Source organism: Streptomyces sp. NPDC090499 (assembly GCF_044769305.1).
Lineage (GTDB): Bacteria > Actinomycetota > Actinomycetes > Streptomycetales > Streptomycetaceae > Streptomyces.
In genome coordinates this window covers 263,893-318,668 of the sequence record NZ_JBIVXP010000006.1, presented here as the reverse complement: position 1 = coordinate 318,668, position 54,776 = coordinate 263,893, and the positions used below count along the sequence as shown (strand labels likewise).

51 protein-coding genes and 3 pseudogenes (1 of these 54 running past the window's edge) are annotated in these 54,776 nt (G+C 71.3%); 28 read left to right on the top strand and 26 right to left on the bottom strand.

The window, feature by feature from the left end; genetic code table 11:
* Positions 1-667: the 3' portion of a L,D-transpeptidase gene (locus ACIQVL_RS24190; RefSeq protein WP_403476326.1), read on the top strand. 38 nt of this gene lie to the left of the window's left edge; the window shows 667 of its 705 coding nt (coding positions 39-705); its start codon lies off the left edge, out of view; it ends in the stop codon at positions 665-667.
* A gap of 79 nt (positions 668-746) precedes the next feature.
* Here ACIQVL_RS24190 and ACIQVL_RS24185 read toward each other — a convergent pair whose 3' ends face one another.
* A complete protein-coding gene (locus ACIQVL_RS24185; RefSeq protein ID WP_403476325.1) occupies positions 747-2,237 on the bottom strand; it encodes a sensor histidine kinase in 1,491 nt (496 codons plus the stop codon).
* Positions 2,234-2,974 carry a response regulator transcription factor gene (locus ACIQVL_RS24180; RefSeq protein ID WP_403429503.1) on the bottom strand — a complete coding sequence of 247 codons (741 nt, stop codon included), beginning with the start codon at positions 2,972-2,974 and terminating at the stop codon, positions 2,234-2,236. The genes ACIQVL_RS24185 and ACIQVL_RS24180 overlap by 4 nt, the downstream gene beginning before the upstream one ends.
* Before the next feature lie 150 nt (positions 2,975-3,124).
* Here ACIQVL_RS24180 and ACIQVL_RS24175 point away from each other — a divergent pair, with 150 nt between their 5' ends.
* From ACIQVL_RS24175 to ACIQVL_RS24145, 7 genes are all read left to right on the top strand, one after another.
* Entirely contained in the window at positions 3,125-4,483 is a 1,359-nt protein-coding gene (locus ACIQVL_RS24175) for a ferric reductase-like transmembrane domain-containing protein (RefSeq protein WP_403476324.1), read from the top strand.
* Between the two features lie 10 nt (positions 4,484-4,493).
* Positions 4,494-4,997, top strand: a complete 504-nt coding sequence (locus ACIQVL_RS24170; protein ID WP_403476323.1) for an FMN-binding protein — start codon at positions 4,494-4,496, stop codon at positions 4,995-4,997.
* Between the two features lie 59 nt (positions 4,998-5,056).
* Positions 5,057-6,439, top strand: coding sequence for a ferredoxin reductase family protein (locus tag ACIQVL_RS24165; protein WP_294001523.1), 1,383 nt, complete (start codon positions 5,057-5,059; stop codon positions 6,437-6,439).
* Between the two features lie 46 nt (positions 6,440-6,485).
* Positions 6,486-7,289, top strand: coding sequence for an FMN-binding protein (locus tag ACIQVL_RS24160; RefSeq protein ID WP_403429498.1), 804 nt, complete (start codon positions 6,486-6,488; stop codon positions 7,287-7,289).
* A 55-nt stretch (positions 7,290-7,344) separates the two neighbouring features.
* Complete coding sequence (locus ACIQVL_RS24155; RefSeq protein WP_403429496.1) at positions 7,345-8,085, top strand: FAD:protein FMN transferase; 741 nt, start codon at positions 7,345-7,347, stop codon at positions 8,083-8,085.
* Positions 8,086-8,425: 340 nt separating this feature from the next.
* Entirely contained in the window at positions 8,426-8,602 is a 177-nt protein-coding gene (locus tag ACIQVL_RS24150; RefSeq protein WP_403476322.1) for a hypothetical protein, read from the top strand.
* A gap of 75 nt (positions 8,603-8,677) precedes the next feature.
* Complete coding sequence (locus tag ACIQVL_RS24145) at positions 8,678-10,450, top strand: ABC transporter ATP-binding protein (RefSeq protein ID WP_403429493.1); 1,773 nt, start codon at positions 8,678-8,680, stop codon at positions 10,448-10,450.
* Here the strand turns inward: ACIQVL_RS24145 and ACIQVL_RS24140 are convergent.
* The 7 genes from ACIQVL_RS24140 to argC form a co-directional block, all read right to left on the bottom strand.
* Complete coding sequence (locus tag ACIQVL_RS24140) at positions 10,445-11,200, bottom strand: zf-HC2 domain-containing protein (RefSeq protein WP_403476321.1); 756 nt, start codon at positions 11,198-11,200, stop codon at positions 10,445-10,447. The genes ACIQVL_RS24145 and ACIQVL_RS24140 overlap by 6 nt on opposite strands.
* Complete coding sequence (locus ACIQVL_RS24135; RefSeq protein WP_403429489.1) at positions 11,190-11,777, bottom strand: RNA polymerase sigma factor; 588 nt, start codon at positions 11,775-11,777, stop codon at positions 11,190-11,192. Before ACIQVL_RS24135 ends, ACIQVL_RS24140 begins: the two co-directional genes overlap by 11 nt.
* A gap of 190 nt (positions 11,778-11,967) precedes the next feature.
* A complete protein-coding gene (locus ACIQVL_RS24130) occupies positions 11,968-12,513 on the bottom strand; it encodes an arginine repressor (RefSeq protein ID WP_351704256.1) in 546 nt (181 codons plus the stop codon).
* 7 nt (positions 12,514-12,520) lie between these two features.
* Entirely contained in the window at positions 12,521-13,717 is a 1,197-nt protein-coding gene (locus ACIQVL_RS24125) for an acetylornithine transaminase (protein WP_403476320.1), read from the bottom strand.
* A complete protein-coding gene (gene argB, locus ACIQVL_RS24120) occupies positions 13,714-14,616 on the bottom strand; it encodes an acetylglutamate kinase (RefSeq protein WP_403429485.1) in 903 nt (300 codons plus the stop codon). The genes ACIQVL_RS24125 and argB overlap by 4 nt, the downstream gene beginning before the upstream one ends.
* The gene (argJ, locus tag ACIQVL_RS24115) at positions 14,613-15,764 is read right to left on the bottom strand and encodes a bifunctional glutamate N-acetyltransferase/amino-acid acetyltransferase ArgJ (RefSeq protein ID WP_403429483.1); all 1,152 of its coding nucleotides are present in this window, start codon (positions 15,762-15,764) and stop codon (positions 14,613-14,615) included. The genes argB and argJ overlap by 4 nt, the downstream gene beginning before the upstream one ends.
* Positions 15,761-16,789: an N-acetyl-gamma-glutamyl-phosphate reductase gene (gene argC, locus ACIQVL_RS24110; protein ID WP_403429482.1), complete on the bottom strand. Its 1,029-nt coding sequence runs from the start codon at positions 16,787-16,789 to the stop codon at positions 15,761-15,763. The genes argJ and argC overlap by 4 nt, the downstream gene beginning before the upstream one ends.
* Positions 16,790-17,087: 298 nt before the next feature.
* Here argC and ACIQVL_RS24105 point away from each other — a divergent pair, with 298 nt between their 5' ends.
* Both ACIQVL_RS24105 and ACIQVL_RS24100 read left to right on the top strand, forming a co-directional pair.
* On the top strand, positions 17,088-17,243 hold the full coding sequence (locus ACIQVL_RS24105) for a hypothetical protein (protein ID WP_403476319.1): 156 nt from the start codon (positions 17,088-17,090) through the stop codon (positions 17,241-17,243).
* A 40-nt stretch (positions 17,244-17,283) separates the two neighbouring features.
* The gene (locus tag ACIQVL_RS24100; protein WP_403476318.1) at positions 17,284-17,748 is read left to right on the top strand and encodes a DDE-type integrase/transposase/recombinase; all 465 of its coding nucleotides are present in this window, start codon (positions 17,284-17,286) and stop codon (positions 17,746-17,748) included.
* A gap of 180 nt (positions 17,749-17,928) precedes the next feature.
* On the opposite strand, the gene ACIQVL_RS24095 is transcribed toward ACIQVL_RS24100, so the two are convergent.
* On the bottom strand, positions 17,929-19,425 hold the full coding sequence (locus ACIQVL_RS24095) for an aldehyde dehydrogenase family protein (RefSeq protein ID WP_403476317.1): 1,497 nt from the start codon (positions 19,423-19,425) through the stop codon (positions 17,929-17,931).
* A gap of 168 nt (positions 19,426-19,593) precedes the next feature.
* Between ACIQVL_RS24095 and ACIQVL_RS24090 the strand changes: the two genes are divergently transcribed.
* The 4 genes and pseudogenes from ACIQVL_RS24090 to ACIQVL_RS24075 all read left to right on the top strand — a co-directional run bounded on the left by ACIQVL_RS24090 (position 19,594) and on the right by ACIQVL_RS24075 (position 23,366).
* Entirely contained in the window at positions 19,594-20,502 is a 909-nt protein-coding gene (locus ACIQVL_RS24090; protein WP_403429475.1) for an AraC family transcriptional regulator N-terminal domain-containing protein, read from the top strand.
* 316 nt (positions 20,503-20,818) lie between these two features.
* A complete protein-coding gene (locus ACIQVL_RS24085; RefSeq protein ID WP_403476316.1) occupies positions 20,819-20,950 on the top strand; it encodes a hypothetical protein in 132 nt (43 codons plus the stop codon).
* A pseudogene (locus tag ACIQVL_RS24080) lies at positions 20,947-21,198 on the top strand (IS3 family transposase); the annotation flags it as partial. The gene ACIQVL_RS24085 and the pseudogene ACIQVL_RS24080, both read left to right, overlap by 4 nt.
* Before the next feature lie 134 nt (positions 21,199-21,332).
* Positions 21,333-23,366, top strand: coding sequence for a hypothetical protein (locus tag ACIQVL_RS24075; RefSeq protein ID WP_403476315.1), 2,034 nt, complete (start codon positions 21,333-21,335; stop codon positions 23,364-23,366).
* On the opposite strand, the gene ACIQVL_RS24070 is transcribed toward ACIQVL_RS24075, so the two are convergent.
* From ACIQVL_RS24070 to ACIQVL_RS24055, 4 genes are all read right to left on the bottom strand, one after another.
* Positions 23,338-23,757, bottom strand: a complete 420-nt coding sequence (locus ACIQVL_RS24070) for a GtrA family protein (protein WP_403429471.1) — start codon at positions 23,755-23,757, stop codon at positions 23,338-23,340. The two genes, ACIQVL_RS24075 and ACIQVL_RS24070, sit on opposite strands and share 29 nt — an antisense overlap.
* The gene (locus tag ACIQVL_RS24065; protein WP_403429470.1) at positions 23,757-24,731 is read right to left on the bottom strand and encodes a glycosyltransferase family 2 protein; all 975 of its coding nucleotides are present in this window, start codon (positions 24,729-24,731) and stop codon (positions 23,757-23,759) included. Before ACIQVL_RS24065 ends, ACIQVL_RS24070 begins: the two co-directional genes overlap by 1 nt.
* Positions 24,732-24,755: 24 nt before the next feature.
* Positions 24,756-27,380, bottom strand: a complete 2,625-nt coding sequence (locus ACIQVL_RS24060; RefSeq protein ID WP_403476314.1) for a YfhO family protein — start codon at positions 27,378-27,380, stop codon at positions 24,756-24,758.
* A 196-nt stretch (positions 27,381-27,576) separates the two neighbouring features.
* On the bottom strand, positions 27,577-28,500 hold the full coding sequence (locus tag ACIQVL_RS24055; RefSeq protein WP_403476313.1) for a DMT family transporter: 924 nt from the start codon (positions 28,498-28,500) through the stop codon (positions 27,577-27,579).
* Between the two features lie 81 nt (positions 28,501-28,581).
* On the opposite strand from ACIQVL_RS24055, the gene ACIQVL_RS24050 reads away from it, so the two are divergent.
* Together ACIQVL_RS24050 and ACIQVL_RS24045 are read left to right on the top strand one after the other, a co-directional pair.
* Entirely contained in the window at positions 28,582-29,490 is a 909-nt protein-coding gene (locus tag ACIQVL_RS24050) for a LysR family transcriptional regulator (RefSeq protein ID WP_403429464.1), read from the top strand.
* A gap of 208 nt (positions 29,491-29,698) precedes the next feature.
* Complete coding sequence (locus ACIQVL_RS24045; RefSeq protein WP_403429462.1) at positions 29,699-30,133, top strand: carboxymuconolactone decarboxylase family protein; 435 nt, start codon at positions 29,699-29,701, stop codon at positions 30,131-30,133.
* Here ACIQVL_RS24045 and ACIQVL_RS24040 read toward each other — a convergent pair.
* On the bottom strand, positions 30,120-32,606 hold the full coding sequence (locus ACIQVL_RS24040) for an alpha-L-arabinofuranosidase C-terminal domain-containing protein (RefSeq protein ID WP_403476312.1): 2,487 nt from the start codon (positions 32,604-32,606) through the stop codon (positions 30,120-30,122). The genes ACIQVL_RS24045 and ACIQVL_RS24040 overlap by 14 nt on opposite strands.
* Positions 32,607-32,796: 190 nt before the next feature.
* On the opposite strand from ACIQVL_RS24040, the gene ACIQVL_RS24035 reads away from it, so the two are divergent.
* Complete coding sequence (locus tag ACIQVL_RS24035) at positions 32,797-33,243, top strand: DUF6314 family protein (RefSeq protein ID WP_403476404.1); 447 nt, start codon at positions 32,797-32,799, stop codon at positions 33,241-33,243.
* 52 nt (positions 33,244-33,295) lie between these two features.
* Here ACIQVL_RS24035 and ACIQVL_RS24030 read toward each other — a convergent pair whose 3' ends face one another.
* The 3 genes from ACIQVL_RS24030 to ACIQVL_RS24020 all read right to left on the bottom strand — a co-directional run bounded on the left by ACIQVL_RS24030 (position 33,296) and on the right by ACIQVL_RS24020 (position 35,947).
* Complete coding sequence (locus ACIQVL_RS24030; protein WP_403429459.1) at positions 33,296-33,895, bottom strand: histidine phosphatase family protein; 600 nt, start codon at positions 33,893-33,895, stop codon at positions 33,296-33,298.
* 104 nt (positions 33,896-33,999) lie between these two features.
* The gene (locus tag ACIQVL_RS24025) at positions 34,000-34,458 is read right to left on the bottom strand and encodes a GNAT family N-acetyltransferase (RefSeq protein ID WP_403429457.1); all 459 of its coding nucleotides are present in this window, start codon (positions 34,456-34,458) and stop codon (positions 34,000-34,002) included.
* A 43-nt stretch (positions 34,459-34,501) separates the two neighbouring features.
* A complete protein-coding gene (locus tag ACIQVL_RS24020; protein WP_403476311.1) occupies positions 34,502-35,947 on the bottom strand; it encodes a PLP-dependent aminotransferase family protein in 1,446 nt (481 codons plus the stop codon).
* Between ACIQVL_RS24020 and ACIQVL_RS24015 the strand changes: the two genes are divergently transcribed.
* Positions 35,946-36,908 carry a DMT family transporter gene (locus ACIQVL_RS24015; RefSeq protein ID WP_403429453.1) on the top strand — a complete coding sequence of 321 codons (963 nt, stop codon included), beginning with the start codon at positions 35,946-35,948 and terminating at the stop codon, positions 36,906-36,908. The genes ACIQVL_RS24020 and ACIQVL_RS24015 overlap by 2 nt on opposite strands.
* 13 nt (positions 36,909-36,921) lie before the next feature.
* Complete coding sequence (locus ACIQVL_RS24010) at positions 36,922-37,122, top strand: DUF1918 domain-containing protein (protein WP_351704203.1); 201 nt, start codon at positions 36,922-36,924, stop codon at positions 37,120-37,122.
* A 112-nt stretch (positions 37,123-37,234) separates the two neighbouring features.
* On the opposite strand, the gene ACIQVL_RS24005 is transcribed toward ACIQVL_RS24010, so the two are convergent.
* The gene (locus tag ACIQVL_RS24005; protein WP_403476310.1) at positions 37,235-38,467 is read right to left on the bottom strand and encodes a glycoside hydrolase family 10 protein; all 1,233 of its coding nucleotides are present in this window, start codon (positions 38,465-38,467) and stop codon (positions 37,235-37,237) included.
* 171 nt (positions 38,468-38,638) lie between these two features.
* Here ACIQVL_RS24005 and ACIQVL_RS24000 point away from each other — a divergent pair, with 171 nt between their 5' ends.
* Entirely contained in the window at positions 38,639-39,496 is an 858-nt protein-coding gene (locus ACIQVL_RS24000) for a 3-hydroxybutyryl-CoA dehydrogenase (protein ID WP_403429449.1), read from the top strand.
* Between the two features lie 206 nt (positions 39,497-39,702).
* On the opposite strand, the gene ACIQVL_RS23995 is transcribed toward ACIQVL_RS24000, so the two are convergent.
* Positions 39,703-40,710 carry an MFS transporter gene (locus ACIQVL_RS23995; protein WP_403476309.1) on the bottom strand — a complete coding sequence of 336 codons (1,008 nt, stop codon included), beginning with the start codon at positions 40,708-40,710 and terminating at the stop codon, positions 39,703-39,705.
* 106 nt (positions 40,711-40,816) lie between these two features.
* Positions 40,817-40,942, bottom strand: a pseudogene (locus ACIQVL_RS23990) (Cmx/CmrA family chloramphenicol efflux MFS transporter); the annotation flags it as partial.
* A 324-nt stretch (positions 40,943-41,266) separates the two neighbouring features.
* Here ACIQVL_RS23990 and ACIQVL_RS23985 point away from each other — a divergent pair.
* Positions 41,267-42,154, top strand: a complete 888-nt coding sequence (locus tag ACIQVL_RS23985) for a helix-turn-helix transcriptional regulator (RefSeq protein WP_403476308.1) — start codon at positions 41,267-41,269, stop codon at positions 42,152-42,154.
* Positions 42,155-42,336: 182 nt separating this feature from the next.
* On the opposite strand, the gene ACIQVL_RS23980 is transcribed toward ACIQVL_RS23985, so the two are convergent.
* Together ACIQVL_RS23980 and ACIQVL_RS23975 are read right to left on the bottom strand one after the other, a co-directional pair.
* Positions 42,337-43,560 carry an SDR family NAD(P)-dependent oxidoreductase gene (locus tag ACIQVL_RS23980; RefSeq protein WP_403476307.1) on the bottom strand — a complete coding sequence of 408 codons (1,224 nt, stop codon included), beginning with the start codon at positions 43,558-43,560 and terminating at the stop codon, positions 42,337-42,339.
* Between the two features lie 744 nt (positions 43,561-44,304).
* Entirely contained in the window at positions 44,305-45,192 is an 888-nt protein-coding gene (locus ACIQVL_RS23975; RefSeq protein WP_403476306.1) for a helix-turn-helix transcriptional regulator, read from the bottom strand.
* A 329-nt stretch (positions 45,193-45,521) separates the two neighbouring features.
* Here ACIQVL_RS23975 and ACIQVL_RS23970 point away from each other — a divergent pair, with 329 nt between their 5' ends.
* From ACIQVL_RS23970 to ACIQVL_RS23950, 5 genes and pseudogenes are all read left to right on the top strand, one after another.
* Positions 45,522-46,430 carry an MBL fold metallo-hydrolase gene (locus ACIQVL_RS23970; protein WP_403429442.1) on the top strand — a complete coding sequence of 303 codons (909 nt, stop codon included), beginning with the start codon at positions 45,522-45,524 and terminating at the stop codon, positions 46,428-46,430.
* 75 nt (positions 46,431-46,505) lie between these two features.
* Complete coding sequence (locus ACIQVL_RS23965) at positions 46,506-47,114, top strand: TIGR03086 family metal-binding protein (protein WP_403476305.1); 609 nt, start codon at positions 46,506-46,508, stop codon at positions 47,112-47,114.
* A 289-nt stretch (positions 47,115-47,403) separates the two neighbouring features.
* Positions 47,404-47,769: an arylamine N-acetyltransferase gene (locus ACIQVL_RS23960; RefSeq protein WP_403429438.1), complete on the top strand. Its 366-nt coding sequence runs from the start codon at positions 47,404-47,406 to the stop codon at positions 47,767-47,769.
* Positions 47,770-48,066: 297 nt separating this feature from the next.
* A complete protein-coding gene (locus tag ACIQVL_RS23955; protein WP_403429811.1) occupies positions 48,067-49,473 on the top strand; it encodes an MFS transporter in 1,407 nt (468 codons plus the stop codon).
* Between the two features lie 545 nt (positions 49,474-50,018).
* Positions 50,019-50,168: pseudogene (locus tag ACIQVL_RS23950) on the top strand (3-deoxy-7-phosphoheptulonate synthase); the annotation flags it as partial.
* Between the two features lie 29 nt (positions 50,169-50,197).
* Here ACIQVL_RS23950 and ACIQVL_RS23945 read toward each other — a convergent pair.
* The gene (locus ACIQVL_RS23945; protein WP_403429436.1) at positions 50,198-50,623 is read right to left on the bottom strand and encodes a winged helix-turn-helix transcriptional regulator; all 426 of its coding nucleotides are present in this window, start codon (positions 50,621-50,623) and stop codon (positions 50,198-50,200) included.
* Between the two features lie 82 nt (positions 50,624-50,705).
* Here ACIQVL_RS23945 and ACIQVL_RS23940 point away from each other — a divergent pair, with 82 nt between their 5' ends.
* Together ACIQVL_RS23940 and ACIQVL_RS23935 are read left to right on the top strand one after the other, a co-directional pair.
* The gene (locus ACIQVL_RS23940) at positions 50,706-52,196 is read left to right on the top strand and encodes a DHA2 family efflux MFS transporter permease subunit (RefSeq protein ID WP_403476304.1); all 1,491 of its coding nucleotides are present in this window, start codon (positions 50,706-50,708) and stop codon (positions 52,194-52,196) included.
* Positions 52,197-52,417: 221 nt separating this feature from the next.
* Entirely contained in the window at positions 52,418-52,675 is a 258-nt protein-coding gene (locus ACIQVL_RS23935; protein WP_388920165.1) for a hypothetical protein, read from the top strand.
* Here ACIQVL_RS23935 and ACIQVL_RS23930 read toward each other — a convergent pair.
* Together ACIQVL_RS23930 and ACIQVL_RS23925 are read right to left on the bottom strand one after the other, a co-directional pair.
* A complete protein-coding gene (locus ACIQVL_RS23930) occupies positions 52,672-53,220 on the bottom strand; it encodes an NUDIX hydrolase (protein ID WP_403429432.1) in 549 nt (182 codons plus the stop codon). The two genes, ACIQVL_RS23935 and ACIQVL_RS23930, sit on opposite strands and share 4 nt — an antisense overlap.
* Positions 53,221-53,285: 65 nt before the next feature.
* Entirely contained in the window at positions 53,286-54,626 is a 1,341-nt protein-coding gene (locus tag ACIQVL_RS23925) for a transcriptional regulator (protein ID WP_351704189.1), read from the bottom strand.
* Between the last annotated feature and the right edge of the window lie 150 nt (positions 54,627-54,776).

Here is a 54,776-nt window from a genome sequence, read left to right as displayed (position 1 = left end):
CCTGCTCCTGCTCGGTGCGGCGCCGGGGAGCGGGGATCCGCAGCCGCTGCCGGCCGTCATGGCCGACACGGGCGGCGGCAGCCAGCTGATCACCGCCGAGGCGTCCGCGCTGAGCTCGACGTCGGGGACGCTCACCTGGTGGGAGCGCCGGGACGGGACGTGGGCGCAGGTGGGGTCGGCCGAGGCCCGCTTCGGGGCGAAGGGGCTGGTCGAGGGGGCGAACCGGCAGCAGGGCACGAACACGACCCCTACGGGGTTGTACGGCCTTCCGTTCGGGTTCGGCCTCCAGGCGGCGCCGGCCGGAACCGCCGTCGAGTACCGGCCGGTGACGGCGAATTCGTGGTGGTGCCAGGACAACGACTCCACCTCCTACAACCGTTGGGTGGAGCCGCTGCCGTCCGACTGCCGCGCCGCGGAGTCGGAGAAGCTGTCGTCGTACACGACGCAGTACGGATACGCGCTGGTGATCGGGTTCAACTACGACAAGCCGGTGCGGGGGCGGGGGGCCGGGATCTTCCTGCACGTCAACGGGGCGGGGGCGACGGCCGGGTGTGTGTCGGTGCCGGAGGATGCGATGCGGCGGATCCTGCAGTGGGCGGATCCGAAGAAGGGGCCGCATATTGCCATGGGGACGGTGAGCGGGGACACCGCTCTCACCCGGTATTGAGGTTGCGCTGCGCCGTAGTGGTACGGGTGCGTTGGCGGGTGCCCGTTGTGTGTGGCTGGTCGCGCAGTTCCCCGCGCCCCTAGGAAGCTGCCGTCGCCGCCAGCCTCACTGTGAACGTCGTTGACCCCGGGGCGCTCTCCACGGTCACCGTCCCCCCGTGTGCCTCCACCACCGCCGCCACGATCGACAGGCCGAGGCCCGCGCCTCCGCCGGAGGCGTCCGGGCGGCGGCGGTGTTCGGCTCGGGTGAAGCGTTCGAAGACGCCGGGCTGGATGTCGGGAGGGATGCCGGGGCCGTCGTCGTGGACCTGGAGGACCGTCCGCGCGCCGTCCGTCTCCAGGGTCACCGTCACCTTCGTGCCGGCGGGTGTGTGCAGACGTGCGTTGGCCAGCAGGTTGGCCAGGACCTGCTGGAGGCGGTGGGTGTCGCCGGTCACCGTCACCGGGTCCTCGGGGAGGTCGAGGGTCCAGCGGTGGTCCGGGCCCGCGGCGCGGGCGTCCGTGACGGCGTCCAGGATCAGGTGGGTGAGGTCGACCGGGTGGCTCTCCAGGGGGCGGCCCGCGTCCAGGCGGGCCAGGAGGAGGAGGTCGTCGACCATCTCGCCCATGCGGGAGGACTCGGCGGCGATGCGTTGCAGGGCCCGGGTGATCTCCGGAGGCACCGAGCCCGGGTGGAGCAGAGCCAGTTCCGCGTGGCCGCGGACCGAGGCGACCGGGGTGCGCAGCTCGTGGCTGGCGTCGGCGGCGAACGTGCGCAGGCGTTCCTCGCTGGCGTGGCGTTTGGTGAGCGCGTCCTCGACGTGGCCCAGCATGCGGTTGACGGCGGCGGCCATCCGGCCGACCTCGCTGCGGGGGTCGGACTCGGGGGCGCGGGGCGGCAGGGCGACCTCGCCGCTGGCGAGCGGGAGCTCGCTGACCCGGGTGGCGGTCGCCGCGACCCGGCTCAGCGGGCGCAGGGACCAGCGTACCCAGAGGGCGCCGGCCACCCCGGCCGCGGCGAGGGCGAGGCCGAAGACGCCGGCGGAGACCAGTTCCAGACGGTGGACGGTGGCCCGTACCGGTTCCAGGGGCAGACCGGTCATCAGGACGTCGCCGTCGATGCCGGCCCAGGCCACGATCCGGTAGTCGCCGATCGACCTCAGGTGGACCGTGTGTCCCCGGCCGTCCACCGGTACCCCGGCCAGGACCGAGCGGTCGCCGGTGGTGAGGCCGACGGTCAGGTCCGGGTCGTCGTCGGCCGGGATCAGGGCCGCGTTGGTGATCCGGCCGTTCAGGAGACGTGCTCCGAAGGTGCCGGCGGCCTGGCGGCGGGTGTCACCGTGCTCGTCGCCGTCCCGGTCGCTGGGCTTGTACTTGCCGTGTTCGAGGGACTGCGGGAAGCTCGGCCCGCTCTGCTGGAGCTGCTGGTCGAGGCGCCCGGTGAGGAAGCCGTTCAGCTCGACGACCGCGGCGACGCCGACGGCCGCACAGCTCACGGCCAGCAGGACGACCAGGCCCGCGGTGAGGCGGGCGCGCAGGGTGCGGGGGCGGGGCAGGTGCCGTAGCCGCCGTAGTCGCCGTAGGAGTTTCACCTGGTCACCGGCTTGAGGACGTATCCGGCGCCGCGGACCGTGTGGATCATGGGCTCGCGGCCCGCGTCCACCTTCTTGCGCAGGTAGGAGATGTACAGCTCGACGACATGGGCGCGGCCGCCGAAGTCGTAGGACCAGACGCGGTCGAGAATCTGTGCCTTGCTGAGGACGCGACGGGGGTTGCGCATCAGGAAGCGGAGGAGTTCGAACTCGGTCGGGGAGAGCTCGATCAGTTCGCCGGCCCGGGTGACCTCGCGGGCCTCCTCGTCCATGGTGAGGTCGCCGACGACGAGGCGGGGGCCGTCCTCCTGCTGGCGGGCCATGCCGGCGCGGCGCAGCAGGCCGCGCAGCCGGGCGACGACCTCCTCCAGGCTGAAGGGCTTGGTGACGTAGTCGTCGCCGCCCGCGGTGATGCCGGCGATCCGGTCCTCCACGGCGTCCCGGGCGGTGAGGAAGAGCACGCAGACGTCCGGCTTGACCTGGTGGAGCGAGCGGAGGACGGAGAACCCGTCCGTGTCGGGGAGCATCACGTCCAGGATCACCGCGTCCGGCAGCAGCTCCCGGGCCGCGGCCAGGGCGCTCGCGCCGTCACCGGCCGCACGGGTCTCCCAGCCCTCGTAGCGCAGGGCACCGGTGAGGACCTCCGCGAGGTCGGGGTCGTCGTCGACGACGAGGACGCGCAGCTGGGTGCCGTCGGGTCTGGTGAGGGCGGGGCGGCCGGAGCGGGTCGTGTTCATCGCGTCTCCCAGCATCCCTCTTCCCGGGAGCGAGGTGCGGCCCCGGGTGCTCTGAGTTTCCTCTGAGCCGGCTCTGCCGGTGCCGGTTCAGAAGGTGCTCAGAGGTTCGGGCTGCACAGTGGCGTCCTGACCGGAGAAAGGACCCGACTCATGACGACCGTGGACGAACGGCGTACGGCACCCGCCGTCCCCGCCGTGCCCACGCGCCGCTCCCCCGCGGGTGCCGTGCTCGCCGTGCTGTGGGCCGGAGCGGCGGCCGTGCTCCTGCTTTGGTGGTCGGACACCGGCTCCGTCGTGGGCGCGGCGGGCTGGCTGACCGGGGCCGGGCGGATCGCCGGGCTGCTGTGCGGGTACTCCTGCGCGGTGCTCGTCGGCCTGATGGCCCGGGTGCCGCTGCTGGAGGTGCGGGTCGGCTCGGACCGGGTCGCCCGCTGGCACGCGATGGCGGGCCGGTACACGGTCTGTCTGCTGGTCGCGCACGTCGTGCTGATCCTCAGCGGGTACGCGGCCCAGGACCACGCCTCCCTCGTCCACGAGACGATGGACGTCGTCCTGGACTACCCCGACATGCTCAAGGCGACCGCCGCCACGGTGATCCTCTTCGCCGTCGGGATCACCTCGATGCGGGCGGCGCGGCGCCGGACCAGCTACGAGTTCTGGTACTACGTCCACCTGCTCACCTACGCGGCCGTCTTCCTCGCCTTCTTCCACCAGCTGACGCTGGGCAACGACCTCAACGGCAAGCCGCTCGCCACCGCCTTCTGGTACGCGCTCTACCTGGGCGTCGCGGCCCTGGTGGTGTGGTTCCGGATCCTGGCACCCGTGCGGCTCAACCTCCGGCACCGGCTGCGGGTGCACTCCGTGCAGCAGGAGGCGCCGGGCGTGTACTCGGTCGTCGTCCAGGGCCGCCGGATCGGGGAGCTTGGGGCGCGGGCCGGGCAGTTCTTCCGGTGGCGGTTCTTCGGCGGCGACGGCATGGGCCGGACGTCGACCCCGTACTCGCTCTCGGCGCCGCCGCGCGGCGACCTGCTGCGGATCACGGTCAAGGCGCTCGGCGACCACAGTGCGGCCGTGCCGCTGCTGCGCCCCGGTACCCGGGTGTGGGCGGAGGGCCCGTACGGCGCCCTCACCGCGGACCGGAGCACCAGCCACCGGACCCTGCTGATCGCGGCCGGCGTCGGCGTCACCCCGCTGCGGGCGCTCTTCGAGACCCTCCCCGGCGACGTCACCCTGCTCTACCGGGCGCGTACGGCCGAGGATCTGGCCCTGGGCGGCGAGCTGGAGGCGATAGCCCGCTGGCGCGGAGCCCAGGTGCGCTACGCCCTCAACGGCCCGCGGGGCGAGCGCCCCGCCCTCACGGCGGAGTCGCTGCGGGCGGCCTTCCCCGGCCTCGCCGGTTACGACGTCTACATCTGCGGTCCGCACGGCTTCGCCCAGGAGCTGTACGGGGCGCTGCGCGCGGCCGGGGTGCCGGACCGGCGCATCCACCACGAGTCGTTCGAGCTGTGAGGCCCCTGCCGTGCACCCGCTGAACAAGAACCGTCCCCTGCGCCGCGTGCTCCTGGCGAGCGCCGCGACCGTCTCCGGGATCGTGATGCTGCTGGCGCTGAAGCCGCACACCGCCCCGACCGTGGTCACCGACTCGGCGGCCCCCGCCCCGTCGGCCTCCGCGAGCGCCTCCCCGGGCGCGACCGGCGACTCCGGCAAGTCCGGCAAGTCCGGCAAGTCCGGGAGCAGCAGCTCCGGCACCAGGACCGTCACCGGGGACACCGTCCAGACCCGCTGGGGCCCGGTCCAGGTGAAGGTGACGATCAAGAGCGGCAGGATCACCGACGTCACGGCGGTCCAGTACCCGACGGACAACCCACGGGACCAGGAGATCAACCAGTACGCCCTCCCGCAGCTGCGCAGCGAGGCGCTGGCGGCACAGAGCGCGAGCATCGACACCGTCTCCGGGGCCACCTACACCAGCCAGGGTTACCAGCAGTCGCTCCAGTCCGCACTGGACTCCGCGGGACTCTGAACGCTCAGGCAGTGCGGCACGTACCTGTGGGCCAAGGGTCAAGTCCCTACGGAGGAACCGTGACCACCACGCTCGCAGGCGGACGTGCCGCCCGCCGCCAGACGATGCGCCGCATCCGCCCGCGCCGCTCACCGGCCGTACCGCTGCTGCTCGCCGTCTGGGCCGGCGCGGCGGCCGTGCTCTGGCTGTGGTGGCACAACACCCCGTCCATCGCCGACCAGAACGGCAAGATCCTCAACGCGGGCCGGATCACCGGCCTGCTGGCCGGCTATCTGATGGCCCTGGTGGTCCTGCAGATGGCCCGGGTGCCCGCGCTGGAGCGGCGGGTCGGCTCCGACCGCGTCGCCCGCTGGCACGCGATGAGCGGCCGTTACACGCTCTGCCTGGTCTTCGCGCACGTCTTCCTCATCATGTGGGGCTATGCGCTGCAGGCCGGCAAGACGCTGAACGACATCGTCCAGCAGACCATCGACTCCGTGAACCAGCTGCCCGACATGGGCAAGGCGGCCATCGGGACCGGCCTGTTCGTCGTCATCGGCCTGACCTCGATCGGGCCGGTGCGGCGCCGGATGCCGTACGACACCTGGTACCACGTGCACCTGCTGACCTACGCGGCGGTGTTCCTGACGTTCTGGCACCAGATCACCACCGGCAACGACTTCGCCCTCACGCCGATGGCCAAGACCTTCTGGTACGGGCTGTACGGCGCGGTGACCGCGCTGGTGGTCTGGTACCGGATCCTCACCCCGATCCGGCTCAACCTGCGGCACCGGATGCGGGTCGAGGCGGTCATCGAGGAGACGCCGGGCATCGTCTCGGTGCTGATCGGCGGGCGCAAGCTGCACCGGATGGGCGCGGAGGCCGGCCAGTTCTTCCGCTGGCGGTTCATGGCCCCCGGGATGCGGTTCAGCTCGCACCCGTACTCCCTGTCGGCGGCGCCTCGCCCCGACATGTTGCGGATCACCGTCAAGGCGATCGGCGACCACAGCGCGCGGCTGCGCGAACTACGGCCCGGGACCAAGGTGTGGGCCGAAGGGCCGTACGGGGCGATGACCGCGTCCCGGCGCAGCCGCGGCAAGGTCCTGCTGGTGGCGGGCGGCGTCGGGATCACGCCCATGCGGGCGCTGTTCGAGACGCTGCCCGGCGCCGCGGGCGACCTGACCCTGCTCTACCGCGCCAACACCACGCAGGACCTGGCGCTCTGGGACGAGCTGGCGAAGATCGCCAACGAGCGCGGGGCCAGGCTGATGTACGCGGTCAACAGCCCGGAGGGCGAGCGTCCTGACATCTCCGCGGAGAACCTCCAGCGGAAGATCCCGGACATCGTCGACCACGACGTCTTCATGTGCGGCCCGCCCGGGTTCGCTCAGGGCGTGTACGAAGCACTGCGCGGCGCGGGAGTTCCCGCCCGCCGCATCCATCACGAGTCGTTCGAGATGTGAGCGACGGGACCACACGGGAATCCAGGGAATCGGGAGTTCGTAAGCGATGAGGAAGAGTCACCCCATCAGGCGTGTGGTGCTGGCCACCGCGGCGACCGTGTCCGGTGTCGTGCTGCTGCTGTCGCTGAAGCCGTCGTCGGACCCGGCGTCCGCATCGGCGGCGGGCGCGGCCCCGTCGGCCGCGGCGGCCGGGCAGGAGTCGCCGCAGGGCGGCACCGGGGCCGCCGGCACCGCCACGGTGGACGGGGACGCGACCCAGACCCAGTACGGGGTCGTCCAGGTCCGGCTGACCGTCGCAGGCGGCAAGATCACCCAGGCCCAGGCGATCCAGGCGCCCAAGGGCGGCACCAGCGACCAGAAGACCGCACTGTCCGTGCCCCAGCTCAACAAGGAGACGGTGGCGGCGCAGAGCGCGAACATCGACTCCGTCTCCGGGGCCACCTACACCAGTACCGGCTACAAGCAGTCCCTGCAGTCGGCCCTGGACAAGCTGAAGGAAGCGAGCGCGTCGTCCGGCTCGTCCTCCTCCGGCTCGTCCTCCTCCGGCTCGTCCTCCTCCGGGTCCGCGCAGGCGCAGGCCAAGACGGTGACCGGGCAGGTCGCGCAGACCCAGTACGGGCCGGTCCAGGTCCGGATCACCGTCTCCGGCGGGAAGATCACCCAGGCGGAGGCGGTGCAGGCGCCCAAGGGCGGCACCAGCGACCAGAAGACCGCACTGTCCGTGCCCCAGCTCAACAAGGAAGCGGTCGCGGCGCAGAGCGCGAACATCGACTCCGTCTCCGGGGCCACCTACACCAGTACCGGCTACAAGCAGTCCCTGCAGTCGGCGCTGGACCAGGCCGGTGGCTGAGGCGGTGGCCGAGTCCGCGGAAGCTCCCGCCGCGGTACGTCACGCGGAGGAGGTCATGGGGACCGTCTTCTCCTTCGACGTCCGCGGCGGGGATCCGGACGCCGTACGGGCGGCTCTGGACGAGGCGGTCGCCGGGCTGCACCGGGTCGACGAGGTGTTCAGCACCTACCGCGAGGACAGCCAGGTGTCCCGGCTGGCGCGGGAGGAGATCGGCGTCGCCGACTGCGATCCCGAGGTGGCCGAGGTGCTGGAACTGGCGGCCGAGGCGGAGCGGGTGAGCGACGGCTGGTTCAGCACGCGCTACCGGGGGCGGCTCGATCCCACCGGGATCGTGAAGGGCTGGTCCGCCGAGCGGGCGGCGCGGACGCTGGCGCGGGTGGCCGGGGTGCGGGGCGTGAGCGTGAACGGCGGCGGCGACGTCCAGATGTTCGGCGCGCCCGAGCCGACGCGGGCGTGGCGGGTGGGCATCGCCGACCCGTTGCGGCCGGGCGGGCTGGCGGCGGTGATCTCGGCGGCCGGGGTCGACGAACTGGCGGTGGCCACGTCCGGTACGGCGGAGCGCGGCGCCCACATCGTCGATCCGCGGACCGGGAAGTCGGCGGTGACGGACCTGGTGGCGGTGACGGTGGTGGGGCCGCGGCTGACGTGGGTGGACTGCTGGGCGACGGCGGCGTTCGCGATGGGGTCGCGGGCCGGGCTGGCCTGGCTGGAGTCGCTGCCGGACGTGGAGGGGCTGTTGATCACGGCGGGGGACGAGGTGCGGTGCACCGGAGGGCTGGCCGCGCGGCTGGGCTGACGTGAGGGGTGGGGCCGCTCACCGGCGCTTGCCGGGTGCCGCCGCGCCCACCCGTGCCGCCCCGGCGGCACGACTGCCCGCAGCTTGAGAGAAGCGCCGACACAGCGCCCCGCAAGGGGCGCGGGGAACTGCGCGAGCGACCCCCACCGGCCCGCGGCGGACCGACTGCCCGCGGCTGGGTCTTTGTCTTTCAGGGGCGCGGGGAACTGCGCGACCACTGGCCTGCGGACGAAGGACATTCGCACGTCGTCGCGACATTTTTCGGATTTGTGCCGCCGAAGGCCATCCCGATTCCCCTCTCGGCCGTACCCCCTGTGACGCAAGTTTCAGGAGGAACACCATGGCTGTCTTCAGCAACCTCATGCCGTTCAAGAACCGGCACGACCACGACCACGACGACCGTCACGGCCACGGGCACGGCCACGACCGTGACCGCGACCACGGCGACCGGCACGGTCACGGGCACGGGCACGGGCACGACCACGGCGACCGGCACGACCACGGCAACCGCTACTGACCACACCTGAAGGCGGCGCGGACCGGTCACGGGTCAGCCGGTCCGTTCCGCCGGTGCTTTCCAGGAACCCCTCTCATGGCGCAAGTGGTCACGGCCGCTCCCCCGGTTCCCCCGCGCGAGGTCTTCCGGCGGTTCTGGCCGTACACCCGAGGCGGCCGCCGCTGGCTCGTGCCGCTCGTCGTGCTGAGCCTGACCGGCCCGGCCGCCGACGCCGCGGAGCTCTGGCTCTTCAAGTTCGTCGTCGACGACGTGCTCGTGGCCCGGGAGTTGCGCCCCTTCCTGTGGATCGCGCCCGCCTACCTCGGCCTCGTCCTCTGCTCCGGCGTGCTCGGCTTCGCCGACGACGTGACCTCCACCTGGGTCGGCGAGCGCTTCCTGCTCGCCCTGCGCGCCGACGTCTTCCGGCATGTCCAGGGCCTCTCGCTCGGCTTCTTCGAGCGCCGGCGGCTCGGGGACGTGCTGTCGAGGGTGACGGGCGACGTCGACGCCGTGGAGACGTTCCTGCTCTCGGGAGTCGCGGACGCCCTGTACTACGTGATCAGCCTGGGCGTCTACCTCGGCATGCTGGTCTACCTGCGCTGGGACCTGACCCTGCTCGCCCTCGTCGTCGTACCGCTGTTCTGGGGCGCGGCCCGGTACTTCTCGCGGAGGGTGAGGGAGGCCTCGCGGGAGCGCAGGCGGCGCGGCGGGGCGCTCGGCGCGATCGCCGAGGAGTCGCTGGGCAACGTCGTCCTCGTGCAGGCGTACAACCGGCAGGCGTGGGAGGCGCGCCGGTTCGAGCGGGAGAACACCGGCCGGTTCCGGGCGGCGATGGCCTCGGCGCGGCTCCGTGCCGTGTACGCGCCCGCGGTCGAGTTCGTGGAGGTGGCCGGCGGCCTCGCGGTGCTGGCTCTGGGCACCTGGAAGCTGGCCCAGGGGCAGCTGACGCTCGGCGGGCTGCTGGTCTTCCTCGCGCTGATCGGCAGGATGTACAGCCCGGTCCACGGGCTGTCCGGGCTCGGCACCACCTTCTACACGGCCTCCGCCGCCGCGGAGCGGATCATCGAACTGCTCGACGAGCGGCCCCAGGTGACCGAGGCGGCCGGCGCGCGCCGGCTCCGCCGGGCGCGCGGCACGGTGGAGTTCGACGGGGTGTGGTTCCGCTATCCCGGCACGACGGCCTGGGCGCTGTCCGAGGTGTCGTTCCGGGCGGCTCCCGGGGAGACGCTGGCGCTGGTCGGGGCGAGCGGGTCGGGCAAGTCCACGCTCGCGAAGCTGCAGTTGCGGTTCTACGACCCCGACCGGGGCGCGGTCCGTCTCGACGGGACCGATCTGCGCGAGCTCAGCCTGACCGACGTGCGGGAGAACATCGCGGTGGTGCTGCAGGAGACGCTCGTCTTCCACGGCACCGTGCGGGAGAACATCGCCTACGGCCGGCCGTCGGCCACGGAGGCGGAGATCGTCGCGGCGGCGCGGGCCGCGGACGCCCACGAGTTCGTCGAGCGGCTCCCGGACGGCTACGACACGCTCGTCGGACAGCGTGGCCGGACGCTCTCCGGCGGCCAGTGCCGCCGGCTGGCGATCGCCCGCGCGATGATCCGGGACGCCCCGGTGCTCCTGCTGGACGAGCCGACCGCCGGACTGGACGTCCGCTCGGCGCGGCGGGTCATGGAGCCGCTGCGCCGGCTCATGGCCGGGCGGACCACCGTGGTCGTCTCGCACCAGCTGCCGGCCGTCCGCGACGCCACCCGGATCGTGGTCCTCGACCGCGGCCGGGTCGTCGAGGACGGGGCGCCCGCGGATCTCCTCGGGCGGCAGGGGCCGTACGCCCTGCTGCACCGGCTCGGCGAGGGTGCGGTGCTGTCATGACCCCTTCGGGGTCACCACCTTGCCCTTCTGCAGCTGGGCGGTGGCGAGGACGGTGCCGTCGGCGGAGGTGAGGCGGGCGGCGGAGTACCTGGTGAGGTCCACGGGGACCGCCGCGCCCCAGTTGCCGCGTCCGTCCCGCAGGGGGAAGTCGCCGATCCGCGTGGTCGTGCCGTCGGCGCGGGCGAGGAGGCAGGTGACCCTGCCGTCGTAGGAGGTGCCGGGGAGGGCGAGGGAGACGAACATCCAGGCCGGGCTGCCGGGGTGGGCGTAGATCTCGCCGACGGGCTGTCCGCCGCCGGCCGGGATCATGTCCCCGACCAGCACGGGCTCGGACTCGACCGCGGGCGCCGAGGCGGTGACGGCGCCCTCGACGGCGCTGCCGATCGCCCAGCCGGCGAAACCGACCGCGACCGCGGCGGTGGCGGCGACCGCGGCGAGCCGCAGCCGGAGGCGCCGGACGCGGCCGTGCCGGACCTGGGCGGCATGGGCGGGCCGGGTCCCCTCGGCTCCTGTCACCTGCTCGGCCAGGCGGCGCGCCACCCGGGTCTCGAAGCCGGGCGGCGGGTCGCCCTCCGGCAGCAGGCCGATCAACCGGTCACCGATCCCGGTGAGTTGGCGCACGTACTCCCGGCAGTCCGCGCATCCGTCCAGGTGGGCGACCGCCTCGGCCCGCTCGCGGCCGGGCAGGACGCCCAGCGCCAGTTCGGCGCCCACCTCGCGCAGCTTCGCGCAGTGCGCGTCACCGGACATGGTCGCCTCCCTTCGGGGACGCGAGCGCGGTGCGGAGTTTCGCCATCGCGGCTCTGATCCGCGTCTTGGCCGTGCCCAGCGGGATCCGCTCCGCGTCGGCGATCTGCTGGGCCGTCATGCCGTAGATGCCCGCCATCATCAGGGCCCTGGCCTGGTCCCGCGGCAGCCGGGCCAGCGCGGCCCGGAGCTGGGTGGAGGCCTCCTCGGCCAGCGCCCACCGCTCGGGGGTCTCGGTGACGGCGTCGAGGAGGGGGTCGAGGTCCTCGGGTGCCATCGGTTCCGTCCGCCGGGCCCGGACGGCGTCGACGGCGAGGTTGTGGGCGATGGTGGTGAGCCAGGTCCCGACCGAGCCGCGGCGCGAGTCGTAGATCTGGGCATGCCGCCATGCGCGCTCGAACGTCTGCTGGGCGACGTCCTCGGCGAGCTGCTGGTCCCGGGTGACGGCCATCGCGACCCCGAAGACCCGGTGCTGAAACCTCCGTACGAAGACCTCGGCGAGCTCCGGGTCTCCGGTGGCCAGCCCGGACAGCAGAGCCTCGTCCGGGAGACGGCCGACAGGGGACCGGAATCCCGACACACCCTTGTGTACGTTCGACGGCCGCCAGGGGATTGCCCGCCCGCCTGACCGCTCGCCGCGGAAGATCACACGGTCATTGTCCGTCGGCCGGCCGGGCCCCGCACGCGGGTCGGCGGCCACGGCCTGCTCTTCGGCTGCGGGCCCGGTGGGGGCTGGTCGCGCCGTTCCTCGCGCCCCTCACGGGGCTCCGTCAGTGGCCGTTCTGGGCGAGCCGCAGCAGGTGGTCCGCGAGGGCCTGGCCGCCGGTCGGCTCCCTGCTGATCAGCAGCACCGTGTCGTCGCCCGCGATGGTCCCGAGGATGTCGTGCAGCTCGGCCTGGTCGATCGAGGAGGCGAGGAACTGGGCCGCGCCGGGCGGGGTGCGCAGGACGACCAGGTTGGCCGAGGCCTCGGCGGAGATCAGGAGCTCCTGGGAGAGGCGGCGCATCCGCTCCTCCTTCGCCGACTCCCCCAGCGGGGCCCGCGGCGTGCGGAAGCCGCCCTCGCTGGGGACCGCGTAGATCAGCTCGCCGTCGGTGTTGCGGATCTTCACCGCGTTCAGCTCGTCGAGGTCCCGGGAGAGCGTCGCCTGGGTCACCGTCAGCCCGTCGTCGGACAGCAGTTTCGCGAGCTGGCTCTGCGAGCGCACCGGCTGCCGGTTGAGGATGTCCACGATCCGGCGGTGCCGGGCGGTCCGGGTCTGCGGCACCGCGGGCCCCGCCCCGCCCGACTGGTCGAACTCCTGCGCCTGGCTCATCGTCGTCTCATTCTCCGGATCGTCCGTCCCCGCTCGCTGCGTCGAGGATGCCGGGCAGGGCCCGCAGCAGGGCGTCCGCCTCGTCGTCGCGAAGGTTCAGCGGGGGCATCAGCCGTACGACGTCCGGGGCGGGCGCGTTCACCAGGAACCCGGCCTCCTGAGCCGCCTGCTGCACCTGCGCTGCCAGCGGCTCGGTGAGCACGATACCCAGGAGGAGGCCCGCGCCCCGGACATAATCGATCAACCGGTGGCCCAGACCCTCGATTCCGTCCCGCAACCTCCCGCTCTGCCGCTTGACGTTCTCCAGCAACCCCTCGTTCTCGATGGTGTCGAGGACGGCGAGGCCGGCGGCGCAGGCGACCGGGTTGCCGCCGAAGGTGGTGCCGTGGTGGCCGGGCTGGAGGAGTTCGGCGGCGCGCCCGAAGGCCACGGTCGCGCCGAGCGGTAGCCCGCCGCCGAGCTGTTTGGCGAGGGTGACGACGTCGGGCAGCACGCCCTCGTGGGCCTGGTACTCGAACCAGGTGCCGGTGCGGCCGATGCCGGTCTGCACCTCGTCGAGAACGAGCAGCGCGCCGGTGGCGGCGGTGATCGCGCGGGCCGCCTTGAGGTAGCCGGGCGGCGGCACGACCACGCCGTTCTCGCCCTGGACGGGCTCGATGATCACCAGCGCGGTCTCCTCGGTGACCGCGGCGGCCAGGGCCTGCGCGTCGCCGTAGGGGACGTGGGTGACGTCGGCGGGCAGCGGGCGGAACGGGTCCTGCTTGCCGGGCTGTCCGGTGAGTGCGAGGGCGCCCATCGTGCGGCCGTGGAAGCCGCCGTCGGTGGCGACCATGTGGGTCCGCCCGGTCAGCCGGCCGATCTTGAAGGCGGCTTCGTTGGCCTCGGCGCCGGAGTTGCAGAAGAAGACCCGGCCCTCCCGGCCGAAGAGCTGGATCAGCCGCTCGGCGAGGGCGACGGTGGGCTCGGCCATGAAGAAGTTGGAGATGTGGCCGAGGGCGGCGATCTGCCGGGTCACGGCCTCGATGATCGCGGGGTGGGCGTGGCCGAGCGCGTTGGTCGCGATACCGCCGACCAGGTCGAAGTACGGGCGGTCCTCGGCGTCCCAGACCTTGACCCCCTCGCCGCGGACGAGGGGCAGTCGCGGGGTGCCGTAGTTGTTCATGAGCGCGCCCTGCCAGCGCGTGGTCAGTTCCTGGTTGCTCATGACTCCCCCTCCTGGTCCGGCACGACCATCGTGCCGATGCCTTCGTCCGTGAAGATCTCCAGCAGGATCGAGTGCTGGACCCGGCCGTCGATGACGCGGGCGGTGGTGACGCCGTTGCGTACGGCGTGCAGGCAGCCCTCCATCTTCGGCACCATGCCGGAGCTGAGTTCCGGCAGCAGCTTCTCCAGTTGGGAAGCGGTGAGGCGGCTGATCACCTCGTCGGAGTTCGGCCAGTCCTCGTAGAGGCCCTCCACGTCGGTGAGGACCATGAGGGTTTCGGCGCCCAGAGCAGCAGCGAGTGCCGCAGCCGCCGTATCAGCATTGACGTTGTAGACATGTCCGTCGTCCTGGGAGCGGGCGATCGAGGAGACGACCGGGATGCGGCCGTCGGCGAGCAGGGCCTCGATCGCGCCCGTGTCGATCGAGGTGATCTCGCCGACCCGCCCGATGTCGACGAGCTCGCCGTCGATCTCGGGCCGGTGCTTGGTTGCGGTGATGGTGTGGGCGTCCTCGCCGGTCAGTCCGACGGCGAGCGGCCCGTGCTGGTTGAGCAGGTTGACCAGCTCGCGCTGGACCTGCCCGGCGAGCACCATCCGTACGACGTCCATGGCGTCCTCGGTGGTGACCCTGAGGCCGGCCTTGAACTCGCTGACGATGCCGTGCCTGTCGAGGGCGGCGCTGATCTGCGGGCCGCCGCCGTGCACGACGACCGGCTTGAGGCCGGCGTGGTGCAGGAAGACGACGTCCTGGGCGAAGGCGGCCTTCAGGTCCTCGTCGATCATGGCGTTGCCGCCGAACTTGATCACGACGGTCCTGCCGTTGTGACGGACCAGCCAGGGCAGCGCCTCGATGAGGGTCTGCGCCTTGGGCAGCGCGGTGTGCTTGCGCGTGGTGCTCATGACGAGTACGCGCTGTTCTCGTGGACGTAGTCCGCGGTCAGGTCGTTGGTCCAGATGGTGGCGGTCTCGGCGCCCGCGGCGAGATCGGCGACGATGTGCACCTCGCGGTAGCGCATGTCGACCTTCTCGCGGTCCTCGCCGACCCCGCCGTTCTTGCAGACCCAGACGCCGTTGATCGCGACGTTCAGCCGGTCCGGTTCGAAGTCGGCCTTCGTCGTGCCGATGGCGGAGAGGACGCGGCCCCAGTTGGGGTCCTCGCCGTGGATGGCGCACTTGAGGAGGTTGTTGCGGGCGATGGAGCGGCCCACCTCGACGGCGTCGTCCTCGGAGGCGGCGTTGACCACCTCCACCCTGATGTCCTTGCTGGCGCCCTCGGCGTCCCGGATCAGCTGCTGGCCGAGGTCGTCGCAGACGGCGCGGACGGCCTCGGCGAACTCCGCGTGCTCCGGGGTGGTCCCGGAGGCGCCGGAGGCGAGCAGCAGGACGGTGTCGTTGGTGGACATGCAGCCGTCGGAGTCGACGCGGTCGAAGGTGGTGCGGGTCGCGGCGCGGAGCGCCCTGTCGAGCGCCTCGCTCTCGACGACCGCGTCCGTGGTGAGGACCACCAGCATGGTGGCGAGGCCGGGGGCGAGCATGCCGGCGCCCTTCGCCATGCCGCCGACGGTCCAGCCTTCCCTGGTGACCACGGACGTCTTGTGCACGGTGTCGGTGGTCTTGATGGCGATGGCGGCCTTCTCGCCGCCGTGCTCGCTCAGGGCTGCGGCCGCGGTCTCGACCCCCGGCAGCAGCTTGTCCATGGGCAGGAGCACGCCGATCAGGCCGGTCGAGCAGACCGCGACCTCGATGGCACCGAGCCCCAGCACCTCGGCGGCCTTCTCGGCGGTCGCGTGGGTGTCCTGGAAGCCCTTGTGACCGGTACAGGCGTTGGCGCCGCCGGAGTTGAGGACGACTGCCGAGACCTGGCCGCTCTTGAGGACCTGCTCGGACCACAGCACCGGCGCGGCCTTCACGCGGTTGGAGGTGAAGACGCCCGCGGCGGCCCGGCGGGGCCCGGTGTTGACCACGAGGGCCAGGTCCGGGTTGCCGCTCTCCTTGATCCCGGCGGCGATGCCCGCGGCCGTGAATCCCTTCGCTGCCGTCACGCTCACGGCGCAACTCCGATCGTGGTCAGCCCGGTGGTCTCGGCGAGACCCAGGGCGAGGTTCATGCTCTGGACGGCACCGCCGGCGGTGCCCTTGGTCAGGTTGTCGATGGCGCTGATCGCGATGATGCGGCCCACCGCCTCGTCGTATGCGACCTGCACCTGAACGGCGTTGGAACCGTGGACGGACGCCGTGGCGGGCCACCGGCCCTCGGGGAGCAGGTGGACGAAGGGCTCGTCGGCGTAGGCCTTCTCGTAGACGGCGCGCACGGACTCGCCCGTCACCCCGGCCACGGCCCTGGCGCTGCAGGTGGCGAGGATGCCCCGGGGCATCGGCGCCAGCGTGGGCGTGAAGGAGACGGCGACCCGCTCCCCCGCCACCGCGCTCAGGTTCTGGATCATCTCGGGGGTGTGCCGGTGGCCGCCGCCGACGCCGTACGGCGACATGGAGCCCATGACCTCGCTGCCCAGCAGGTGCGGCTTGGGCGCCTTGCCCGCGCCGGAGGTGCCGGAGGCGGCGACGATCAGCGCCTCGGGCTCGGCGATCCTGGCGGCGTAGGCCGGGTACAGGGCGAGGGAGACGGCGGTGGGGTAGCAACCGGGTACCGCGATGCGCTTGGACCCCTCCAGCGCGGCGCGGGCACCCGGCAGTTCGGGGAGGCCGTAGGGCCAGGTACCGGCGTGCGGGGAGCCGTAGAAGCGCTCCCAGTCGGCCGGGTCGGCCAGCCGGAAGTCGGCGCCCATGTCGACGACGAGGACGTCCGGGCCGAGCTGCTCCGCGACGGCGGCGGACTGCCCGTGCGGGAGCGCGAGGAAGACGACGTCGTGCCCGGCGAGGGCCTCGGGGGTCGTCTCCGCCAGCACCCGGTCGGCCAGCGGGAGCAGATGCGGCTGGAGCGCGCCCAGACGCTGGCCCGCGTTGGAGTTGCCGGTCAGGGTGCCGATCTCGACCTCGGGGTGCGCGAGGAGCAGCCGCAGGACCTCTCCGCCCGCGTACCCGCTCGCTCCGGCCACCGCCGCACGTACCGCCATGTCCATCCTCCTCCAGATGGCATGACTATACGATCCCATGCACTTTTATGCAATGCGTTCGGAGGCAGCGGCGGCTCCCCCTGCGACCGAGAATTTTAGCTGGCACATGGAGCAGGCTGGTTGGCAAATCTTGATCCCGTCACGCTGTGTTGCGGGCGGTTCACAAGAAACGCCCCAGTCCTTGTCACGGCCTACGGCGGGGACGCCGGACGGCGGCTGCGGGCTCTGGCCTCGGACCGTCCGCCGCGGTATCGGCGGGCGCCGAAGGGCTCGGCGGTGGAGGTGGTGGAGCCGGGCCGTGCGGGAGCTGCTGAAACAGACCCCGACGATGCCCGTCACGGTGATCGCGGAGCGGATCGGCTGGGAACGGGGGCTGACGATCCTGCGGGAGCGGGTGCGTGAGCTGCGGCCCGCTCATCTGCCGGTGGACCCCTGTCTCGCGGACGGTCAATGAGCCGGGTGAACTCGACCAGTGCGACCTGTGGTTCCCGCCCGTGGACATCCCGCTCGGTTACGGCCAGGGCGGGCGGCCGCCGGTGCTGGTCATCGTGTCCGGTTACTCACGGGTGATTACGGCTCGGATGCTGCCATCACGGCAGACGGGCGATCTGATCGACGCCCACTGGCGACTGCTGACCGCCTGGGGAGCCGTGCCGAAGACGCTGGTCTGGGACAACGAAGCCGGAGTCGGCAAGGGACGCCTGACCAGCGAGTTCGCCGCGTTCGCGGGCCTGCTCGCCATCCGGGTGCAGCTCTGCCGGCCCCGGGACCCGGAAGCGAAGGGCCTGGCCGAGCGCGCGAACGGCCACCGGGGGACCGGCTTCCCGCCCGGCCGTCTGTTCACCGGACCGGACGACTTCAACGCCCGGCTGACCGCCTGGCTGCAGATCGCCAACCAGCGGTCGAGCACGAACAGCAGCTGTGCGACGGCGGCGAAGGCCATCAGCAGTCATCGGTGATCGCGCGACGGCCCCGTCGGCGGGGGCGAGGTCACGGTTTTCCTTCGTTGGACAAGGCAGGGCGGAATGGCGAGGCAGGGGCGGGCGGTGCCCCGCCGACGGCGGCCTGGAGCAGGAAACGTGGAGTGCGTTGCTGTCGGGTGGCCGGGGCCGGCGGGGCCGTCCGGGGAGCGGGCGAAGTCAGGCGGTCTGCAGGTAGACGGCCTTGGTCTCCAGATAGGCCTCGATCGACTCGCGGCCGTTCTCCCGTCCGTAACCGGACGTCTTGTAGCCGCCGAACGGGAGAGCGGGGTCGGTGGCGCTGTAGTTGTTGACGAACACCATGCCGGCGCGCAGGCCGCGTGCGACGGTGTGGGCGCGGCCGACGTCCCGGGTCCAGACGCCGCTCGCCAGCCCGTACGGGGTGTCGTTGGCGCGCTTGATCACGTCGTCGATGTCGTCGAACGGGAGGGCCGACAGGACCGGGCCGAAGATCTCCTCGCGGACGATCCTCATATCGTCGGTGACGCCGGTGAAGAGGGTCGGCGGGACGAAGAAGCCGTCGGCCAGTGCTCCGTCGGTGGCCCGGGCGCCGCCGCTGCGGGCAACGGCTCCTTGGGCCGCGCCGTCTTCGAGGTAGAACGACACGCGGTCCAGCTGCTCGCGCGAGACCAGCGGCCCGAGGTCGGTCGTGGCGTCGAGCGGGTCACCCAGACGAAGCGACCGGCCGATTTCCGCCACCTTCTCGGTGAACTCGTCGTAGATGCCGCGTTCGACATACAGGCGGGTACCCGCGGAGCAGATCTGACCGGACAGCGAGAACGCGCCCATCGCCGCGGAGCCTGCGGCGGCGTCGAGGTCGGCGTCGGCGAAGACGATGTGCGGCGACTTACCGCCGAGTTCGAGGGTCAGTCGCTTCACGGTGCCGGCAGACGCCTGGATGATGCGCTGCCCGGTGGCGGTGCTGCCGGTGAAAGCGATCTTGTCGACGTCGTGATGTTCGACGAGGGCTGCACCGGCTTCGCCGAGCCCGGTGACGATGTTCACCACGCCGGGAGGGAATCCGGCCTCCTGGAACAGCTGCCCCAGCAGCAGCGGTGTCAGCGACGCCTGCTCGGCCGGCTTGAGCACGACAGTGCAGCCGGCGGCAAGCGCCGGCGCCAGCTTCCAGGACGCTGCGAACAGTGGGCCGTTCCAGGGGATGATGGCTCCGACGACTCCGACCGGCTCCTTGAGGGTGTAGGTGAACATCGAGGCCGGCAGCGAACTCTCCACGGTGTCTCCGTGGATGTCGAGCGCCATCGAGGCCGCGTACCGGAAAGTGTTGACGGCCGTCGCCGCCATCCAGCGGGCAACGTTGAGCGGGACGCCCATGTCGACGGCGTCGATCGTCGCGAACTCCTCGGACCGTGCCTCGATCAGGTCGGCCAGACAGTTCAGCACGCGGGCGCGGTCACGGGGGCGGAAACCACCCCAGGCGCCCTCGAACGCGCGGCGAGCCGCGGCAACCGCCAGACCGATGTCCGCAGCAGCGCCACGGGCCAGCTCGGGCAGCGGCCGGCCGGTGGTCGGATCGACCGATGCCACGGTTTCGCCCGACTGTGCGTCGACCCACTGGCCGTCGATCAGCAGTTGCTTTGCGGGGCCGGCGGCGAACTCCGGGACGGTGCGCTCGTCGGGTCGGATGAGTTGGGTCATGGCCTGCTCCTAGAGGTTGTGCCTTCCTCCTCGACGCTAGGTTCGGAGCGGTCGTCACCTGTAGAGAGATCCTCCGCGATTATTGCCTGAACTTCCGAGGACCGTCTGGATGGGTGAGTTACCTTGGAGCGAATCGCCCCAGTCGGAGCCGGTGAAGGGTCGAGGGCCATGCTGGAGGACTTGCGTTCCGAGCTGGAAAAGCGCTGCGTCGAGGACGGTCTGCTCCAGACCGCCGATCCCGCACTGAGCCTGTTCCGGAGCTGGACCTACCGCGATCCGATAGTGAAGCCAGAAGGACGGTGGCTCGACGAGCCCGCCCTGTGCGTCGTGGTCTGCGGACTCAAGCGAGCGACCATCGGAACACGGCGGGTCGTCTTCGCGCCCGGAACCGCCACGCTGGCATGCCTTGAGCTCCCGGTTACCGACGCGGTGATCGAGCCGAGCGAGACCGATCCGTTCCTGGGCCTGAGACTCACGCTCGACCCGGCCGTGCTGGCTGAGCTCTTGCTCGATCTGCCGCCCATCGTCTCCGCTGGGGTCCCCGAGCTCGGGCTGACCGCAGCGCCGCTCGCGCCCGAGCTGCTCGACCCGCTCGTCCGCCTGATCCTTCACCTCGACGACCCGCACGAACTGGCCGCACTCGGTGCGGCTACACGGCGCGAGATCTCCTACCGACTTCTGCGCGGACCGCACGGCAGCCTCCTGCGCCAGATCGCCACCCAGGACAGCCGACTGTCGCAGATCAAGCATGCCGTCGAATTGATCCGCGCCAACTTCGCCAAACCGCTGCGCATGTCGGCCCTCGCCGATTCCGCTTCCATGAGCCTGTCGTCGTTCTACGAGCACTTCAAACAGGTCACGGCGATGAGCCCGCTGCAGTTCCAGAAGCAACTGCGCTTGAACGAAGCACGGAAACTGATCCTGGACGGCACCGCCGACGCCACCACCGCGAGCTTCGCGGTGGGCTATGAGAGCCCATCCCAGTTCAACCGCGAGTACAAGCGCCTGTTCGGCGCCCCGCCCATCCGCGACGTGGCAAGGCTTCGCGAAGTGTCGACGACCAGCGTGCCAGGCTGACCTGCGACAGCTCTTGGCCTTCGGAGACAAGGGGATCCTGGACATCACCGAGGGCATGGTGAGCGCCTGGGGGAAGGGGCCTTGACCCTTGATCCTGGACACACGAGACACTGGATCCCGACGATCCGAGAACGGCCATCTCGTGGTCATGAAGAACTGTCCGCCGCAGTTCAAGGCGGACGCGGTCGCGCTGTGACAGTCGCGGCCCGAGGCTACGATCCGGCAGGTGGCTGCCGATCTGGGAATCAACGCTGAGACGTTGCGGAACCGGGTCCGGGCAGTCGGCGCGAGCCGTCCGCGGGGACGCCGGACGGAAGTGCCGACCGAGTCGCCGACACCGTCGGAGGCGGAGAACGCCGCTCTGCGCAAGAAGGTCCGCGAGTTGGAGGAGGAACGCGAGATCCTGCGCAAGGCGGCGAAGTATCTCGCCGGGGAGGCGCGCTGGTGAACCGCTTCCAGTTCGTTGCCGACCACTACCGCCGCTACGGCGTGAAGCGGCTGTGCACCATCTGCAACGTCGCCCGCTCCAGCTTCTGTTACTGGCGTCGGACGGCCTCGGACCGGGCTGCCCGGCAGGTCGCCGACACCCGCCTCGCCGCCCGGATACGGGCCGTGCACCACGAGTCGGACGGCACCTACGGCGTCCCCAGGATCACCGCCGAACTCCGCGAGAGGGGCGAGCGGTTCAACCACCATCGGATCGTGCGGTCACACCACAGCCGACGGCACCCTGATCATGCCCATGAGACGGCAACAGAGAACGTCCTCGATGACAGGATGTCCGGCGGGGAGCCGGCTTGCCGGGATCACGGGGACGGGGAGTGGCGGACGTGGCGGACATGGCAGTGGGGACGCTGGACGATGTGCCGTGGGAGCGGCTGGAGTCGGCCTACGGGGACGGCCTCACCGCGGAGATGCGACGCGCACTGCGGCACCTGCTGGACAAGGGCGCAGCGGCGACGGAGCAGGACTGCGACCCCCTGTGGGAGCACATCGCGCCACGCCACGGGCCCCTGACCGCCTCCTCGACCGCTGCCCTGCCGTTCATCGTCGCCCTGGCCGGCGATCCCGGGACGGGTGCCCGGAACTGGCTCGTGCAGTTGCTGGTGTACCTGTCCGGGACGGCGGCCGCGCCCGAACCGGACGGGGCGGCCCGCGAGTGGCACGACATGTGGCGGCGCCTGCGTCCGGCGTTGCGGAAACTGCTCGCGGACCCCGATCCCGCGGTGCGGAGGGAGGCACTGCCCCTCGCGGACGGGGTCGATGTGCTGCTGGAGCGGTGGGATGCCGAGACGGACCTGGCCGTACGGCTGCCCATGCTGCTCGCGCTGGGCACCGCCGCCCGGGACTCCGCCGACGCCGGGGTCGTGAGCCGGGTGCTTTCCGTGGTGCAGGACGCCCTGCGGGCCGGTCCCGCCGTCATGCGGGTCGCGGCCGTGATCGCCTGGAGCGCCTTCGACGGCCAGGCGCCGGTCCGGGAGTCGGACCTCCTGGTGGAGATCCTCTCCGACCCGACCGTGCGTCCCCGGTTCGAGGACATCTGGTACGTGCCGGACGTCGACGACGCCTTCAGTCGCGCGGTTGTGGCCTCCTGGGCGGCCGGCCTGTTCGAGGACGCGCCGGCGGCCGCGCTCCGCTTCCTCGTCCGGCTCGTCGGCGCGGCACGCCGGACGGGCGACGCGACGCTGTGCGCAGCGGCGCTGGACGAGGCGTGGCGGCTGCTGGTGGTCCGGCCGTCCGCGGCGCCCGTGCTGCTGCCTCTCGCGGGCGAGCTGCTCGCCGACCCGGACTCCGGGGTCCGGTACCGGGCGGCCCACCTGCTCGCGGTCCTGGGGGCACAGGCGGCCCCCTACGCCGACGGGCTGGCCTCACTCCTGGACGACCCCGGCGAGGCCGAGGATCTGGAGGGCACGGTCGGCGACCACGCCCGCTGGGCGCTGACGCGCATCGGGGATCCGCGCGCCATGCCGGGGCTGGTCGAGCGGCTTTACGAGCCCTACCGGGGTCAGTACTCCCGCTCGTACACCATGGGCGATCCACGCCTTCCGGAGGTCGAGGAGGTGCTGGCTCCACTGCGGGCACACGCGCAGAGCCTGCTGCCCGCGCTGCGCGCACTGCTGCGCGAGGACGGCGCGGGCGGCCCGCTCACCGGCGCCTTCCTCAAGGTCCTGACGGCCTGGGGACCGGCCGCGGCACCCGCCCTGCCGGAGCTGGTGGCGCTCCTGGACAGCGCCCGGCACTCCTGGAGCGCGGTCGACGCCCTGGTGGCGATGGGGCCGGCGGCGGCGTCCGCCGAGGGCGCCGTGCGCGGCTGCACGGTCCTCGACCATCCGGCCGGCCGTCAGAGGATGGCGTGGGGGGCCTGGCGCCTCGGCGGCGACCGTGACCGGGCGTTGCGACTCGTCGGCGAGGAGGTGCTGTCCGGGGAACGGCCTGGCGGCGCCGTGCGCCTCCTGGGCGACTTCGGCCCCGCGGCCCTGCCGTATGCCGACCGGGTACGGCAGGTCATGGACGAAGGCGGTACCTGGTACGACGTGACCGTGGCGGCGGTCGCCCTGTGGTCGATCACCGGCGAGACGGAGCCGAGCCTGTCCGCCCTGGAGAAGTACGTCCTGCCGGTCCCCGACGGCGACGGCCCCTTCGGCGCCTTCCTCGAAGCGCTGCGCGCCCTCGCCCGGATCGGCGCGGTCTCCCCTGCCGTGCGGGCCGCCCTGCGCGCCGTGCGGGGTTCGGACCGGCGCCTGTCGCCGTACCGGGACTACCGCGCGTTCCTGGAGGACGAGGAGATCCGGTCCGCGATCGACGAGGTCCTCGCCCTGGGAGAAGGAGTCGTGGCTACGCCGCCTCCACCTTCGGCAGCATGACCCACCGCGACACCACGAACGTCACCGGAATCGCCGCCGCCGACGCCATCAGCGGAGCGAACTTGCTTCCCGCGTGCAGCACGTCGACGATCACGTACACCCCCACGGTGGTGATCACGAAATTCGTGGCGTTGGTCAGCGGGAACAGCAGGAATTTCCGCCAGGTGGGACGCGTCCGGTAAGTGAACCTGGCATTGAGAAAAAAGGAGCCGATCATGCTCAGGAAAAACGCGATGATGTGCGCGGCCAGGTACGGCAAATACCTCAGAAAAAGCAGGTAAAGGCCGTAGTACGTCGCGGTGTTGACGACGCCGACCACCGCGAAGGTGATGATCTGTCCGGATATCGGGCGAGCCGGTCCGGTGGCGGTCGACAGGGTGGCGTTCGGCATCAGGGGATGAGGTCCTTCGTCGTGCCGCGGCTGCGGTCTTCCGTTCGGTCCACGTTCGTCGCCTTCACCAGGAAGTGCGGGCGCCCCTTGGCCTCGTAGTAGATCCGGCCGGTGTACTCGCCGATGACCCCGAGCATGATCATCTGTACGCCGGCCAGGGCGGTGACGGCTGTAATGATGGTGACATAGCCGGGCGTCTGCACACCGTTGATCATCGCGCCGCCCACGATCCACGCCGTGTACGCGCCGGCCAGGGCCAGCAGGGTCAGGCCGAGGTAGAGCGCGGCGCGCAACGGGCGGTTGTTGAAGGAGAGCAGCCCGTCGAGGCCGTAGTTGAGCAGGCTGCGGAACGACCAGGAGCTGCTGCCGTGTTCGCGCACCGCGTTCTCGTACTCGAAGGTGGTGCTGGGGAAGCCGACCCAGGCGAACAGGCCCTTGGAGAACCGGTTGTACTCGGTGAGACTCACGATCGCGTCCACCACCCGGCGCGACATCAGCCGGAAGTCGCCCACACCGTCGACGAGTTCGACGTCGACCATCCGGTTGATGAGCCGGTAGTAGAGGCGGGCGGTGAGGGTGCGGGTCAAGCGGTCGCCCTGCCGGGTGCGCTTGGCGATGACCTGGTCGTAGCCCTCGCCGCGCAGTTCGACCATGCGCTTGATCAGCGCGGGCGGGTGCTGCAGGTCGGCGTCCATGACGATCACGGCGTCGCCGGTGGCGTGCTTCAGGCCGGCCAGCAGGGCCGCCTCCTTGCCGAAGTTGCGGCTGAAGGAGACGTACCGGACGCGCGAGTCGCCGTCGGCGATCTTGCTGAGGAGGGGCAGGGTGCGGTCGCGGCTGCCGTCGTCGACGTACACGAACTCCATGTCGTGGCCGAGCGGCAGCAGTTCGTTGGCGATCTTCTGGACCTGCTCGTGGAAGCGTTCTATGACGTCTTCCTCGTTGTAACAGGGCGCGACGATCGATATCAGCATGGGTTTCTTCCCCCTGGGGACGGGTCAGTGAGCGGTGGTCGTGCGCTCGCCGGGACGGGTGGCGGTTCTGCGGCGCACGGCCGAGACGGTGCCGATGAGGATCAGGGTCAGCAGCGAGGCGCCGCCGACGGCGGTGCCCAGGCGCAGGCCGGGCGGATGGAAGGTACAGGTCAGGCTGGTGGCGGAGGAGCCGAGCGGGACGGCGATCAGGCCGTAGAACTCGCCCGCCGCGACCTCGTCGCCGCCCGCGGAGCAGCGCCAGCCGGCGATCCGCGGGGCGGCCACCACGGCGGTTCCCGTGCTGCCCGCGGGCAGTCGGGCGTGCAGGGTGCCGTCGGCGACGGTCACCTTGGTCGCGCCGGTGGACTTCAGGTGCTGTACGGCGGTGCGCAGCTTCGCGGTGTCGAGGCAGCCCACCGCGCCCTGGCCCGGGACGCGGCTGAGCCGGTTGGGCTTCAGGTCGATCCGGACCTGCCCCGCGGCGCGTACCGTGCCGAGCGGCTGCATCGCGGCGATCTTCGCGTTCTCGGCGTCGGACCGGAACAGCTTCTGCTCGCCGCCGTCGGCGAGCCGGGCGGTGCCGGAGTAGTGCGGTGCCCACAGGAAGACCGAACTCCCGGGCCGGCAGCGGGCGGTGATCGTCTGTGCTCCGTCGACCAGCAGGCCCCGCGCCGCGTCGCCCTGCCGTGCACCGCTCAAGGCGGTGCGCGGCAGGGTGTAGACGCGGGCACCGAGCAGGAGTTCCTGGTTGCGGTAGGGGGACGGGCCGAAGGCGGCCGGGGTGGAGTGCGCGGCGGCGGGCCGCACCGTCACCAGCGGCGGGACGTCCTCGCGGGTCACGGTGGAGGGGCCGCCACCCTGGGGCAGCCACTTCTGGTGCGGGTCGGGCGGGTTGTGCACCCGGGCGCCCACCGAGAAGACCGCGTCGGTGACCGGGTTGTCGAGGCTCTGCAGGCTGCGGCCGCGCGAGGTCCAGCCGTCGCCGAGCGCGGTGAGGGTACGGCTGAGGACGTCGGCGGTGAGGCTGCTGTAGTACTGGGAGCCCTGGCCGCCGACCATCATGGGGTCGTTGGCGACGGTCTGGTTGCGGCCGGGTTCGGTGCGGTACGCGGGCCAGGCGTCGGCGCTCGCGACCGCGTCCGCCTCCTTCTGCTGGCGGTCGCCCCAGGGCGCGTAGTCGTCCATGTTGCCGAGCCGCATCCGGCTGGCCACGGCCGAGGTGGCGGCGGCCTCGCCGAACTGGGCGCCGATCAGCAGCGCCACGGCCAGCCCGGCCAGCACCGGTCTGCCGCGCCTGAGGCTCAGCAGCGTGAGCCCGCCGAGCGTGCCCGCGACCGCGAGCAGCACCACCGGCCAGGTGTGGTGACCGTGCTGCCGGGTGAGGGCGCTGCGGCTCGCGGCGGCGGCGACCAGGACCAGCAGGACGGCGGCCGCGCCGAGTGCCCGCCGGTCGGGCAGCCCGTAGGCCAGTGCGTGCCAGGCGGCGATGACCAGCAGGGCACAGAGCACGAAGGCCTGCCGGTAGGAACTGCCGTTCGGGACGGCGAAGGCGTGCCAGGCCAGGCTGGTCGGCGCCCACTGCAGGGAGAGGGCGACCGCGAGCACCAGGACCGTCCAGCCGGCCCGCACCCGGACCGGGACCTTCCGGTGGAAGGGCAGCGCGAGGGCGAGCACCAGCGCGGTGACGCCGACGTAGAGGGCCGGGGAGCCGTAGCTGTAGGTCGTCGGCAGCAGCCGGGCGAGCAGGTCCTTGGTGCCGACCGGAGCGAAGTGGCCCTCGCGGCCCGGGTAGGCGTGCTTGGTGCCGGAGTACACGACGATCACCAGCGGTGCGGCCAGACCGACGCCCAGCCCGACGGTGGCGGCGGCCCTGCCCACCACCGCGAGGGCGCGCCGCCACGGCAGTTCGGCGAGCACCAGCCGGAGCAGCAGCACCAGGGCGGCGCCGAAAGTGGCCATGTAGGCGGTGTAGAAGTTGGCGGTCCAGGCGAGCGCCACGATCAGCACGCCGAGCAGCGGGCGCCGGCCGGCCGTGGCCCACTCGCCGACCAGGCAGAGCAGCGGCAGCGCGATCAGGCCGTCGAGCCACATCGGGTTGTAGGAGGCGAGGGCGAGGCTCCAGCCGCACAGGGCGTAGGAGGCGCCCAGGACGCCGGCCGCCCACCAGCGGCCGCGGCGCAGGCTCATCAGCAGCCAGGCCATGGCGGCGCCGGCGACCGCCGTCTTCAGCACGGTGACCGTGTACACCGCGAGGTCGATCTCGTCGCGCGGGAAGAGCGCGACGAGGAGCGCGAACGGGCTGCTCACGTAGGTGCCGAGGTCCGGCAGGAAGCTGGAGCCGTAGCCGGACTGCCAGTTGACGAGGAGGCCGCCGTCGGCCCTGCCGTGCAGCAGGTCCCAGAGGTGGGCGTGGAAGGGCACGTACTGGTTGCCGAGGTCGTTGACACTGCGGGTGCGGGGCCCGAACGGATAGCTGCGGGCGATCATGTCGGCGGCACAGAACGCCACGGTGGTGAGAAGTGCCGCGAGCAGCGCGGCGGTTGCTCCCGGATCGGCTCTTCGCCATTTCACCGGACCGTTTTCCCGTTCCTCCTCGCCCCCTGCCGGTTTCGCCCCCTGTTCACGTCCGGCCAGGACGGTGCGATTCATTGTGTGCGGCCCCCAGATAAAAAACGGGGTCGTCACTCCCCGCAGGTCGGTGTTTCGCCGACTTAGACGGGTAGAGGTTCCGGATGGTTGTGCGACGCCTGTGAAGTAATAAGTCGAATTCCGAATCCGTGGGTGTTACGGGAAAGAATTGACGACCTCAAAGGAAACAGCAGCTTTCCAAAAAATGTTTCGCAGGTTAACTCGCCTGTGTGACGCCGGTACCGACACCGTGCGGGGCCGCGCCGCCAGCCGCCGACGAGGACTGTCCGCGATGTGCGCGTTCGAGAGTTTGCCCCCAGTACGTCCCCGAGACGACGAGGGCGGCCCCGAGGACGGAGAGGCCGGTGAGCCGCTCACCGCCGAGGGCGGTGCCGACCAGCAGGGCCCACACCGGTTCGGTGCCCAGCAGGAGCCCGGCGCGGGTCGCGGAGGTGCGCTGGACCGCCCAGGTCTGGGCGAGGAAGGCGAACAGACCGCAGAAGAGGGCCAGGTAGAGGAGCTGGGTCCAGGTGGCGGCGCCGGTCCGGGCCGCCGCCGGCAGCCCGGGGGCCGCGGGCAGCAGGAACAGGGCGGTGCCGACGGCGCACTGCACGGCGGTCAGCTGCAGCGGGCGCAGGGCCCGGCCCGCGGCCACCCGGCCGACCAGCACCACGTGACCGGCGCGCACCACGGCCGCCGCGAGCATCAGCAGGTCACCGGCGCCGGGGGCAGCCAGGCCGTGTCCCGAGACGAGCAGCCCGACACCCGCCAGGCACACCCCGGCGGCGAGGAAGAACCGTCGCGGCAGACCGGCCCGGTCCAGGACCGGGGTGAGAACGAGGGTGAGGCTGATGATCAGGCCCGCGTTCCCGGCGCTGGTGCGGGCGACGCCGTACGTCTCCAGGACGAGGACGGCGGCCTGGGTGAGGCCGAGCAGGCCGCCGTAGACCCTCTCGTCCCGGGTGAGGCCGCCGAACCGGGGCAGTACGACCGCGCAGGCGAGCGCGGCGACGGCGTAGCGCACGAAGAGGACGGTCGGGACGGGGAGGGCGTCCGTGGCGGACTTCGCCGTCAGGTAGCTGGAGCCCCAGACGACGGCGACGGCCAGGAGCACCAGGTCGATACGGCGGGTGGTCGGCATGCCGTTCACGATCCACGACGTGCATGTTGAAGTAAACGACGACCTTCTCAACCGATCCTTTAGCAGAGCTACACTCACGGGGTGGACGAACGGCAGTTGCGGGTCCTGCGGGAGCTGGGCGAACTGGGCAGCGTCACGGCGGTCGCCGAGGCGCTGCGGGTCACGCCCTCGGCCATCTCGCAGCAACTGCGGCTGCTCCAGCGCGCGATCCCGGTCCCGCTCACCGAACGGGCCGGCCGCCGGCTGGTCCTCACCCCGGCCGGGCAGGCCCTGGCGGACGCGGCCATCGGTGTGGAGACGGCACTGGCACGGGCCCGCCACACCATCGACGCGTACGTCGACGAACCCGACGGCACGGTGTCGCTGGCCGCCTTCCACAGCGGAGCCGCCGCGTTCTTCCCCCTGCTGCTACGACGGCTGGGCGACCCGGGTGCCCCTCGCCTCACCCTCCACGACGAGGACGTGGCCCAGGCCGGGTTCCCGCCCCTGACCCGCGGCTACGACCTGGTCCTGGCCCACCGTCTCGACCACGCCCCGCCCTGGCCCCGGACCGCCACGGCCACCCCGCTGCTGCGCGAACCGCTCGACATCGCCCTGCCCGTGGGCCATCCGCTGGCCGCGCGGTCCGCCCTGACCGCGCACGACGTCGCCGGCCTGCCCTGGATCACCGTGCACGACGGCTTCCCGCTGCTGGCCACGGTCGAGGCCATCGCGGCGGCGGCCGGGCGCCGGGTCGACATCGTGCACCGGGTCAACGAGATCGCCGTGGTCGCCGAGGTGGTCGCCGCGGGCGGCGGAATCGCCCTGATGCCCCGCTGGACGTCCCGCCCGCACCCGGGCATCACCCTCAGACCTCTCGACGGCATCGAGGCCAACCGCCACATCGACGTGCTCCACCGCCCCGAACGCACGGCCCGCCGGGCGGTGCGGACCGTGCTCTCGGCACTGCTGGAGGCCTCGGAGGCCATCCGGAGCAGGGATGACGCCTGACCGCCTCCCGCATGTTCGGGAGCGCTCCCCAGCGGCCCCCGGGGCTGTACGGGGGAACACGCCGACCGGACCCGGAAGTTCCTGGGCGAACGAGTCGCCGCACTGCGCGCACCGGGGGGAGTGCGGAAACCGGCTTGACCTGGAGCACGCTCCAACTTCTAGCGTTCTTCTGGTCGTGACCGGTTCCGAGGAGAACGGAAGAGCTGACATGAGCGAGAGCACCACGCGCGAAGAACGTTTCGCCCACGGCCTGGAGGTCCTGCGGAAGGTCGACGGCGAGGTCGGGCAGCGGGTCATCGACTCGCTGGCCGACATCAACCCCGAGCTGGGCCACCAGGTCGTCGCCTGGGGCTTCGGCGAGATCTACAGCCGCCCCGGACTCGCGCCCCGGGACCGGCAGTTGGTGACCCTGGGCATGCTCACCGCGCTGGGCGGCTGCGAGCCGCAGCTGGAAGTGCACGTCAACGCGTCCCTCAACATGGGCCTGACCCCCGAGGAGATCGTCGAGGCCCTGCTGCACTCCGCCGGTTACTGCGGCTTCCCGAAGGCCCTCAACGCCACCTCCGTCGCGAAGAAGGTGTTCGCCGAGCGCGGGCTGCTGCCGGTCGGACAGGAGCCCGCGCAGGACACTACTTCTGCCTGATCCGCAGGAAGGTGACCGAGTTCGCCGGGAAGGTGTACGTGAACCTGTCGGCGACCCCGGTGAAGGTGGACCTGACCGGGGCGACCGCGGTGGCCGTCTCGGTGTTCACCGCGTCGGGCGCCGCCGCCAGCGTGGTCACCCTCGCCGTCTTGGCGACCTCGGCGCCGCCGAGGTCGACGGCCGTACGGGCCGCCGTGGACCGGGCGTTGACGACCTTGACGATCAGGTCCCCGGTCCTGCTGTCCTCGGTGACGACCTGCCGGAACGGCTCGGCCGGCTTGTCGTCGGTGAAGCTGCCCCACTCCTGCCCGTCGAGGTACAGGGTCACCTGACGGCCCCGCACCTTGATGTCGACGTCGTAGGCGCGTCCGGTGTCGACGGACCCCGGCTTGGCGATCAGCGTCGACTTGCCGCCGTCGACGGCCTGCTCGACCGCGGTCTGGGTGTTGTTCCAGCCGCCGATGTTCCACCAGTAGTAGGTGCCGGTGTCCTTGACGCCGAAGGCGACGAGGAAGCCCTCCTTGCCGGACTTCTTGGTGGCCTTCACGTGCAGGTCGTAGTCGTGCCAGCCGGTGTCGCCGGCCTGGACCATGGTGTTCTCGGCGGTGTCGGAGGTCTCGACGTACTGCCCGTCCTGGACGGCCCAGCTGCCGCCGCCGGTGTGCGTCCACTGCGCGGCGTCACCGGAGAAGTCGTCGCTGAGCAGCGTGTTCCCGTCCGCGTCGGTCACCTTGACGTCGTCGTAGGCGGCGCTGGTGTTCCAGGTCGACAGGCCGACGGCACCGGAGATCGGACCGCTGGCGTCCGGCGTGGTGGTGGCCGTGCTCGGGACCACCCGGTCGCCGACGTTGTTCATGAACAGCTTCTGGACCTCGTAGTTGGCCGAGCCCCAGGAGGCGTGGTTGTTGAACCACACCAGGTCCGGGCGCCACTGGACGTAGTCCTCGTTGGCGAACAGCGGGGCGTAGGAGGCGAGTTTCACGACGTCCGCGTTGCGTTCGAGGCCGGTCATGTAGGCCGCCTCGGAGAGGCCGTTCTTGAAGGTGTTGCCGCCGGAGGCGTACTCGCCGACGAAGACCTTGGGCCCGCTCCTGTCGTAGCTGTCGTAGCGGTCGTTGTTCTGCAGGAACCACTGCGGGCTGTTGTAGTAGTGCTCGTCGACCATGTCGACCTTGGCGTCCTTGTTGAGCTGCCAGGCCGTGTCGAAGGTCGAACCGGAGTCGTCCGGGCCGGAGTTGGAGATCACCTGCATGTAGGGGTACTTCGCCTGGACGGCCGCCCGGAACCGGGTGAAGCGGGCGAAGAACTCGGTGGGCAGGTTCTCCTCGTTGCCGACCTCGATGTGGGTGAGGTGGAAGGGCCTGGGGTGCCCCATCTCGGCGCGCTTCCTGCCCCACTCGCTGGTCACCGGCCCGTTGGCGAACTCGATGAGGTCGAGGGTGTCCTGGATGTGCCGCTGGAGCAGCGCGTCGTCGTCGACGGCCTTGTTCTGCCCGCAGCCGGTCACGAGCGCCGGGACGACGGGCAGCGGCATGGCGCCGATGTCCTCGGCGAAGCGGAAGTACTCGTAGTAGCCGAGGCCGTAACTCTGGTTGTAGCCCCAGAAGTTGGCGTTGGTGGCGCGGGTCTCGACCGGCCCGACGGTGTCCTTCCACTGGTACGACCGCTTGCGCTGGTAGCCGGAGGCCTCGCTGTAGTCCTGCATCGAGCCGGTGTTGACCAGGCAGCCGCCGGGGAAGCGGACGAAGCCCGGGTGCAGCGCGGCGATCTTCTCGGCGAGGTCCTTGCGCAGGCCGTTGGGCTCGTGCTTGTAGGTGTCGCGCGGGAAGAGGGAGACCATGTCGAGGGCGGCGGCGTCCGAACCGGCCACGGTGAGACGCCCGCTGGAGCTGGTGCGGGTGGCGGCGAAGGTCGCCTGGTACCTGGCCCAGCCGTGCTTCCTCACGGTCACCTGCCGGGCGGTGGCGAGCGTGCCGCCGGAGTCCGACAGGCCGACGGTGAGGGTCGTACCGCTCTCGGCGCGGGCCCAGACCGAGAAGTCGTACTTCTTGCCGTCCTCGACGCGGATGCCGGTGTTGTAGCCGGAGTTGGTCACGGCCGAACCGGCCGCCAGGGACAGGTAGTTGCGGTTACGAGCGTTCAGCCGGCCGTCGTCGTCCACGACCCGGGCGGCGCCGGTGACCGTCCACGCGGTGAGCGGGGTGTACGACTTGTTGTCGTCGGCCGTGTACTCGAAGGACCGGTTCTGGACCAGCTCCGCGTACAGCCCGCCGTCGGCGGCGCGGTTGATGTCCTCGAAGAAGACGCCGTACATCGTCTTGTCGATGCCGGCCCCCCGGGCGGCCGGGTCGACGGTGATGGCGTAGTCGGTGGTGTCCTCGGCGTGGGCGGGGGACGGGAGAAGACCGGCAGCGAGCAGGAAAGCGCTTGCACCCAGGCCGAGTCTCAGCCGGGTGTGCGTGGTGCGTGACATGGATTCTCCGCGGCTCGTGAGGAGGATTACGTCATTCACGTCATTCGATATACCGAACAACGGTCAGCACTTCGAACGGCAAGATAAGGAGAGGGTCATGAGCGCGTCAATGGGGCGGGGGGTGCCCGTGCCCGTGCCCTCGGCCACGGGCACGGGCGGCGTAGGGTTGTGGGCCGAGGAAGGGACGACCGTGGGCGAGTTCTGGCCGGTGGCGGACGTGCTGGCCCATCTGGCCGGGCGGTGGCGGGTGGACCGGACCGTGCGCGATCTGGCGGGCGGGGCCGCGGGCCGCTTCGAGGGGGTGACGCTGTTCCGGCCCCTGGACGGCGGCGGCCTGCTGCACGAGGAGTCGGGGACGTTCACCTGGCAGGGCGTGGCCCGGCCCGCCGAACGTACCCTGCGCTTCCTCCCGGGCACCCGGCCCGGCACCGCCGACGTGCGCTTCGCCGACGGGCGCCCCTTCCACGACCTCGACCTGACGTCGGGCCGGTACGTCGCCGACCATCCCTGCTCGGCCGACCTCTACCGCGGCGAGTTCACCGTCCAGGACGCCGACCACTGGCGCACCGTGTGGCGGGTGGGCGGCCCGGCAAAGGACCTGCTGTTGACAACCGACTACACACGCCAGCGCCCCTGAAGGGGCGCGAGGAACTGCGCGACCAGCCACTGCGGCGCCGTGGCCGACGACGTCACGGCCCCCCGAGCGGCGCCGGTGCCGACGCCGTGTCGAACCGCAGGTTCCAGCGACCGCCCCGGCCTGTCACCGTGGTGGTGGACAGCGGGCGGACGTCGATGTTCCAGTAGGTCGCCGGCGGCGCCTTGAGCGCGTAGACGAGGGCGGCCCGGATCACCGAGGGCTCCGCGACGGCGACGATACGGTCGCCGTCGCCCACGGGGCGGGTGTCGAGCCAGCCGCCGACCCGGGTGATGAACGCCAGCAGCGACTCGCCGCCGTGCGGGGCGCCCAGCGGGTCGGAGAGCCAGGCGTCCACCTGGTCCGGCTCCCTGGCCATCGCCTCGCCCAGCGTCAGCCCGCGCCAGCGGCCCATGTCGCAGTCGCGCAGCGCGAGCTGGACCAGCGGGGCGTAGCCCAGGGCGTCGCCGGTCGCGCGGCTGCGCGGCGTCGGTGAGCAGTAGCGCAGCTCGGCCGCCGCGAGCGGCACGAGCTCACCGGCGACGCGCTGCACCTCGTCCCAGCCCGCCTGGTCCAGCGGGCGGTCGTCCTGGAAGCGCTCCGCGAGCAGCGGTGAGCTGCGCGCGGCCGCGACGAACGTGACCCGAAGTGGCATGCGGTGATGGTGTGACGCACATGTGCGCAGGTCAAGGGCGATCGGGCGGTGAGTTGGCGGACGTGGAGGAAACGTTACTCAAAGGTCAGGAGGAGTCCGACAAGTCAGCCGGAATGTCCCTCGGGCGCCGGGTAGTAGAGCGCCATCCACTGGTCCGGGTGTTCGAGCGGGGCAAATCCGAGCTTCTGGTAGACCCCGTGGGCGTCGTGGGTCGCCAGCAGCACGCGGCGCACGCCGGACGGCCGCAGGTGCTCGCGGACCGCGCCGACCATCGCGGTGCCGACGCCCTTGCCGCGCACCGACGGGTCGACGTAGACGTCGCAGAGCCAGCCGAACAGCGCCTGGTCGGTCACCACGCGCGCGTAGGCCACCTGCTCCCCGGTGACGGTGTCGTAGACCCCGAAGTTGAGCGAGCCCGCCATCGCGCGCCGGTGCTGCTCCAGCGGGCGGCCGGCCGCCCAGTACGCGTCGGTGGACAGCCAGCGGTGGACGCGCTCGACGTCCACGCGGTCGGTGTCGGCGGAGAACTCGTAGCCCTCGGGGAGGCCTGGTGCGTCGCTCATGCGGAGATCCTCACCGGTCGGGCGGACCGGCGTCGATCGGATTTCAGGGTCTGGGACGCAGCACCTCGTCGCAGGCGGCCCGCAGCCGTCGTACGCCCTCCAGGATCTCCCCCGTCCCCGCGACCGCGGCGAAGCTCAGGCGGACGTGGGCGGCCGGTGCCTCGGCGCTGAAGTACGGGCGGCCGGGGGTGACGGCGACCCCGGCCCGCAGGGCGGCGGCGGTCAGGGTGGTGTCGTCGGTGCCGTCGGGGAGGCGGGGCCAGAGGTGGTAGCCGCCGGAGGGGATGTACGGGAGGACGAGTTCGGGGATGTGGTGGGCGAGGGCGCCGGTGAGGGTGTCGCGGCGGCTCTTCAGCTCGGCGGCGAGGTTGCGCAGGTGGCGGGGCCAGGCCGGGGAGCCGACGAGTTCGAGGGCGGCCTCCTGGAGCGGCCGGGGAACGAAGAAGGTGTCGACGATCTGGATGGCGCGCAGCCGTTCCAGGACCGGGCCGCGGGCGGCCAGCGCGGCCACCCGGAAGCTCGGCGAGGTGGCCTTGGTGAGCGAGCCGACGTGGACGACGACCCCGTCGGGGTCGTCGGCGGCCAGCGGGCGGGGCAGCGGGCCCGCGTCGGCGTGCACCAGCCGTCGTACGTAGTCGTCCTCGATCACGAAGGCGCCGGCCGCGCGGGCGATGCGCAGCACCTCGGCGCGGCGGTCCGGGGCGAGGACGGCGCCGGTCGGGTTCTGGAAGAGGGGCTGGCATACGAACACCCGGGCGCCGGTGGCCTTGAAGGCGTCGGCGAGCAGGGCGGGCTTCACACCGTCGGGGTCGACCGGGACCGGGACCGGACGGAGGCCTGCGGCGCGGGCGATGGCGAGCATGCCGGGATAGGTGGGCGACTCGACCAGGACCGGGGCGCCGGGCGGGGCGAGTGCGCGCAGGGCGGTGGCCAGGGCGGACTGGCCGCCGGACGCGATCAGCACCTCGGCGGCGGTGACCGCGCCGCCGATGTCCCGGGCGAACCACTCGCGCAGCTCGGGGAGGCCTTCGAGCGGCGGCCGCCCCCAGGCGCCGGGACGGCGGCCGGCCCGTGCCAGGGCCGCCGCCATCGCGCGCTCCGGTTCCAGGGAGGCGTGCAGGTAGCCGCCGCTGAGCTCCAGCACGCCGGGCGGCGGGGCGGCCAGGCACACGGTGACCCCGGAGGCGTCGACGGTGCGCGGGACCACGTCGAGGGCGCCGTCGGCGCTGAGTGCCACCTCCTGCCAGGAGGTGTCCCCGGCGGGCTCGGCCGTGTCGCGCGGCGCGGCCTTGAAGGCGCCGGCGCCGGGCCGGGTGACGACCAGCCCCTCCGCGACCAGCTGGGCCAGCGCACGGGAGACGGTCACCGGGCTCACCCGGAACCGCTCGACGAGGGCCCGGCTGGACGGGAGCTTTCCACCTGTCGAGTAGCAGTTGAGGTCCCGCCGCAGCTGTTCCGTCAGTTCTACGACACTGCTACGCTCTTGCATGAGAGCACAGAGTAGCGCTACCAGTCGGACTGCGATAGCGGTCGGCACGCCACCGGCCGACGCCCCGGCCCCTTCCCCGGCCTCCTCCCCCGCCACCGGTTCCGCCCCCCGGTTCGGCACCCTCCAGGCCGCGCTCGGTGTCGTCGCCTTCTCCCTCACCTTCCCGGCCACGGCCTGGGGTCTGGAGGGCTTCGGCCCCTGGGCACTGGTGGCGGTGCGCAGCGTGCTCGCGGCGGCCATGGCCGGCGGCTGCCTGCTGTTCCTGCGGGTACGGCTGCCCGAGCGGCGGCACTGGGCGGGGCTGGCGGTCGTCGCGGCGGGGGTCGTGCTCGGCTTCCCGATGCTGACCACGCTCGCCCTGGAGACCTCCACCACCTCGCACGCGGCCGTCGTGGTCGGCCTGCTCCCGCTGACCACCGCCCTCTTCTCGGCCCTGCGCATGGGCACCCGCCCGTCCCGCACCTTCTGGGCGGCGGCCCTGGCCGGTGCGGCGGCCGTGCTGGCGTTCACGGTCGCCCAGAGCGGCGGGGCGCTCACGGTGGCCGACGGGTACCTGTTCGCGGCCCTCGTGGTGTGCGCGGCCGGCTACACCGAGGGCGGCCGGCTGGCCCGGATCATGCCGGGCTGGCAGGTCATCGGCTGGGCGCTGGTGGGCTGCCTGCCGCTGACCGTGCCGGCCGCCGTGGTCGCGCTGTCGTACGAGCCGGTCGTCTGGAACGCGCACGGGGTGGCCGGGCTGCTGTGGGTGGCGGTGGGCTCGCAGTTCCTCGGTCTGGTGGTCTGGTACCGGGGGATGGCGGCCGTCGGCATTCCGAAGGCCAGCCAGTTGCAGTTGGCCCAGCCGCTGCTCACACTGGTGTGGTCGGTGCTGCTGCTGGGCGAGCACCTCACCGCGGCCGCTCCACTCACGGCCGCCGCCGTGCTCGTGTGCATCGCCGTCACCCAACGATCGCGATCGTGAGGAGGCCCTGGAGATGCGTGCATCCGAGGGCGACCAGCTTGTCCAGCACGGCAGGGTGGTCGGACAGCACGACCAGGTCTCGGAGATCGTCCAGGTACTCGGCCCCGAGGGCAACCCGCCCTACCGGGTCCGTTTCGAGGACGGCCACGAGGCCATCATGTCCCCCGGTCCCGACTGCCAGGTCAGGCACCGGGAGATCCACGAACAGCACTAGGCGCTCCGCTGGTCGGGCCGTTCGTCCAGCGCGTGCCGGTGGGGGCTGGTCACACAGTTCCTCCCCCGGCCTTCGGCCGGGGGTACCCCCAGCGCCCCTTCGGGGGTGCTGGTCAGCCCGGTGGGGTCGCCGGCTGCTTGTAGTGGTCGGCGACCACCCGGGAGAGCGCGCCGATGCGGTCGGCGGACACGTCCTTGGCGGCGAAGTACACATGCCCGCCGACCTGTGCGTACCGGGCAGCGAGGGTGAGGTGCCGGGACAGGTCGGCCGGGTCCTGCCAGGCCGCGGCGGCGCCGGCGGCTCCCGCCTGGTAGAGCGCCTCGCCGATGTGGAGCCGGGTCCCGGAGCCCTTGGCCACGCCCGCCCACCAGTCGACCACCTTGGCGTAGTCGGCGGCGGCGTTGCCGATCTGCCAGTACACCTGCGGAACGATGTAGTCGATCCAGTTCTTCTGCACCCACTTCCGGGTGTCCGCGTACAGGTCGTCGTACGTCTCGACGCCCGCCCTGGTGTCCGAGCCGCGGGAGTCGGTGGCGGCATTGCGCCACACCGCGAACGGGCTGATCCCGAACTGCGTGCCCGGCCGCAGCTTCCGCACCCCGGCGGCGATCTCGGTGACGAGCCTGTCGATGTTGTCCCGCCGCCAGGCCGCCCGGGACGAGAAGTCTCCGCCGTGGGTGTCGTAGGCGTCGTCGTCGTCGAAGGTCTGGCCGGCCACCGGGTACGGGTAGAAGTAGTCGTCGAAGTGGACCGCGTCCACGGGGTACTTGGCGACCGCGTCGAGGATCGCCTGCTCCACGAAGGCGCGGACGGCCGGGATGCCCGGGTTGTAGTAGAGCTTGCCGCCGTACCGCACCACCCAGTCCGGGTGTTTGCGGGCCGGGTGGGAGGCGACGAGCTTGCCCGGGTCGGTGTGGTTGGCGATCCGGTACGGGTTGAACCAGGCGTGCAGCTGCAGGCCCCGGGCGTGGGCCTCCTTGACGGCGGTGCCCAGCGGGTCCCAGCCGGGGTCCTTGCCCTGGGTGCCGGTGAGGTACTGCGACCAGGGCTCGTAGGGCGAGGGCCAGAACGCGTCCGCGGTGGGCCGGGCCTGGAACATCACGGCGTTGAGGCGGTGGTCGACCGCCTTGTCGAGGAGGGCGGTCAGCTCCTTGCGCTGGGCGGACGCGGACAGTCCGGTGCGGGAGGGCCAGTCACGGTTGGAGACGGTCGCGAGCCACATGCCGCGCATCTCGGTGACCGCCCGGCGCGGTGGCCGTCCCGCCGGTGCGGCCGCGCCGGGTGCGGCCGACGCCAGCACCGCCAGGGCCGCCGCCGCGAACGCCCTGCGGGACACTCGTGTCATCGTCGGACCCTCTCGCTCTCCGGATCCGCGCGGTCACGGATCGCCTCCGCGGCACAGGATGCCCGCACCCGGACGATCGATCATCGATACTTACGGGTAACGTGCTCGAACGGAGCAGGCGCCGGATCCGGAGGTCCTGCCGGCCGCTCGTAGATCAGCGAAGGGGACGATGTGACCGACATCGAGAAGGTCGGAGTCGTGGGCTGCGGCCAGATGGGAGCGGGCATCGCCGAGGTCGCCGCCCGCGCCGGTCTGGACGTGCGGGTCGCCGAGACCACCGGCGAGGCCCTGGAGATCGGCCGCACCCGGCTGCACAACTCCCTGGCCAAGGCCGCCGAGCGCGGCAAGATCAGCGAGGCGGAGCGGGACGCCACGCTCGCCCGGCTCAGCTTCACCACGGACCTCGGCGAGTTCGCCGACCGCGACCTGGTGATCGAGGCCGTCGTCGAGAACGAGCAGGTGAAGACGGAGATCTTCCAGGTGCTCGACCAGGTGGTGACCCGCCCGGACGCGATCCTGGCCTCCAACACCTCCTCCATCCCGCTGGTGAAGCTGGCCGTCGCCACCTCCCGGCCCGACCACGTCGTCGGCATCCACTTCTTCAATCCGGCCCCGGTGCAGAAGCTGGTCGAGCTCATCCCCGCGCTCACCACGTCCGAGGGCACCCTCAGCCGTGCCCAGATGTTCGCCGAGAAGGTGCTCGGCAAGCACGCGATCCGCGCCCAGGACCGCTCCGGCTTCGTGGTCAACGCGCTGCTGGTGCCCTACCTGCTCTCGTCCATCCGGATGTTCGAGTCCGGCATCGCGAGCCGCGAGGACATCGACAACGGCATGGAGATGGGCTGCGCCCACCCGATGGGCCCGCTGAGGCTGTCCGACCTGATCGGCCTGGACACCATCGTCTCCATCGCGAACAGCATGTACGCCGAGTACAAGGAGCCGCTGTACGCCGCTCCCCCGCTGCTCCAGCGCATGGTCGAGGCGGGCCGGCTGGGCCGGAAGACCGGCTCGGGCTTCTACACGTACTAGCAGGTGCGGCGGCGCCGCCAAGTGGCGCTGTTCCAGGGCGAATTCACCCGGACCAGCGCCCACGGCGGCTCCGGTCCGGGTACCTCTCCTGACGCCGGCCAGGTCCTCACCCGCCCACGTGGACTGCACGGGTACGCAACCTGGCGAGCGGCATCCGCCGACAGAACACTGATCCGGACCTGGCGTTCTGTGTCTTCCGCAGAGCTTCAGCGTGGGTCTGCCGGCCATGGCCTGCGACGCAAGCCCCGGACGGCAATCACGGAGGGTCGACGCGGATCACCATGAGCGTCCGAGGCCGCGGGAAGGGTCGGCGGGACGCGGCGAGCGTGCGCCGGCACGGAGGCGGTTGCGGGCTCCTCGGTTCCCGCTTCGTGGCGTCGGGTGAGGTGGCGGTCCAGCAGAACGCTGCCCATGTGGGCGACCCCGAAGGCCGCGCCGATCCAGGCCGTACCCGCGAGCCCCAGTCCCGTGTTGATCACGAGGCCGGATGCCAGGGGGGCGACGGCGATGCCGACGTTGGACGCGGCGATGTTCACGGCGCCGCCGAGCGTCCTGGTCTCTCCGAGAACGGCGAAGACCCTGGCGTTGACTGCGGGCGTGACTCCGAAGTTGGCGGCTCCCAGGAGCACCACCAGGGCGATCGTGACCGAGGCTATGTGTGCGGTCACTGCGAGTGCGGTCGCGGCGGCGACGAAGGCGGCCATGCCCACCAGCAGGAGCGTGAAGGGGGCGCGGTCGGCCACGCGTCCTCCGATGGTCAGGCCGATGAACGCGCCGACGCCGTAGAGTCCGAGCACGAGGGGCACCAGGCCCGTGCTGAGGCCGGTGACGTCCTCCAGCAGGGCTCCGAGGTAGGAGAAGGCAGCGAACTGGGCGGCCACGGTCAGTGCGGTGGTGGCGTAGGCGACCCAGAGCCGTGGCTGCATCAGCGAGCGCAGTTCCGGGGCGAGACGCGGCTGTGCCATTGTCGTGTCCCGGCCGCCGGGCAGGGCGATGAACAGTGCGATCGTGGACAGAGCGGCCATCGCGGCCACGGCCCAGAAGGCCACCTCCCAGCCGGCGTGCTGTGCGAGCAGGGTGCCGCCCGGGACACCGATGATCGTGGCCACGCTCAGTCCCGAGACGACCACTCCCATGGCCCGGCCCTGCTTGTCGGCGTCCACCAGCGAGATGGCCGCGACCGAGGCCATGGCCCAGAATCCGGCATACGCCATGGCCGACAGCACCCGCATGACCAGCAGGAATCCGAAGTGCGGGGACGAGGGCGGCGCCGACGTGGGCGGCGATGAAGACGAGCTGGCAGCCGACCAGCGCGGCACGGCGCGGCATCTTCAGGGTGGCCAGGCTCATCAGCGGTGCTCCGACGAGCATGCCGACGGCGAAGGCGGACACCAGCATTCCGGCGGAGGCGAGGGGGATGTCGAGGTCCTGGGCGATGGAGGGCATCACGCCGGAGAGCATGAATTCCGAGGTGCCCTGGGCGAAGATGCCCAGCCCGAGGACGTAGATCACAAAGGGCATGATTCATCTGCTTCGTGTGAGGAACGAGAGGTCACCGGGTGCTCCGCTCGGCCGTGCGCGGCCCTCTCCCAGAAAGGGCCCGTGGCCGGCGAGGACCACCTGTGGAGGCGTCCGCACGCGTGTCCCGGTTCGCGTCCGGCATCCCGCCCGGGACACGCGTGCGGACGCCTCGCGAGCGCCCTGCTGAACCTAGGTCTGGCTGGTCCACGCACCGGCCCGTCACGCCGCCGCAGTGGTATCACTGGATGCATGGATCAAAGCGACGAGTTCGGTGACTTCCTGCGCTCGCGCCGGGCCCGGCTGCGTCCCGAGGACACGGGAGCGGCTTTCAGCGGCGGCGCGCGCCGGGTCCCGGGACTGCGCCGTGAAGAGGTCGCGCACCTGGCCGGGGTGAGCACGGACTACTACGCCCGCCTCGAACAGGGCCGGCACCCCCACGTCTCCGAGACGGTACTGGAGGCGGTCGCCCGCGCCCTGCGCCTGGACGACACCGAACGCGGCCACCTCTTCGAACTCGCCCGCCCCAAGTCCCCCAGCCCGGAGCGGCGCCGTCCGGCCCCGCTGCCGCGTGTGCGTCCGGCGATCCACCAGATGCTGGACGCTTTCAACGACGTCTCACCGGCCCTGGTCCTCAACCACCGCAGCGACGTGCTGGCAGTCAACCGTCTCGCCAAGGCGCTGATCACGGACTTCGACGCACTGCCGCACCGCGACCGCAACCTCGCCCGATTCGTACTGCTCCACCCCGCCGCCCGTGACCTGTACCAGGACTGGGACCCGGTCGCGGAGGCCTTCGTCGCCAGTCTGCGCCTGGCCTCCGGCCGACATCCCGACGACCGCCTGCTGAACGAACTCGTCGGGGAGCTGTCCATCAAGGTTCCGGAGTTCTCCACCTGGTGGGCCGGCCACCGCGTGGACCAGTGCGCCCACGGCACCCGGCGTCTCCTTCACCCCGTGGTCGGCGAACTCACCCTCTCCTACGAGATCCTGGCCCTGCCCGCCGACCCCGACCAGAGCATCGTGCTCTACACCGCAGAACCTGGTTCTGCCTCTGCACAGACGCTCAGCATGCTCGCCGGCTGGAGTGCCCCGGCGGGACTACGAGGGCGCAACTCCTCCGAGACACCCTCAAGTTGACTCCCCGAGGTCGTCCGTAACGGGGAGCCTGCGGGCCACGTTGCGGTGTCTTCGGTGAACGGCGCTGGAATCGCTGCCACGAGTTCAGTGCCGCTCTTGCGGGGATTCTGCTCATGCGCCAGTTGCGGCGAGTGACAGTTCCCACAGTCGCTTGGCAGCGTCCGGGTCGAGTGCGTACGGGGCTACGCCGCCGGGGCGGAACCCACGGCCTCGGCCGACAGCTTCTCCGCTTCGTTGTTGTCCTCGAAGTAGCGGCCGCCGATGCCCTCGAGCTGGGGGGAGGTCGCGACGAGCACGCTGGTCGCGGCGCCTTGGGCGATGGTCTTGAACCGGAACGGTGCGCCCTGGATCGAGCCGGATTCTCCGGCTGCCTCGGCGGCGCGCAGCTGTGCGGCCTGGTCGGGATCCATGTGGCGCGACAGGTTCGTCGACATGATCACGCCGGGGTGGACGGCGTTGGCGGTGATCCCGTCGGTGGCCCAGCGGTTGCTCGCCTCGACCGCGAAGAGAACGTTGGCGGCCTTGGACTGCCCGTAGGCGAGCCACGGGTCGTAGGCGCGGTTGTTGAAATTGATGTCGCCGAACTCCACGGGCGAGGCGTGGTGGCCGCGGGAGCTCAGTGACACGATCCGCGCGTTTCCGGCGGCCGCGAGCGCGTCGTGCAGGCCGAGCGCGAGCGCGAAGTGGCCGAGATGGTTGGACGCGAACTGCAGCTCCCAGCCGTCCGGCGTGCGCTCGAGCGTGGGCAGTGCCATCACGCCGGCGTTGTTGACGAGGATGTGCAGGGGCCCGGTCCAGGCGTTGGTGAAGGCTGCGATCGACGCCTGGTCGGCGAGGTCGAGCCGGCCGACCTGGACGGCGTCGTTTCCGGTGGCCTTGCGGATGTCGGTCGCGGTGCGCTCGCCGGCCTCCGTGATGCGGACCGCGAGGGTGACCGAAGCACCGGCGCCCGCGAGGGCGCGGGCGGTCTCGGCGCCGAGACCCGAGGCGGCGCCGGTGACGATCGCGTGCTTGCCTGAAAGGTCGATGCCTTCGACGACCTCGGCGGCCGTCGACTCTTCACCGAAGGGGGTGTGGATGCGCTGGGTGGTTGTCATGACCTCAAGTCCTGTCCGTTGGTCGGTTGTTCTGCCCCCACCTGAACGGGTGAGGGAGGCAGTCCCGGCGCACCTGGTGCTGGTGCGCCGGAAAGACAGAGGGGCCCACGCCTGGTGCTCGCGTTCGAGGACGAGCTTGCCGGTGTTCCTGCCGGTGAACAGGCGCCTGAGCGCGGCCGGGAACGTCTCGATGTCGCCGTGCACCGTGTCCTCGACGCTCGTCAGCCGACCGTCGGCGAGCCGGTGCGACATCTGCGCCCTGGCCTCGGGGTACCGGTCGGCGAAGGCGGGAACGGCGACGCCCGCCATGGAGGCGCTCCGGTAGCTCGGCTCGCTGCCGGGCCACCGCGACGGCGTCCTCGTGCCGGATGTTGAGGATGCCGGTGGCCAGGGCGATGCGTTCAGTGGACCCGGCGAGCGCGGCTCTTGAAATGCCGGGTCTTCGGTACGCAGTTCGTGGCTGAAGATTCCGCGGCCCGGGGACTGCTGCGGTGCGGTGCGAGGTGCGGAGTGCATCGTTTGTTCCCTAACAGGATGAACGCGTTGTGCGTGCTGCCGATCGGCCGGTCGAGCCGCTGCTGCCGTGGCCCGGCCGAGGGCCTGGAAATCGGCCTCGCCGATGGCGAACCCAGGCGTGGTCCGCGCGGCGTGCCGTCGGATGCGCGCGACAGCCTTCATGACCTCGGTTCCTGGTCGTCGGCCGGCTGTGTTTCCCTCGTCCGGACAGGTGAGGGAGCGGATCTGGCCGACCGAGAGGCCCGGGGCGGAACGGTCGCTGGTGCCGGGACCCGGACCAGGCGTTCGCGAAGGCGGCGGTCAACGCCCTGTCGGCGAGATCGAGCGGGCCGTCATGGACGGCGTGGTTCCCGGCCGCCTTGCGGACACCGGTCGCGGTGCGTTCGTCGACGCGGCGCCGGTGATGACCGCCTGCTTGCGTGGAAGGTCGACGCCCTCGATGACCTCGGCGGCCGTCGGCCCTGCTCCGAAGGGATCCGGATGAGCGTGGACGTCATGGCCTCACGTCCTCGTCGCCGATCGGCCGTCTGTTCCTCATCAGCCGTACGGTGCCTGGGAGGGAGCGGCCTCGTGTGTGTTCGTCGATGTGGTCCAGCTGGCGAGCAGGCGGAGTGTCTCCGTGGAGGCCGAGCCGGGTTCGGTGGTGTAGAGCACGATGCTCTGGTCGGGGTCGGCGGGCAGGGCCAGGATCTCGTAGGAGAGGGTGAGTTCGCCGACCACGGGGTGAACGAGGCGTTGGGTGCCGTGGGCGCACTGGTCCACGCGGTGGCCGGCCCACCAGGTGGAGAACTCCGGAACCTTGATGGACAGCTCCCCGACGAGTTCGTTCAGCAGGCGGTCGTCGGGATGTCGGCCGGAGGCCAGGCGCAGACTGGCGACGAAGGCCTCCGCGACCGGGTCCCAGTCCGGGTACAAATCACGGGCGGCGGGGTGGAGCAGTACGAATCGGGCGAGGTTGCGGTCGCGGCGCGGCAGTGCGTCGAAGTCCGTGATCAGCTGTCTGGCCAGGTGGTTGGCGCCCAGGACGTCACTGCGGTGGTTGATGACGACGGCCGGTGAGACGTCGTTGAGGACATCCAGCATCTGGTGGACCGGCTGCCGTACGCGTGGTGCGCGGGCGGGACTGCTCCGGTGGCGTCCGGGTGTCCTGGGCCGGGCGAGTTCGAAGAGGTGGCCGCGTTCGGTGTCGTCCAGGCGCAGGGCGCGGGCGACCGCCTCCAGTACCGTCTCGGAGACGTGGGGGTGCCGGCCCTGTTCGAGGCGGGCGTAGTAGTCCGTGCTCACCCCGGCCAGGTGCGCGACCTCTTCACGGCGCAGTCCCGGGACCCGGCGCGCGCCGCCGCTGAAAGCCGCTCCCGTGTCCTCGGGACGCAGCCGGGCCCGCCGCGAGCGCAGGAAGCCCCCCAGTTCGCCGTTGTCGTTCATGCGGCCAGTGTGCTCCCCGCAGCGGCTTGACGGGCCGGTGAGGGTGGACCAGCCAGACCTAGGTTCAGCAGGGCGCCCTTGGAGCGTCCACACACACGCAAAGCGTTCCACGATGGCTGAAAAGCGACGGCCTTCTCCCTCAGGAAAGCCGGAGGACCTCCCTGCACCGGCTGGAGAGAGGAGCGGCTTCCTGCACCGGCCCGCTGTCGCCTCGAAGACCGCGCTGCCGCAGGCCAGGCCCGAGCCGGTCCGCACGCGGCCCCCTGGAACCCCCTCACAGGACACCCCTCCGCCCCGGCCCCGGGGCGGGCCACCCGAAGGAGATCACCATGACCGAGTTCGCGCCTGTACCCGACTTCGCCCTGGGCCCGGACATCCCGGAGTCCGGGTATGTCGTCCAGGACCTGGGCGGCGGTGCCCACTTCGTCACCCAGGGGATGATCAACACGATGTTCGTGGAGACGAAGAACGGTGTCGTCCTCGTGGACGCCTCACCGTTCCTGGGGGACAAGCTGCTGGAGGCGATCGAGTCGGTCACCCCCAAGCCGGTCACCCACCTGATCTACAGCCACGCGCACGCCGACCACATCGGGGCGGCCCACCTGCTGAAGCGGGACGGCTTGAAGATCATCTCCCATGAGATCACCGGCGAGTTCATCAAGGAGGTCAAGAACGACGACCGGCGTCCCCTGCCCACCGAGACCTTCAGTGGCCGGCGCAAGGAGATGGACATAGACGGGGTGCGGTTCGTCCTCGACTACACGGGAGACTGGCATCAGGCCGGCAACCTGTTCATCCACCTGCCGGAGCTGAAGCTCATGGGAGCGATGGACAGCTTCTCTCCGAAGAACGCGCCGTTCTTCCGCCTGTACTTCTCCGCACACGTGCCCGCGTACTTCGACGCCATGGACCAGTTGCTGGAGTACGACTACGAGACCATCGTCACCGGCCATATGGCCCTGCCCGGTACGCCCGAGGACGTGGCGACGAACCGGGAGTACATCCGGGACCTGCGCGCCGCTGCTTCCGAAGCACTGCGCACGGTCGACATGAAGGAGGCCTCGGCCGCCGCCAAGGTGCCGGCCGACAACAAGCAGGCCGAGATCAAGGTCTGGATGGATGCGGTCACCGCCCGCGCGGCCGAACTCATGCCGTCCTGGGAAGGGCGCCTGGGAGGAACCGACATCTTCCTCTCCGACAACCTCAACGCCACCGCGTGGAGCGTCTTCATCGACTAGGGCGGCGCCCTACGGACAAGGGGCGAACCGCGGTGATCGCGTTCGTCGCTGTCGACTTCGCAGGAGGGATGGCGCATGCTGCCGGAGACGAAGGCGGAGCAGTTGACGCAGAGCATCGATCTGGTCGTGGACGCGGTGCGCGGGGCACCGGCCGACCGGTATCACAACCCGACGCCGTGTTCGGCTTGGACGGTGAAGGACCTCGTCAATCACATCGCCATGATGCTGCTGATGACGAGAGACGCGGGCACCCGCACCGCATCGGATCCGCGCCTGCTGACCGCGAGCCCGGTGCCGCTCCTCGCCGGGCGGCCGGAGTCCGAGTGGGCGTTGCTCGTGGCCGGCAGAGCGGAACCGGCGGCCGGGGCCTGGTCCGAGCCGGCAGCATGGGAGGGCGAGGCCGGCCTCGGCGGACCGCCCATGCCCGCGACCGCGCTCGGCGAGATCCTGATCGCCGAATTCACCGTCCATGCCTGGGACCTGGCAGCAGCCACCGGGCAACGGCTCACCATTCCCGCGGACTTGGCCGAAGCCATTTTCGCGACCTACTCGCGTGAGGCACCCCGCATGCGCAGTCTCGGCCTTCTGGGCGACGAAGTACCCCAAGACGCAGCCGCACCCGTGCTCGACCGCGCGCTGGCCCTCACCGGCAGATACCCCCGATGGACGCCGGCGGCGCACTAGGATGCGCTCGACGGTCCACCGGGGTCTTCATCGCCGGCGCACCTTCCTGCCTCGCGTACGACTGGTGCATCGATCACGCGTTCTTGAAGCGTCACCGTTCCCGGCACCGAGGCGGCCGCGCTGATCGCCCCGAGCCTCGCGACCTCCCTGACCGCCGTCCTTGACCAGCGCCAGCTGCCGGCCGGGCGGGCCGAGGAACTGCTGGGGGCTCGCCCTCTTTCGAAGGTCCTGATGTCGATGCCGGGAGTCGGTGTCAGGACCGGAGCCCGCATCCTCCCGGTAGGAACAGGTGACACCCCGACTCACGAGAACGCCCGGGGTGTGCTTCGAACTCGGCAGACTCTTCAGCCGGTTGCCGCAGGACCTGGGCTTCGAGGTGCAGTTCCTCTCCGCCGGGGTCTGCGGTCCGGACGGCAAGTTCGGACCGGACCTCCAGCACCTGTTCCACTGCGTCCACCACCAGGGCGACGTCTGGCTGGTGGACGTCGGCTTCTCCGGCCCGTCCTTCCTCGAACCCCTGCGGGTGTCAGCGGACGTACAGGAGCAGTTCACCCTTCTCGCGCTGGTCTACAGCGGAACCATCGAGGTCCGCGTACTGGTCGACCGGGACGAGCACGCGGCCGTCATCCGGAACATCCTGCGCCAGGATCACTGAACTCCGCCCTGTCACACGGCAGTCACCCCGTACTGCCGGTGCTCCGGACACCCTCCTGTGCGCCGTCCTGGCACTCGTCGCTTCGAGCCCGCCCTTGCCGCTCGGACCTGCACTGACACACCGATGTGCCTCCGTGACAGGAAAGTTCCTCCTTCCGACGGCGCTGGAAGGTTACCCATCATGGTGGCCGCATCAAGGGATGCACTATTGAAGGGACTCCCTGTGAGCAGCCAGTCCGAACCCCCTGTCACCCGATCGCACTGGCCCGCGATCATCGTGCTCTGCATCGGGCAGCTGATGATCGTGCTGGACGGTTCGATCGTGAACGTCGCGCTGCCCAGCATCCAGCGCAGTCTCGACTTCTCCCAGGCCGGTCTCGCCTGGGTGATCAACGCGTACATGATCGCCTTCGGCGGTCTGCTCCTGCTGGCCGGACGGCTCGGCGACCTGCTGGGCCGCAGGCGGCTCTTCCTCGTGGGCCAGGTCGTGTTCACCGTGGCATCCGCGCTCTGCGGTGTGTCCCGGAACCCCGGCACGCTGTTGGCCGCGCGGTTCCTTCAGGGGGTCGGCGGCGCCGCGGCGTCCGCCGTCGTCCTGGGCATGGTGGTGACCATGACCTCCGGGGCAGCCGAACGGACCAAGGCCATCAGCGTCTACGCCTTCGCCTCGTCCGCCGGCGGCTCGCTCGGCGTGGTCCTCGGTGGCATCATCACCCAGGCCCTCAGCTGGCACTGGATCTTCTTCGTCAACGTTCCCATCGGCATCGTCGTGACGGCCCTCGCCCGGCGTCTGGTCGAGCCCGACGGCGCGCGCCGCCGCAACGAAGGGGCCGACGTCCCGGGCGCCGTCCTGGTCACGGCCGCCCTCATGCTCGGCGTCTACGCGATCGTCAAGGCCGCCGACTACGGCTGGGCGTCCGCCCGCACCCTGGGGCTCGGCGCCGCATCGGTCGTGCTCCTCGCAGCGTTCTTCGTACGCGAGGCCAAGGCCGCCAGCCCGCTGCTGCCGCTGCGGATCCTGCGCGCGCAGAATGTCGCGGGGGCCAACCTCGTGATGGTCCTGATGCTGACCGGCATGTACGGATTCCAGTTCCTCTGCGCTCTCTACATACAGCGCGTGCTCGGCTTCAACGCCGTTTTCACCGGTCTCGGCATCTGGCCGGTGGCCCTGTCGATCGGCGCGTTCTCGCTCTTCGTCTCCTCTCGCCTGATCCAGCGATTCGGCGCGCGCACCGTACTGCTCGCGGGGCTGCTCATCATCGCCTCGGGGCTCGCCATCCTCAGCCAGGCACCCGCGGACGGCCGGTACGCGACGGACGTCCTGCCCGCCCTGCCGCTGGTGGGCATCGGTTTCGGCCTGGGCATGCCCGCGCTGACGACGCTCGCGATGTCCAGCGCCACCCCGGCGGACTCCGGCGTGACCTCCGGGCTGATCAACACCACCCAGCAGATCGGCGGCTCGCTCGGCCTCGCGGTCCTTGCCTCGCTGGCGGCTTCGCGCTCCGATGCGCTGCTCGCCGTCGGGCGGAACACCGCCGAAGCGCTGGCCGGCGGGTACGACCGGGCGTTCGGTGTCGCCGCGGCCATCGTCGCCGCCGGCTTCGTGCCGGCCCTTGTGGCGCTCCGCTCCCCCACGGCGGGTCCGGGCGGGGAGCCGAAGAAGCCTGCCGCGGAAAAGCCCCGGGAGGGCAGCCTCAACTCCTGAAGGAGCTGGGCTCACGGCCTCGCCGCACCTACGGGCTCTAGGTGCGGCGAGGTCGTTTCGTGCGTGCGTCCGGCCCCGACGGGTGGCCCGCAGCAACCGGCTACGAAGGCTGGCGCGCCACCCGCGGCCGGGTCCCGCACCCAACCGCGGTACGGGCGCTCAGGCAGCGTCACTCCCCGTACGGCCCGTTCCGGAGAGCGACCGTTCGGGGTCCGTCGGCAATCCCTTGCGCGCCTTGACGCCGAGCTTGCGATGGACGCGGGTCAGATCAGCGCGGTGAACCTCCTGGACGGCTCCGGCTCCGCGGAACCGCCGCGCAGTTCCTCGGGCACGGTGCGGAGAGACCGGCACAGGGGCTCCGCCTCGCACAGGGTCGCCATGTGGCGCGCCCTGCGGAACAGCATGCGGGCCCGGCGCCGGTACGCCAGGCCACGACCCCCGGCACGTCCGCCCCCCAGGTGCGCGGGAGGCCGACGCAGGCCAGGAAGTCGGCCAGCGCGGCGCGGTGATGGTCCGTCGCCCATCGCTCGGCGGCCGGTGAGTCGCGCCTGTACACGCTGTCGTCCCACATGCTGTGGATCGGCGAGCGCACCAGGCAACCGGACGGCGCCCACGTCGCGTTCGCCGAACTGCCGGCCAATCCGGTGGGGGTGAAACGGGGACCGGGCACGACCCCCGCCCAGTCCCTCGAACTCGCCTATCTGATGGCCGACATGCTGGAACGTCAGGCCGACACGGGCAGCGGGCGGGTGCGGGCTTCTTCCTGATCGGACGGGTGCGCGGCGTCGTAGACGGCGTGCGCTCGGGCGATGTCGCCGCTGTGCCGCCTGGCCCAGTCGACCAGGGCCAGGAGGGTGCCGTAGAGCTCGAGCGCCATCTCGGTGCACTCGTACTCGACTTTGGGCGGGACGGTCGGATAGACCGTGCGCACCAGCAGGCCCTCGCGTTCCAGTTTGCGCAGGTTGAGGGTGAGCATGCGGCGGCTGATGCCGTCGATGCCGCGCTCCAACTCGGTGAAGCGCACCGGTCCCTTCGCCGCGGCGACGAGGATGCCGATGGCCCACTTGCCCGCGACACGGTCCAGGACCTCACTCACCGGGCACGCCGGGTTCTCCTCCTGGTCCGTCACATCCATGTTCCCCCGGGACATAAAAGTGCCTCCTTCCACGGACGACCATGGTTACACAAGATGGAGTCAGTAACAAAGTGACACCGTCACGAAAGGGAGTTCCATGTCCGCTCGGGCCGTGGCATCGCCGACTGGCCAGGCATCTCGCCTGCAGGCGCTGGCGATTCTCTGTGCCGGCCAGCTGATGGTGATCCTCGACGGCACCATCGTGAACGTGGCGCTGCCCTCCATCCAGGACAGCCTGGGCTTCTCCTCCTCGAACCTCGGCTGGGTGGTCAACGCCTATCTGATTCCCTTCGGCGGCCTGTTGCTGCTCTCGGGCCGGCTCGGCGACCTCTTCGGGCGCAAGCGGGTCTTCGTCACCGGCCTGACCGTCTTCACCGCGGCGTCCCTGCTCTGCGGCCTGGCGCAGAACTCGGCCATGCTGCTGATCGCCCGCTTCCTGCAGGGTGTCGGCGGCGCGGTGACCTCCTCCGTCACGCTCGCCATGGTCGTCACCATGTTCACCGAGCCGGGGGAACGGACCAAGGCGATCGGTGTCTACAGCTTCGTCCAGTCCGCGGGCGGCACGCTCGGCCTGCTGCTGGGCGGTGTGCTCACGCAGACCATCGGCTGGCACTGGATATTCTTCGTCAACGTGCCGATCGGCGCCGTGGCCGTCGTCATGGCCCAGCGCAACCTCCGCGCGGCGCGGGGCACGAGCCAGGGCAGGAACACCGACGCGCTCGGCGCCGTCCTGATCACGGCCGCGCTCATGCTGGCCGTCTACACCATCGTCGAGGCCGCGGACCACGGCTTCGGCTCCGCTCGCACCCTCGGCCTCGCCTTCGGCGTCCTCGTCCTGCTCGCGGCGTTTCTCGTGCACCAGGCCAGGGCCGCGGACCCGCTGCTGCCGCTCCGGATGTTCAGGTTCCGCAACGTCTCGGGCGCCCTGGGGACGCACACCCTCATGATCTCCGGCATGTTCGGCTTCCAGTTCCTGGTCGTGCTGTACATGCAGAACGTGCTGGGTTTCGACGAGGTGCAGACCGGCTTCGGTGTGGTGCCGGTCTCGCTGCTCATCGGAGTCATGTCGCTGCTCCTCGCCCCCCGGCTCATCGCCGGGTTCGGCGCGCGCTCCGTCCTGCTCGTCGCTCTGGTCCTGATCGCCGGCGGTCTCGGCATACTGGGCCGGATCTCCGCGGACGGCGCCTACTTCACCGACGTCTTCCCCGCGACCGTGCCGCTCGGCATCGGCTTCGGTCTGGCGATGCCGTCGCTGGCCGGGCTGGCCATGTCGGGCGCCACTCCGCGGGACTCGGGCCTGGCCTCCGGCATGTTCAACACCGTGCAGCAGGTGGGCGCCTCCCTCGGCCTCGCCGTCCTGAGCACACTCGCCGCCTCGCACACCAGCACCCTGCTGCACGACGGCACCGAACTGCCCGACGCCCTGACGGACGGCTACCGGCTCGCCTTCCGGGTCGGTTCCTGCTTCGTGCTGGGCGCCCTGGTGGTCGCCGGGGCCGTGCTCCGCACCCCGCCCCGGCCCGCGGCCGTGGCGCCCACCCGCCCCGCGGCCTCCCGGCCGGCGGAATCGGACACCGCCTCGACGTGAGCCGTCCCTCTCGAGACGCCCCGCCGACTACAGGGAGCGATGCACCACGGGCCCGGCACCTGCTTCGGTGCCGGGCCCGCGTGTTTCACACTCCGTGTGCGCCCCGGGCACGCATATGCCTTTCGCACACTCTCCCCACGCGCTCACCAGGCGAGTTCACTCTTCATGCGCATGCAAAGGGATGCGGAACCACACCCTCGATCACGCAAAGGAGCGGACCCGTGACCACCGAACCGGAGCATCCCGTGGTCCAAGGAGAACTCGCAGAGTTACGTCGTCGCCTCGATGTGGCCTACGCCCAGGTCGAGGGAGGGCTGAACCTGCTCAGCCACCGCACCAAGGAGACCGCCAAGGAACTGGACGAGCTCAACACCCGCCTGGCGTCACTGGAACACGCCCGCTGGCCGCTGCCCTCCCTCGCCGCGCTCACCGCACTGGGCGCCCTCGTCGTCACGGTCTGGCAGGCGCTGGCCCGCTAGCGCCCGCTCTGGTCGTCGGCGAGCCGCATGTGGTGCAGCAGGAGTAACGCGGCCGCCATGTTGGCGGCCGGGACCTCCCCACGGGCGATCATGTCCGGGACGAGCTTGAGAGGGACCCACTCCCGGCGGTCCGACTCGAAGTCGTCCACGGGGTGTCCGACGTACTCGCCCTCGTCGGACCAGTAGATGTGGTGCCGGGCGTCGGTGAGGCCGTTGGACGGCTCCACGGTCATGAGATGGCGCAGGGTTCCCGGCCGCCAGCCGGTCTCCTCCTCCAGTTCCCTGGCGGCCGCGACGGCGATGTCCTCGCCGTCCTCGACGACTCCCGCCGCGAGTTCCCAGCCCCAGCTGTCGGTGATGAAACGGTGCCGCCACAGGAGGAGGACCTCGTCCGCCTCGTTGACCACCGTCGCCACGGCCACCGGCCGCAGCCGTATCAGGAAGTGGTCGAGGTGCCGGCCGTCCGGCAGCTCGACATCAGCGAGATTCACGCTGAACCAGCGGTTTTCATACACAGTTTGTTCGTTCTGTTTCGTCCACTGCACGGTTCTGCCACCTTCCGCCGAGTAAGTGGCAATATCGCAGCAGCGGCTTCGTAGGCCTACCGCGCCTAGAGCGGTACGCGCAGTGCACCGTCGATCAGCTCGGCGGCCTCGGCGGTTCCGGCACCGCCGCTGCGCACCAGGTGCTCGCGTACCGCGCGGAGTCTGTCGCGCAGGCGCTGCGACTCCATCCCGCGGGCCTGCTCGGCCATCTGCACGGCCGTGGCCACCGCGTTCTCGGCGTTTCCCTGGCGCAGTTCGATGGTGCTCAGCATGGCGAGCCGGTGCACCCGCCCCCGGTCGTGGGCGGGGTTGTCGACGGCGGCCGCGGCATGCTCCCGGGCGGCGGCGAGCTCGCCGAGGCTGAGCAGCGCCTCGGCCACCTGTACGTTGACCAGGCCGGGCTGGACATAGCCGGTCTCGTCGGGCTCGTGGCCCCGCCGGATGCGTTCGGCGGCCGACTCGGCACGCCGGATGCAGGACAGCGCGCTCGTGCCGTCGCCGAGGTGGGCGTACGCCTTCGCCTGCATCGCGTAGAGGTCGGAGGCGAGGGCCGGGGTGATGTGCTTGCCCGCGGTGCGCAGCGCGGCCTCCGCGAAGGCCACGGCCTGCCGGAACTCCCGCATGAACAGCGCCTGGTTGACGAGGAGCGCGATGACGTACGCGCCAAGTCCCCGGTCACCGCTGGCCTTCGACAGGCGCAGCGCCTGGTGGAAGTAGCGCTGGGCGAGGCCGTGGGCGTCGGAGTCGTAGGCGCAGATCCCGGCGATCGCCACCAGTCCCCCGGTGGCGCGGTGCAGTTGACGGCCCGTCGCGTCCGTGTAGCTGCCGCGCAGCAGCGGCGCCGCCTCGGCGTTGAGGAAGCCGACGATCCGGGTGCGGGTGGCCATGCCGCCGGCCTTGCGGTACATCTGCTCGTAGTGCGCCCGGGCGGCGCGCAGCATCTCCAGGTCGGCCGGGGTGACCCGGTGCCGCCCGCCCCGCGAGACGTCGACGTCCTCCGGGGGGTTCTCCCACTCCCACACCGGCATCACGGCGGGCGTGCCGGTGACGGCGGGGGCGCCGAGTATGTGCGGGCGCTGCTGTTCGTCGGAGCGCCACAGCGCGGTGGCCCGCTCGACGAAGCCGGAGAGCGAGGTGGCGTGCGGGACGCTGGGCTCGCCGGGTACGCCGAGGCCGATGTCGTCCAGGGTGACCGGCCGGTGCAGCCGGGCCGCGAGCACCTCGCAGATCAGGTCGGGCACCTGGCCACGCGGCCGCTGCCCCTTCAACCACCGGGCGACGGCGGTGTGTTCGTAACGCAGCGTGAGTCCACGGGCCCGGCCCGCCTGGTTGACGTGGGCGGCGAGCCCGGCGTGCGAGATCCCCGCCTCGTCCAGGATCGCGTCGAGCAGAGAGTTGGGCTGCATGGATGCCCCCCGAGTGGCCTGGTGCCGTCAGCGTAGTGCGGGTGCGTTCACACGGGGTGTGAACGAAGTGCGCGAATCCGTAGCGTGCGCGCACTGTCGCGGAGCGTGTCGGGCCGGTTGACTGAACTGCCTCGCAAGAGGCCGGCCGGG

What these genes read in the sequence shown, in the direction of transcription:
- ACIQVL_RS24180 (WP_403429503.1), bottom strand. Translation starts at nt 2,974, where the DNA reads ATGAACACGACCCGCTCCGGCCGCCCCGCCCTCACCAGACCCGACGGC.
- ACIQVL_RS24175 (WP_403476324.1), top strand. Translation starts at nt 3,125, where the DNA reads ATGACGACCGTGGACGAACGGCGTACGGCACCCGCCGTCCCCGCCGTG.
- ACIQVL_RS24160 (WP_403429498.1), top strand. Translation starts at nt 6,486, where the DNA reads ATGAGGAAGAGTCACCCCATCAGGCGTGTGGTGCTGGCCACCGCGGCG.
- ACIQVL_RS24155 (WP_403429496.1), top strand. Translation starts at nt 7,345, where the DNA reads ATGGGGACCGTCTTCTCCTTCGACGTCCGCGGCGGGGATCCGGACGCC.
- ACIQVL_RS24150 (WP_403476322.1), top strand. Translation starts at nt 8,426, where the DNA reads ATGGCTGTCTTCAGCAACCTCATGCCGTTCAAGAACCGGCACGACCAC.
- ACIQVL_RS24145 (WP_403429493.1), top strand. Translation starts at nt 8,678, where the DNA reads ATGGCGCAAGTGGTCACGGCCGCTCCCCCGGTTCCCCCGCGCGAGGTC.
- ACIQVL_RS24140 (WP_403476321.1), bottom strand. Translation starts at nt 11,200, where the DNA reads ATGTCCGGTGACGCGCACTGCGCGAAGCTGCGCGAGGTGGGCGCCGAA.
- ACIQVL_RS24130 (WP_351704256.1), bottom strand. Translation starts at nt 12,513, where the DNA reads ATGAGCCAGGCGCAGGAGTTCGACCAGTCGGGCGGGGCGGGGCCCGCG.
- ACIQVL_RS24125 (WP_403476320.1), bottom strand. Translation starts at nt 13,717, where the DNA reads ATGAGCAACCAGGAACTGACCACGCGCTGGCAGGGCGCGCTCATGAAC.
- argB (WP_403429485.1), bottom strand. Translation starts at nt 14,616, where the DNA reads ATGAGCACCACGCGCAAGCACACCGCGCTGCCCAAGGCGCAGACCCTC.
- argC (WP_403429482.1), bottom strand. Translation starts at nt 16,789, where the DNA reads ATGGCGGTACGTGCGGCGGTGGCCGGAGCGAGCGGGTACGCGGGCGGA.
- ACIQVL_RS24095 (WP_403476317.1), bottom strand. Translation starts at nt 19,425, where the DNA reads ATGACCCAACTCATCCGACCCGACGAGCGCACCGTCCCGGAGTTCGCC.
- ACIQVL_RS24090 (WP_403429475.1), top strand. Translation starts at nt 19,594, where the DNA reads ATGCTGGAGGACTTGCGTTCCGAGCTGGAAAAGCGCTGCGTCGAGGAC.
- ACIQVL_RS24070 (WP_403429471.1), bottom strand. Translation starts at nt 23,757, where the DNA reads ATGCCGAACGCCACCCTGTCGACCGCCACCGGACCGGCTCGCCCGATA.
- ACIQVL_RS24065 (WP_403429470.1), bottom strand. Translation starts at nt 24,731, where the DNA reads ATGCTGATATCGATCGTCGCGCCCTGTTACAACGAGGAAGACGTCATA.
- ACIQVL_RS24060 (WP_403476314.1), bottom strand. Translation starts at nt 27,380, where the DNA reads ATGAATCGCACCGTCCTGGCCGGACGTGAACAGGGGGCGAAACCGGCA.
- ACIQVL_RS24055 (WP_403476313.1), bottom strand. Translation starts at nt 28,500, where the DNA reads ATGCCGACCACCCGCCGTATCGACCTGGTGCTCCTGGCCGTCGCCGTC.
- ACIQVL_RS24045 (WP_403429462.1), top strand. Translation starts at nt 29,699, where the DNA reads ATGAGCGAGAGCACCACGCGCGAAGAACGTTTCGCCCACGGCCTGGAG.
- ACIQVL_RS24040 (WP_403476312.1), bottom strand. Translation starts at nt 32,606, where the DNA reads ATGTCACGCACCACGCACACCCGGCTGAGACTCGGCCTGGGTGCAAGC.
- ACIQVL_RS24030 (WP_403429459.1), bottom strand. Translation starts at nt 33,895, where the DNA reads ATGCCACTTCGGGTCACGTTCGTCGCGGCCGCGCGCAGCTCACCGCTG.
- ACIQVL_RS24025 (WP_403429457.1), bottom strand. Translation starts at nt 34,458, where the DNA reads ATGAGCGACGCACCAGGCCTCCCCGAGGGCTACGAGTTCTCCGCCGAC.
- ACIQVL_RS24015 (WP_403429453.1), top strand. Translation starts at nt 35,946, where the DNA reads ATGAGAGCACAGAGTAGCGCTACCAGTCGGACTGCGATAGCGGTCGGC.
- ACIQVL_RS24020 (WP_403476311.1), bottom strand. Translation starts at nt 35,947, where the DNA reads ATGCAAGAGCGTAGCAGTGTCGTAGAACTGACGGAACAGCTGCGGCGG.
- ACIQVL_RS24010 (WP_351704203.1), top strand. Translation starts at nt 36,922, where the DNA reads ATGCGTGCATCCGAGGGCGACCAGCTTGTCCAGCACGGCAGGGTGGTC.
- ACIQVL_RS24005 (WP_403476310.1), bottom strand. Translation starts at nt 38,467, where the DNA reads ATGACACGAGTGTCCCGCAGGGCGTTCGCGGCGGCGGCCCTGGCGGTG.
- ACIQVL_RS23995 (WP_403476309.1), bottom strand. Translation starts at nt 40,710, where the DNA reads ATGGCGTATGCCGGATTCTGGGCCATGGCCTCGGTCGCGGCCATCTCG.
- ACIQVL_RS23985 (WP_403476308.1), top strand. Translation starts at nt 41,267, where the DNA reads ATGGATCAAAGCGACGAGTTCGGTGACTTCCTGCGCTCGCGCCGGGCC.
- ACIQVL_RS23980 (WP_403476307.1), bottom strand. Translation starts at nt 43,560, where the DNA reads ATGGCGGGCGTCGCCGTTCCCGCCTTCGCCGACCGGTACCCCGAGGCC.
- ACIQVL_RS23975 (WP_403476306.1), bottom strand. Translation starts at nt 45,192, where the DNA reads ATGAACGACAACGGCGAACTGGGGGGCTTCCTGCGCTCGCGGCGGGCC.
- ACIQVL_RS23970 (WP_403429442.1), top strand. Translation starts at nt 45,522, where the DNA reads ATGACCGAGTTCGCGCCTGTACCCGACTTCGCCCTGGGCCCGGACATC.
- ACIQVL_RS23965 (WP_403476305.1), top strand. Translation starts at nt 46,506, where the DNA reads ATGCTGCCGGAGACGAAGGCGGAGCAGTTGACGCAGAGCATCGATCTG.
- ACIQVL_RS23955 (WP_403429811.1), top strand. Translation starts at nt 48,067, where the DNA reads ATGATCGTGCTGGACGGTTCGATCGTGAACGTCGCGCTGCCCAGCATC.
- ACIQVL_RS23945 (WP_403429436.1), bottom strand. Translation starts at nt 50,623, where the DNA reads ATGTCCCGGGGGAACATGGATGTGACGGACCAGGAGGAGAACCCGGCG.
- ACIQVL_RS23940 (WP_403476304.1), top strand. Translation starts at nt 50,706, where the DNA reads ATGTCCGCTCGGGCCGTGGCATCGCCGACTGGCCAGGCATCTCGCCTG.
- ACIQVL_RS23925 (WP_351704189.1), bottom strand. Translation starts at nt 54,626, where the DNA reads ATGCAGCCCAACTCTCTGCTCGACGCGATCCTGGACGAGGCGGGGATC.